Annotated in this window: 56 protein-coding genes, 2 tRNA genes and 1 riboswitch (1 of these 59 only partly in view); of the genes, 32 read left to right on the forward strand and 26 right to left on the reverse strand. The window is 68.7% G+C overall.

Annotated features, from left to right (window positions below):
• Positions 1-44: 44 nt before the first annotated feature.
• From ACXC9Q_RS34440 to ACXC9Q_RS34455, 4 genes are all read right to left on the reverse strand, one after another.
• The gene (locus ACXC9Q_RS34440; RefSeq protein WP_457060831.1) at positions 45-1097 is read right to left on the reverse strand and encodes a ribonucleotide-diphosphate reductase subunit beta; all 1053 of its coding nucleotides are present in this window, start codon (positions 1095-1097) and stop codon (positions 45-47) included.
• Positions 1094-5041 carry a ribonucleoside-diphosphate reductase subunit alpha gene (locus ACXC9Q_RS34445; RefSeq protein WP_457060832.1) on the reverse strand — a complete coding sequence of 1316 codons (3948 nt, stop codon included), beginning with the start codon at positions 5039-5041 and terminating at the stop codon, positions 1094-1096. The genes ACXC9Q_RS34440 and ACXC9Q_RS34445 overlap by 4 nt, the downstream gene beginning before the upstream one ends.
• A 133-nt stretch (positions 5042-5174) precedes the next feature.
• Positions 5175-5330: riboswitch (cobalamin riboswitch) on the reverse strand.
• Positions 5331-5389: 59 nt separating this feature from the next.
• Positions 5390-5971 (reverse strand): DinB family protein, encoded by a 582-nt coding sequence (locus tag ACXC9Q_RS34450; RefSeq protein WP_457060833.1) that lies wholly within the window; start codon positions 5969-5971, stop codon positions 5390-5392.
• 88 nt (positions 5972-6059) lie between these two features.
• Positions 6060-7346: a Fic family protein gene (locus ACXC9Q_RS34455; RefSeq protein WP_457060834.1), complete on the reverse strand. Its 1287-nt coding sequence runs from the start codon at positions 7344-7346 to the stop codon at positions 6060-6062.
• Between the two features lie 169 nt (positions 7347-7515).
• Between ACXC9Q_RS34455 and ACXC9Q_RS34460 the strand changes: the two genes are divergently transcribed.
• A complete protein-coding gene (locus ACXC9Q_RS34460; RefSeq protein ID WP_457060835.1) occupies positions 7516-8310 on the forward strand; it encodes a class I SAM-dependent methyltransferase in 795 nt (264 codons plus the stop codon).
• Between the two features lie 10 nt (positions 8311-8320).
• Here ACXC9Q_RS34460 and ACXC9Q_RS34465 read toward each other — a convergent pair whose 3' ends face one another.
• The 3 genes from ACXC9Q_RS34465 to ACXC9Q_RS34475 are packed head-to-tail and all read right to left on the reverse strand — an operon-like array spanning position 8321 to position 9856.
• Complete coding sequence (locus tag ACXC9Q_RS34465; RefSeq protein ID WP_328519347.1) at positions 8321-8515, reverse strand: hypothetical protein; 195 nt, start codon at positions 8513-8515, stop codon at positions 8321-8323.
• Positions 8516-8525: 10 nt separating this feature from the next.
• Positions 8526-9377, reverse strand: coding sequence for a 3-methyladenine DNA glycosylase (locus ACXC9Q_RS34470; protein ID WP_457060836.1), 852 nt, complete (start codon positions 9375-9377; stop codon positions 8526-8528).
• Positions 9374-9856, reverse strand: coding sequence for a GNAT family N-acetyltransferase (locus ACXC9Q_RS34475; protein ID WP_457060837.1), 483 nt, complete (start codon positions 9854-9856; stop codon positions 9374-9376). Before ACXC9Q_RS34475 ends, ACXC9Q_RS34470 begins: the two co-directional genes overlap by 4 nt.
• A gap of 41 nt (positions 9857-9897) precedes the next feature.
• On the opposite strand from ACXC9Q_RS34475, the gene ACXC9Q_RS34480 reads away from it, so the two are divergent.
• The 5 genes from ACXC9Q_RS34480 to ACXC9Q_RS34500 all read left to right on the forward strand — a co-directional run bounded on the left by ACXC9Q_RS34480 (position 9898) and on the right by ACXC9Q_RS34500 (position 13466).
• Positions 9898-10686, forward strand: coding sequence for a fumarylacetoacetate hydrolase family protein (locus ACXC9Q_RS34480; RefSeq protein ID WP_328519350.1), 789 nt, complete (start codon positions 9898-9900; stop codon positions 10684-10686).
• A complete protein-coding gene (gltX, locus tag ACXC9Q_RS34485) occupies positions 10679-12196 on the forward strand; it encodes a glutamate--tRNA ligase (protein WP_457060838.1) in 1518 nt (505 codons plus the stop codon). Before ACXC9Q_RS34480 ends, gltX begins: the two co-directional genes overlap by 8 nt.
• Positions 12196-13122 carry a CPBP family intramembrane glutamic endopeptidase gene (locus ACXC9Q_RS34490; protein ID WP_457060839.1) on the forward strand — a complete coding sequence of 309 codons (927 nt, stop codon included), beginning with the start codon at positions 12196-12198 and terminating at the stop codon, positions 13120-13122. The genes gltX and ACXC9Q_RS34490 overlap by 1 nt, the downstream gene beginning before the upstream one ends.
• Positions 13123-13240: 118 nt before the next feature.
• Positions 13241-13312, forward strand: a tRNA-Gln gene (locus ACXC9Q_RS34495).
• Between the two features lie 78 nt (positions 13313-13390).
• Positions 13391-13466 (forward strand) — tRNA-Glu (locus ACXC9Q_RS34500).
• Positions 13467-13519: 53 nt separating this feature from the next.
• On the opposite strand, the gene ACXC9Q_RS34505 is transcribed toward ACXC9Q_RS34500, so the two are convergent.
• Both ACXC9Q_RS34505 and ACXC9Q_RS34510 read right to left on the reverse strand, forming a co-directional pair.
• Positions 13520-16063 (reverse strand): ABC transporter permease, encoded by a 2544-nt coding sequence (locus ACXC9Q_RS34505; RefSeq protein WP_457060840.1) that lies wholly within the window; start codon positions 16061-16063, stop codon positions 13520-13522.
• 3 nt (positions 16064-16066) lie between these two features.
• Positions 16067-16822 carry an ABC transporter ATP-binding protein gene (locus tag ACXC9Q_RS34510; protein WP_457060841.1) on the reverse strand — a complete coding sequence of 252 codons (756 nt, stop codon included), beginning with the start codon at positions 16820-16822 and terminating at the stop codon, positions 16067-16069.
• A gap of 219 nt (positions 16823-17041) precedes the next feature.
• On the opposite strand from ACXC9Q_RS34510, the gene ACXC9Q_RS34515 reads away from it, so the two are divergent.
• Positions 17042-18349, forward strand: a complete 1308-nt coding sequence (locus tag ACXC9Q_RS34515) for an ATP-binding protein (RefSeq protein ID WP_457060842.1) — start codon at positions 17042-17044, stop codon at positions 18347-18349.
• A 1-nt stretch (position 18350) separates the two neighbouring features.
• Entirely contained in the window at positions 18351-20369 is a 2019-nt protein-coding gene (locus ACXC9Q_RS34520) for a hypothetical protein (protein WP_457060843.1), read from the forward strand.
• Here the strand turns inward: ACXC9Q_RS34520 and ACXC9Q_RS34525 are convergent.
• The 3 genes from ACXC9Q_RS34525 to ACXC9Q_RS34535 form a co-directional block, all read right to left on the reverse strand.
• Entirely contained in the window at positions 20329-20703 is a 375-nt protein-coding gene (locus ACXC9Q_RS34525) for a response regulator (protein WP_457060844.1), read from the reverse strand. The two genes, ACXC9Q_RS34520 and ACXC9Q_RS34525, sit on opposite strands and share 41 nt — an antisense overlap.
• A gap of 93 nt (positions 20704-20796) precedes the next feature.
• Positions 20797-21477: a response regulator transcription factor gene (locus tag ACXC9Q_RS34530; RefSeq protein ID WP_457060845.1), complete on the reverse strand. Its 681-nt coding sequence runs from the start codon at positions 21475-21477 to the stop codon at positions 20797-20799.
• A gap of 127 nt (positions 21478-21604) precedes the next feature.
• Positions 21605-22324: an IclR family transcriptional regulator gene (locus tag ACXC9Q_RS34535; protein ID WP_012922430.1), complete on the reverse strand. Its 720-nt coding sequence runs from the start codon at positions 22322-22324 to the stop codon at positions 21605-21607.
• Positions 22325-22430: 106 nt separating this feature from the next.
• On the opposite strand from ACXC9Q_RS34535, the gene leuC reads away from it, so the two are divergent.
• From leuC to ACXC9Q_RS34560, 5 genes are all read left to right on the forward strand, one after another.
• Positions 22431-23861 carry a 3-isopropylmalate dehydratase large subunit gene (leuC, locus tag ACXC9Q_RS34540; RefSeq protein ID WP_457060846.1) on the forward strand — a complete coding sequence of 477 codons (1431 nt, stop codon included), beginning with the start codon at positions 22431-22433 and terminating at the stop codon, positions 23859-23861.
• A 14-nt stretch (positions 23862-23875) separates the two neighbouring features.
• Positions 23876-24475, forward strand: coding sequence for a 3-isopropylmalate dehydratase small subunit (gene leuD / locus ACXC9Q_RS34545; RefSeq protein WP_457060847.1), 600 nt, complete (start codon positions 23876-23878; stop codon positions 24473-24475).
• Between the two features lie 296 nt (positions 24476-24771).
• Positions 24772-25923 (forward strand): magnesium/cobalt transporter CorA, encoded by a 1152-nt coding sequence (gene corA / locus ACXC9Q_RS34550; RefSeq protein ID WP_457060848.1) that lies wholly within the window; start codon positions 24772-24774, stop codon positions 25921-25923.
• Between the two features lie 29 nt (positions 25924-25952).
• Positions 25953-26138 (forward strand): hypothetical protein, encoded by a 186-nt coding sequence (locus ACXC9Q_RS34555; RefSeq protein ID WP_457060849.1) that lies wholly within the window; start codon positions 25953-25955, stop codon positions 26136-26138.
• A 200-nt stretch (positions 26139-26338) separates the two neighbouring features.
• A complete protein-coding gene (locus ACXC9Q_RS34560; RefSeq protein ID WP_457060850.1) occupies positions 26339-26941 on the forward strand; it encodes an HU family DNA-binding protein in 603 nt (200 codons plus the stop codon).
• A 116-nt stretch (positions 26942-27057) separates the two neighbouring features.
• On the opposite strand, the gene ACXC9Q_RS34565 is transcribed toward ACXC9Q_RS34560, so the two are convergent.
• Both ACXC9Q_RS34565 and cofC read right to left on the reverse strand, forming a co-directional pair.
• Complete coding sequence (locus ACXC9Q_RS34565) at positions 27058-27264, reverse strand: hypothetical protein (RefSeq protein ID WP_457060851.1); 207 nt, start codon at positions 27262-27264, stop codon at positions 27058-27060.
• 14 nt (positions 27265-27278) lie between these two features.
• Complete coding sequence (gene cofC / locus ACXC9Q_RS34570; RefSeq protein WP_457060852.1) at positions 27279-27950, reverse strand: 2-phospho-L-lactate guanylyltransferase; 672 nt, start codon at positions 27948-27950, stop codon at positions 27279-27281.
• A gap of 16 nt (positions 27951-27966) precedes the next feature.
• Here cofC and ACXC9Q_RS34575 point away from each other — a divergent pair, with 16 nt between their 5' ends.
• The 3 genes from ACXC9Q_RS34575 to ACXC9Q_RS34585 are packed head-to-tail and all read left to right on the forward strand — an operon-like array spanning position 27967 to position 30613.
• The gene (locus ACXC9Q_RS34575) at positions 27967-28761 is read left to right on the forward strand and encodes a lysophospholipid acyltransferase family protein (protein ID WP_457060853.1); all 795 of its coding nucleotides are present in this window, start codon (positions 27967-27969) and stop codon (positions 28759-28761) included.
• Positions 28758-29762, forward strand: a complete 1005-nt coding sequence (locus ACXC9Q_RS34580; protein ID WP_457060854.1) for an NAD(P)H-dependent glycerol-3-phosphate dehydrogenase — start codon at positions 28758-28760, stop codon at positions 29760-29762. Before ACXC9Q_RS34575 ends, ACXC9Q_RS34580 begins: the two co-directional genes overlap by 4 nt.
• Positions 29759-30613: an aminoglycoside phosphotransferase family protein gene (locus tag ACXC9Q_RS34585; protein WP_457060855.1), complete on the forward strand. Its 855-nt coding sequence runs from the start codon at positions 29759-29761 to the stop codon at positions 30611-30613. The genes ACXC9Q_RS34580 and ACXC9Q_RS34585 overlap by 4 nt, the downstream gene beginning before the upstream one ends.
• Here the strand turns inward: ACXC9Q_RS34585 and ACXC9Q_RS34590 are convergent.
• Entirely contained in the window at positions 30534-31676 is a 1143-nt protein-coding gene (locus ACXC9Q_RS34590; RefSeq protein WP_457060856.1) for an ROK family protein, read from the reverse strand. The two genes, ACXC9Q_RS34585 and ACXC9Q_RS34590, sit on opposite strands and share 80 nt — an antisense overlap.
• Positions 31677-31750: 74 nt before the next feature.
• On the opposite strand from ACXC9Q_RS34590, the gene ACXC9Q_RS34595 reads away from it, so the two are divergent.
• Both ACXC9Q_RS34595 and ACXC9Q_RS34600 read left to right on the forward strand, forming a co-directional pair.
• Positions 31751-32845, forward strand: coding sequence for a Gfo/Idh/MocA family protein (locus ACXC9Q_RS34595; protein WP_457060857.1), 1095 nt, complete (start codon positions 31751-31753; stop codon positions 32843-32845).
• A gap of 11 nt (positions 32846-32856) precedes the next feature.
• Positions 32857-33864, forward strand: coding sequence for a sugar phosphate isomerase/epimerase family protein (locus ACXC9Q_RS34600; RefSeq protein WP_328519374.1), 1008 nt, complete (start codon positions 32857-32859; stop codon positions 33862-33864).
• 3 nt (positions 33865-33867) lie between these two features.
• On the opposite strand, the gene ACXC9Q_RS34605 is transcribed toward ACXC9Q_RS34600, so the two are convergent.
• From ACXC9Q_RS34605 to ACXC9Q_RS34615, 3 genes are all read right to left on the reverse strand, one after another.
• Positions 33868-35061 carry an MFS transporter gene (locus tag ACXC9Q_RS34605; protein WP_457060858.1) on the reverse strand — a complete coding sequence of 398 codons (1194 nt, stop codon included), beginning with the start codon at positions 35059-35061 and terminating at the stop codon, positions 33868-33870.
• A complete protein-coding gene (locus ACXC9Q_RS34610) occupies positions 35058-35591 on the reverse strand; it encodes an N-acetyltransferase family protein (protein ID WP_457060859.1) in 534 nt (177 codons plus the stop codon). The genes ACXC9Q_RS34605 and ACXC9Q_RS34610 overlap by 4 nt, the downstream gene beginning before the upstream one ends.
• A gap of 90 nt (positions 35592-35681) precedes the next feature.
• Positions 35682-36428: a MerR family transcriptional regulator gene (locus tag ACXC9Q_RS34615; protein WP_457060860.1), complete on the reverse strand. Its 747-nt coding sequence runs from the start codon at positions 36426-36428 to the stop codon at positions 35682-35684.
• A 48-nt stretch (positions 36429-36476) separates the two neighbouring features.
• On the opposite strand from ACXC9Q_RS34615, the gene ACXC9Q_RS34620 reads away from it, so the two are divergent.
• A complete protein-coding gene (locus ACXC9Q_RS34620; RefSeq protein ID WP_329479698.1) occupies positions 36477-36725 on the forward strand; it encodes a hypothetical protein in 249 nt (82 codons plus the stop codon).
• Here ACXC9Q_RS34620 and ACXC9Q_RS34625 read toward each other — a convergent pair.
• Positions 36722-37882, reverse strand: a complete 1161-nt coding sequence (locus ACXC9Q_RS34625; protein ID WP_457060861.1) for an MFS transporter — start codon at positions 37880-37882, stop codon at positions 36722-36724. The two genes, ACXC9Q_RS34620 and ACXC9Q_RS34625, sit on opposite strands and share 4 nt — an antisense overlap.
• 76 nt (positions 37883-37958) lie before the next feature.
• Between ACXC9Q_RS34625 and ACXC9Q_RS34630 the strand changes: the two genes are divergently transcribed.
• Together ACXC9Q_RS34630 and ACXC9Q_RS34635 are read left to right on the forward strand one after the other, a co-directional pair.
• Positions 37959-38696, forward strand: a complete 738-nt coding sequence (locus tag ACXC9Q_RS34630; protein ID WP_457060862.1) for a DeoR/GlpR family DNA-binding transcription regulator — start codon at positions 37959-37961, stop codon at positions 38694-38696.
• A 115-nt stretch (positions 38697-38811) separates the two neighbouring features.
• A complete protein-coding gene (locus ACXC9Q_RS34635; protein ID WP_457060863.1) occupies positions 38812-39981 on the forward strand; it encodes an MFS transporter in 1170 nt (389 codons plus the stop codon).
• Here ACXC9Q_RS34635 and ACXC9Q_RS34640 read toward each other — a convergent pair.
• Positions 39965-41077: a trans-sulfuration enzyme family protein gene (locus tag ACXC9Q_RS34640; RefSeq protein WP_457060864.1), complete on the reverse strand. Its 1113-nt coding sequence runs from the start codon at positions 41075-41077 to the stop codon at positions 39965-39967. The two genes, ACXC9Q_RS34635 and ACXC9Q_RS34640, sit on opposite strands and share 17 nt — an antisense overlap.
• Positions 41067-41729 carry a TetR/AcrR family transcriptional regulator gene (locus tag ACXC9Q_RS34645; RefSeq protein ID WP_457060865.1) on the reverse strand — a complete coding sequence of 221 codons (663 nt, stop codon included), beginning with the start codon at positions 41727-41729 and terminating at the stop codon, positions 41067-41069. Before ACXC9Q_RS34645 ends, ACXC9Q_RS34640 begins: the two co-directional genes overlap by 11 nt.
• 25 nt (positions 41730-41754) lie before the next feature.
• Here ACXC9Q_RS34645 and ACXC9Q_RS34650 point away from each other — a divergent pair, with 25 nt between their 5' ends.
• The 4 genes from ACXC9Q_RS34650 (at position 41755) to ACXC9Q_RS34665 (ending at position 45519) form a co-directional block, all read left to right on the forward strand.
• Positions 41755-41967: a cytochrome P450 gene (locus ACXC9Q_RS34650; protein ID WP_457060866.1), complete on the forward strand. Its 213-nt coding sequence runs from the start codon at positions 41755-41757 to the stop codon at positions 41965-41967.
• Between the two features lie 79 nt (positions 41968-42046).
• Positions 42047-43180: a D-alanine--D-alanine ligase family protein gene (locus ACXC9Q_RS34655; protein ID WP_457060867.1), complete on the forward strand. Its 1134-nt coding sequence runs from the start codon at positions 42047-42049 to the stop codon at positions 43178-43180.
• A 438-nt stretch (positions 43181-43618) separates the two neighbouring features.
• Positions 43619-44782 carry an ice-binding family protein gene (locus ACXC9Q_RS34660; protein ID WP_457060868.1) on the forward strand — a complete coding sequence of 388 codons (1164 nt, stop codon included), beginning with the start codon at positions 43619-43621 and terminating at the stop codon, positions 44780-44782.
• Positions 44783-44922: 140 nt separating this feature from the next.
• Complete coding sequence (locus tag ACXC9Q_RS34665; RefSeq protein ID WP_457060869.1) at positions 44923-45519, forward strand: class F sortase; 597 nt, start codon at positions 44923-44925, stop codon at positions 45517-45519.
• Positions 45520-45602: 83 nt separating this feature from the next.
• Here the strand turns inward: ACXC9Q_RS34665 and ACXC9Q_RS34670 are convergent, their stop codons facing one another.
• The 4 genes from ACXC9Q_RS34670 to ACXC9Q_RS34685 form a co-directional block, all read right to left on the reverse strand.
• The gene (locus ACXC9Q_RS34670) at positions 45603-46802 is read right to left on the reverse strand and encodes an RNA polymerase sigma factor (RefSeq protein WP_457060870.1); all 1200 of its coding nucleotides are present in this window, start codon (positions 46800-46802) and stop codon (positions 45603-45605) included.
• 124 nt (positions 46803-46926) lie between these two features.
• Positions 46927-47343 (reverse strand): YciI family protein, encoded by a 417-nt coding sequence (locus tag ACXC9Q_RS34675; RefSeq protein WP_457060871.1) that lies wholly within the window; start codon positions 47341-47343, stop codon positions 46927-46929.
• 117 nt (positions 47344-47460) lie between these two features.
• Positions 47461-47916 (reverse strand): DUF3515 domain-containing protein, encoded by a 456-nt coding sequence (locus tag ACXC9Q_RS34680; protein ID WP_457060872.1) that lies wholly within the window; start codon positions 47914-47916, stop codon positions 47461-47463.
• A 31-nt stretch (positions 47917-47947) separates the two neighbouring features.
• Positions 47948-48184, reverse strand: coding sequence for an Lrp/AsnC family transcriptional regulator (locus ACXC9Q_RS34685; RefSeq protein ID WP_184806149.1), 237 nt, complete (start codon positions 48182-48184; stop codon positions 47948-47950).
• 137 nt (positions 48185-48321) lie between these two features.
• Here ACXC9Q_RS34685 and ACXC9Q_RS34690 point away from each other — a divergent pair, with 137 nt between their 5' ends.
• Genes ACXC9Q_RS34690 through ACXC9Q_RS34700 form a run of 3 tightly spaced genes read left to right on the forward strand, consistent with a single transcriptional unit; the run spans position 48322 to position 50733 of the window.
• On the forward strand, positions 48322-49284 hold the full coding sequence (locus tag ACXC9Q_RS34690; protein ID WP_457060873.1) for a thiamine-phosphate kinase: 963 nt from the start codon (positions 48322-48324) through the stop codon (positions 49282-49284).
• Position 49285: 1 nt separating this feature from the next.
• Positions 49286-50089, forward strand: coding sequence for a bifunctional hydroxymethylpyrimidine kinase/phosphomethylpyrimidine kinase (gene thiD / locus ACXC9Q_RS34695; protein ID WP_328519391.1), 804 nt, complete (start codon positions 49286-49288; stop codon positions 50087-50089).
• Complete coding sequence (locus ACXC9Q_RS34700; protein WP_457060874.1) at positions 50086-50733, forward strand: DinB family protein; 648 nt, start codon at positions 50086-50088, stop codon at positions 50731-50733. The genes thiD and ACXC9Q_RS34700 overlap by 4 nt, the downstream gene beginning before the upstream one ends.
• Here ACXC9Q_RS34700 and ACXC9Q_RS34705 read toward each other — a convergent pair.
• A complete protein-coding gene (locus ACXC9Q_RS34705; RefSeq protein ID WP_457060875.1) occupies positions 50730-51887 on the reverse strand; it encodes an ROK family transcriptional regulator in 1158 nt (385 codons plus the stop codon). The genes ACXC9Q_RS34700 and ACXC9Q_RS34705 overlap by 4 nt on opposite strands.
• 48 nt (positions 51888-51935) lie before the next feature.
• Here ACXC9Q_RS34705 and ACXC9Q_RS34710 point away from each other — a divergent pair, with 48 nt between their 5' ends.
• From ACXC9Q_RS34710 to ACXC9Q_RS34725, 4 genes are all read left to right on the forward strand, one after another.
• Entirely contained in the window at positions 51936-52562 is a 627-nt protein-coding gene (locus ACXC9Q_RS34710; RefSeq protein ID WP_457060876.1) for an HAD-IA family hydrolase, read from the forward strand.
• Between the two features lie 8 nt (positions 52563-52570).
• On the forward strand, positions 52571-53809 hold the full coding sequence (locus ACXC9Q_RS34715) for an MFS transporter (RefSeq protein WP_457060877.1): 1239 nt from the start codon (positions 52571-52573) through the stop codon (positions 53807-53809).
• A gap of 135 nt (positions 53810-53944) precedes the next feature.
• Positions 53945-54430 (forward strand): GNAT family N-acetyltransferase, encoded by a 486-nt coding sequence (locus tag ACXC9Q_RS34720; RefSeq protein ID WP_457060878.1) that lies wholly within the window; start codon positions 53945-53947, stop codon positions 54428-54430.
• Positions 54431-54672: 242 nt separating this feature from the next.
• Positions 54673-55608 carry the 5' portion of a hypothetical protein gene (locus tag ACXC9Q_RS34725; RefSeq protein WP_457060879.1) on the forward strand. The gene runs 987 nt beyond the window's last position, so the window shows 936 of its 1923 coding nt (coding positions 1-936); the start codon lies at positions 54673-54675; its stop codon lies off the right edge, out of view.

Raw genomic sequence — 55608 nt, forward strand, 5'->3', positions numbered from 1 at the left:
GCGCCCCGCCAGTGCAAGTCCTGGCGGGGCGCTCGCCGGCTACCTCAATCCCAGCTCAGGCCGCTCGATGACTGGTACTCGATGACGCGGGTCTCGAAGAAGTTCTTCTCCTTCTTCAGGTCCATGACCTCCGACATCCACCCGAACGGGTTGCGGGTCTCGCCGAAGATCGGGGCGAGACCGATCTGCTCGGCGCGGCGGTCGGTGATGAAGTGCATGTACTGCTCGCACAGCTCGGCGGTGAGGCCGAGCATGCCGTTCGGCATCGTGGCCCGCCCGTAGGCGACCTCCAACTCGCACGCCTCGGTCAGCATCTGCCGGACCTCGGCCTGGAACGCCTCGGTCCACAGGTGCGGGTTCTCCTGCTTGATCTGGTTGATGCAGTCGATGCCGAAGTTCAGGTGGATCGACTCGTCCCGCAGGATGTACTGGTACTGCTCGGCGATGCCGACCATCTTGTTCCGCCGGCCCAGCGACAGGATCTGCGCGAACCCGGTGTAGAACCACATCCCCTCGAACACCACGTAGAACGCGATCAGATCGCGCAGGAACGCGGTGTCGGTCGCCGGCGTCCCGGTGCGGAAGTCCGGGTCCTCCAGGTGCTGGGTGTACTTCAGCGCCCAGGCGTCCTTGTCCGAGATCGATGGCACCTCGCGGTACATGTTGAACAACTCGCCCTCGTCCAGGCCGAGCGACGTACAGATGTACTGGAAGGTGTGCGTGTGCACGGCCTCCTCGAACGCCTGGCGGAGCAGGTACTGCCGGCATTCGGGATTGGTCAGCTGCCGGTAGACGGCGAGCACGATGTTGTTCGCGACCAGGGACTCCGCGGTGGCGAAGAAGCCGAGGTTGCGCTTGAGCATCAGCCGCTCGTCGTCGGTCAGCCCGTCCGGTGCCCCTGGTTGACGCCGCCACAGCGAGATGTCGGCCTGCATCGCCACCTCGGTCGGCATCCAGTGGTTGTTGCATGCGGCAAGGTATTTGTCCCAGGCCCACTGGTACTTCAACGGCAGCAACTGGTTGACGTCGGCCCGCGCGTTGATCATCGCCTTGTCGGCGACCTCGACCCGGGCAGCTCCGACCGAAATGGCGCTCACTGGCAGGCCTCGCAGTCCGGGTCGTCGATGGAGCAGACAGCTCCCGTAGGTTCAGGAAGTGCAACCGGTACGGCGTTCAGCCGGCCGTCCGTGCCCTTCAGCGTGGACTTCTCCACATGGGTCGCTGACTGGGAACGTAGGTAATAAGTCGTCTTGAGTCCATATCGCCAGGCCGACCGGTACAGCTCGTCCAGCGCCCGGCCGGACGGCGCGGCCATGTAGAGGTTCAGCGACTGCGCCTGGTCGATCCACTTCTGCCGCCGCGACGCCGACTTCACCAGCCACATCGGGTCGATCTCGAAGGCGGTCGCGTACAGCTCGCGCAGATCGGCCGGCACCCGCTCGATCCCGGCCAGGACGCCGTCGTGGTACTTCAGGTCCGACACCATCACCTGATCCCACAGCCCGCGCGCCTTCAGGTCGGCGACGAGGTACGGGTTCGCGACGGTGAACTCACCGGACATGTTCGACTTCACGAACAGGTTGCTGTACGCCGGCTCGATCGACTGGCTCACGCCGCAGATGTTGGAGATCGTCGCGGTCGGCGCGATCGCCATCACGTTCGAGTTCCGCATGCCGTCGCGCAGCACCTTTTGCCGGAGCGCGTCCCAGTCCAGTTGCTTGCTCTCATCAACGATCACGTCGCCGTCGCGAGCCGTCCGGAGCAACTCCAGCGAGTCGATCGGCAGCACACCCTGGCTCCACAGCGAACCGTCGTACGTCGAGTAGCGGCCACGCTCGGCGGCGAGGTCGCTGGACGCCTCGATCGCGTGGTAGCTGATCTGCTCCATCGCGCTGTCCGCGAACTCGACCGCGGCGTCGGAGGAGTACGGGATCCGCAGCGCGAACAGCGCGTCCGCGAAGCCCATCAGGCCGAGGCCGACCGGGCGGTGGCGCTGGTTCGCACGCTCGGACTCGGGGGTGGTGTAGAAGTTCACGTCGATGACGTTGTCGAGCATCCGGACCGCCGTCTTCACGGTGTCGCGGAGCAGATCGGCGTCGAGACCGTCGGCGGTCAGGTGCGCGACCAGATTGACCGAGCCGAGGTTGCAGACCGCGGTCTCCTCGACCGTCGTGTTGAGGGTGATCTCGGTGCACAGGTTCGACGAGTGGACCACGCCGTCGTGCTGCTGCGGCGAGCGCAGGTTGCAAGCGTCCTTGAAGGTGATCCACGGGTGCCCGGTCTCGAACAGCACGGTCAGCATCCGGCGCCACAGATCGACGGCCTTTACCCGCTTGAACACCCGGATCTCACCACGGTCCGCCGCCGCTTCGTAGCCGGTGTACGCCTCGGCGAACGCTGCGCCGTACAAATCGTGCAGGTCGGGGACCTCGTTCGGCGAGAACAGCGTCCAGTCGCCACCCGCCTCGACGCGCTGGAGGAACAGGTCCGGCACCCAGTTGGCCGTGTTCATGTCATGAGTACGACGCCGCTCGTCGCCGGTGTTCTTGCGGAGGTCGAGGAACTCCTCGACGTCGATGTGCCAGGTCTCCAGGTATGCACAGACCGCGCCCTTGCGCTTGCCACCGTTGTGGGCCAACCCGGCGACAGTCATGTAAGACTCGTCGATCTCGACCTCGAGGTCATGTACGACGGGAACCATCGAGGTTGCGCGGACCTCGCGCACGCGGGAGAACACCATGCCTTGGTGTGCGATCCAGTTGAACTTCCGTATGGGTGTGACGCCCACGAGTTCGGCGATTCCCGGCACGGCGGGAATGCGGAGATCAAACGTGTCCACCGGCTTCGAGAAGGTGATCTCGGATCCGTCAGAGCGACGACCTACGTGATGCCCCTCCCGGACGCGGTGCTGCCCGGCGGCGGGGATTCCGAGCCGGAGCAATTGGTAGCGCAGGCCGGCGGCGAGCTTTCGTGAAGTGGTCGTGAAGTAGATCTCCTTGCCACGAGATACGCTGCCGTCCGTTTCCAGCAGGCCCTGGATCAGCGCATGTGTTTGGGCAGGTGGCAGATGCGACAGCCGACGTGCGATGTGTTTCCGGTGTAGCTGGTCGTACAGGTCCTCGCCATCAAATGGCAGCGTAGGCTCGCCGCTGCCGACGATGCGTCCCGTCAGCCTGTCTCTTCTGGGGCCGCGTCCTGCCGCCCAGTGGATCTGCACGTAGGTATCACCGCGACTGGTCTCCCAGAAATGGATTTCGCGAGCTTTGAGGTACTCGCGCACGAACGACAAGTGTGTGTCGCGCTGCGGATTCCCTGACACACCCCACTGGCTGCCGTTCTTCGACATGTGGCCGTCACCGAGGAGGATGCCATACAGGCGCGCATCGTCCTCTGTCAGACCGTGAACCGGAATGACGTCCGTCGGGATGACCTGCCCGATGTAGTCACCCCTGCTGAGCATGCCGGCCTCGACCCAGGCTGCTGTGACCTTCTCCTTCGCGAGCCACTCGAGCGTGCGCTCATTGCCCTGCTCCATCGGTATGCCTTGAATCGCGTAGAGCGGATGGCCGGTGGTGACAGTGAGTGGCTCGATCGAGTGCTTGACATCGACCTCCACCATCGGGCCGTCCTGGTCGTACGTGAAAGTCTTCGTGACCTCGCGATAGCGACCGCTCGCAGCGAGCACGAGATCGCCCACCTCGATGTCGCGGATCGCGGTTGGGCCGTCTGCAGCGTAAACGAGGGTGTCCGGCGCAAAGCACTGGTTGACCGCGACGGCGGTGTCGTTGGCGATCTTCAGGAACGGTACGACGCCCTGCGACTCACCGTTGGTGCCGCGGATCTTGGCGCCGATCCCGCGGACCGGCGTCCAGTCGTTGCCGAGGCCGCCGGAGTACTTGGCGAGCAGGGCGTTGTTCCGGATGCCGTGGAAGATGCCGGCCAGGTCGTCGTCGACCGTGGTCAGGAAGCACGACGACAGCTGCGGCCGGGTGGTGCCGGAGTTGAACAGCGTCGGCGTGGAGGACATGAACCGGAACGAGCTGAGCAGTTCGTAGAACTGGATCGCGCGCGCCTCCCGGTCGTCCTCGCGCAGCGCCATCCCCATCGCGACCCGGAGGAAGAACGCCTGCGGCAGCTCGAACCGGACCTTGTCGATGTGCAGCAGATACCGGTCGTACAGCGTCTGGAGAGCGAGGAAGGTGAAGTCGAGATCGCGCTCGGGACGGATCGCGGCGGCGAGCCGGTCGAGGTCGAAGGTGGCCAGCTCGGGATCGAGGTGACCGGCGTCGATACCGACCTGGACGTAGCGCGGGAAGTAGTCCGCGTAGGCCGCGGTCATGTCGGCCTGGCTGGCCTGCCGTGGCTCACCGTGCACGCGGCCGAGGGCCTCGCGGCGGATCTGGTCCAGCAGCAGGCGGGACGCGGCGAAGCTGTACTGCGGCTCGGTCTCGACGTAGGACCGGGCGGCCATCACCAGCGCGAGCTCGACCTCGTGCTGAGCGATGCCGTCGTAGCAGGAGCCGAGAGTCTCGTCGAGGATCAGCTCGGGATCGACCGAGTCGAGCCCGTCGGCCGCTTCCGCGACGATCACCCGCAGCCGGTCGATGTCCAATGGCGCGGTGCTGCCGTCGGCGGCGCGCACCGAGAGCGCGGGCCGCTCGGCGATCCCGGCCGGGTCGGATGGTGTCCTGGCCTTGGTCCGCTCTTCGCGGTACAACACATAGGCCCGGGCGACCTGGTGCTCACCGGCGCGCATCAGCGCCAGCTCGACCTGGTCCTGGATGTCTTCGACCTGGACGCTGCGGCGAGTGTCGCCGCGGCTGGTCAAGGCGCCCACGACCCGGCCGGTCAGGTCGGCCACCAGGTCGCGGACCCGGTGGGTCGCGCCGGCGTCGGCGCCCTCGACCGCGAGGAACGCCTTGCTCATGGCAACAGAGATCTTGGTCGGATCGAACGCGGTGCTGCTGCCGTCACGGCGGACGACGGTCAGCTGGATCGGCTGGTCGGTCGTCACCGCGGAGGATGACGAAGCAATAGTCACAGGTGTGCTCTCCACAAGAGTTCGGAGGACCGTTACCGCACGGATGGGCGCATGACGAGACAGGCAGCTCCGGCCGGGAACGCTGCCGCCACGCCCTGCGACCCACCCGCGAGGTCTCGGACCGCACGCACCGGCGGTGCGCGCGCCGGTGGCAGGTATCCGGACTCGCGGACAGTCTCCGCTCACCGTTGCGGGGCAGCTCCGGATTCGCACCGGATTCCCCTGTTGCCTCGGCGTGGCCCACATCTTGTGCTGCCAACCACTCCGAACCACCAGCAGTAGTGATGCTAGGTGGATTGCACTAGATCTTGTGGTAGCGCCACGCCGCGTGTCGCACATGTTGTGGTTTCAGGCTGCGACCGCATAGAGATCCTGGAGCGTCATGATCTCCGAGCCGTGGTGGATGAGCTCGCGGTTGAGCCGGAGCGCGACGTGACCGAACGGCTCACCGGCGTCCAGTTCGGTCGCCTGGCTCAGGCCGACCGTCATCACCTGCTCCTCGTCCAGCGCGGCGATCGAGTCCTGCCAGGCGTCCACCCAGTGCGTCAGCCAGGCGACCGCGTCCCGGGCGTTGCCGTGCAGTGTGATGTCGGCGCGGCCCTGTTGGCTCTCGCCGAAGGTCCACTCCCAGCGCTCGAAGAATGTCTCGGTCAAGTGGGCGATCAGCCAGGCGATCGTCCGTGGCCCGCGATGATCCGGCTCGTCCGGCCACTGCGCCACCCACTCCCCGGATCCGAGGGACCGGAATCCACCGAGGTAGTGCCGTCGTACGACGGTCAGGGCCTCACTGCTCGGACGCCAGAAGTACTGCTCGTCGGTCAGTTGGGCGAGCCGGCCGGACAGCACCATCCAGCTGAAGCCGAGCTGGCCTCGCACCATCGCCATCGCCGATGGTCGGTGCAGGATCTCCCAGTCGAACGGCTCCGGCATCACGATTCATCCCGCTCCCCGTCAGGCGCCTCGATTTGAGACGCGATCGAACATGTGTTCGAATTGTGTCCCGACGGAGAGGAGAAAGTCAATGCGGACGGTGTGTTGGTTCTGGCCTCGACGGCACTGGTCTGCTAGGCGGTTCGATCCGGGTATCGGCCGCCGGGCTGGCGAAGCGCCGCTCGAGCAACGTGAACGCGTCGATCAGTTCGGGCGCCTCGTAGACGCGGTTCCGGCGGCCGTCGGTGAGCTCGCGCAGGACGCGCGTCTCGACCAGGCGCGCGAGTCCTTGGTTGGCGGCCTGTTGAGACCGGTCGATGAGCCGCGCGGCCGCGGCAAGCGTGAGGACCGGGGCCGCGGGCAAGGCGTCGATCAACAGATCGGTCGCGGAGCCTGCGCGGACCGGCGCGGCCCGTTCGCGCCAGGCGGTCTTCAGGTCGGTCGCCGTCTGTTCGAACCGCGCGGCCTCCGCGGTGGCGTGACTGCATGCCATCGCGAACATCTGCAGCCAGGGATTCGCCGCCGACCGAGCCTTGATCGTGGTCGCCCGTCCGACATACCGGAAGGCTGTCAGCGCATCGATGTACTGCGTCGCATGCGTGGCGAGCGACAACGACACCGGCGGCACGGTCCGGGTGATGAGGCCGTCGGCCCGCAGGATCAGGTGGATCAGCGCGCGCCCGGTCCGTCCGTTGCCGTCGGCAAAGGGATGGATCGTCTCGAACTGTGCGTGCGCGATCGCGGTCTTGGCGAGCACCGGCAGCCGGGACTCCCGGACGAAGGCCATCAGATCCGCGAGCAGGTCGGGGAGCAGGTGCGCCGGCGGCGGGACGTAGTACGCCTCGGCGGGGGAGCGGCCGCCGATCCAGTTCTGCAGATAGCGGACCTCCCCGCCGAACTCCGGCGTCGGAGACTGGGCCATCAGTCGACGGTGCGCCTCGAGCAGGTGGTCGACCTCGAGCTTGTCGCCGGCCTGGACGGACTCGGTCACCCAGGTCATCGCGTCGACAGCGCCCAGCACTTCCTCGGCGGTGACGTCGCCGGGTCCACTGGTCGGCCGATCACGGAGTACGTCGGCCTTGAGCAGGCGGCGCGCACCGACAACGAGCCCCTCGATCTGCGACGACCCGACGGCCTCGGCCCGGAGCAGCAGTCGCGCCAGCGCTTCGCTGTTCGTCAGGACGGCGGCGGTCGCGTCCAGCCGGGCGAGATCGCCGGCCGCATCCTCCAGCGCGGCGAGCACGTCGTCGCTCAGGTCGAACTCACGCCCGACCAGCGGATCCGGGAAGTACAACTCGTACGACCCACCCAACCGCTCCGCCCGGGTGAACCCGTCCGGGTGCCCAGGCCACCGATGCAACTCGACCCGTGCCATACCTCTTATTCAACCTTATCCACAAACCTTGAACAAGAGTCCACAGCCTGTGGATGGTGAACAGGTGAGCATGAGTGCCGAGGTGTGGACCCATCTGTGGGCAGACTGGTCCGTGGCCGAACGGAGACGGACGGAGGCGCCGGTGACCTTGGACGCGCAGACTCGGCAGATGGTGGCCGCCAATGAGGCCGACTGGGACGCGCGGGCGACGCTGCACGCGGCGAGCCGGTTCTACAGTCAGCCCGCGGAGTATTGGTTCGCCGACTACGAGTGGGCAGATCTGGGCCCACTGGACGGACGCGATGTCCTCCATCTCCAATGTCACCTCGGCACCGAGACGATCGCGTTCGCGCGGCGTGGCGCGAGGGTCACCGGGCTGGATCTCTCCAGGAAGTCCCTCGAGGAAGCGCGCCAGATCGCGGCCGACGCCGAGCAGGACGTCGAGTATGTGCATGCCAACGTGTACGACGCGGTCGACGCGCTGCGGGGTCGTCAGTTCGATGTCGTCTACACAGGCAAGGGCGCGCTCTGCTATCTCCCGGACCTGCAGCAGTGGGCCGAGGTCGTTCGCGACCTGCTGAAACCTGGCGGCACTCTGTACATCGTCGAGTTCCACCCGCTGCTCAACGCACTTCGCGAGGTCTCCCTGCCCGGCGAGTCCGACGACCTCACCCTCCGCGCCGACTACCTCGAAGGCCGCGGCCCGATCGCCCACAACTCCACCGTCACCTACACCGGCGACGAGGTCCCCGGCCGGCACCGCAGCTACGAATGGCGCCACGGCCTCGGCGAAATCGTCACGACCCTCGCCACCACAGGCTTCCACCTGACCGCCTTGCGCGAGTCCGAAGTCCTTCCCTGGCCGCGCTGGCCGAGCATGCAGCAGACGCCCGAAGGCTGGTGGCGCCTGCCGGACGCGGCTCCCCGGATTCCCTTGCTCTTCGCCCTCAAGGCGACCCGATGACCGCCGACGGTCAGCGTTTCTGTGGGCCTCGGAAGGCGACGTAGATGAGGGAGGCGCCCGCGGCGGCGACGAGAGGGCCGACGATGGCCCAGAAGGAGCTGCCGGTCATCGAGCTGCCTTTGAGATAACCGAGGCCTTGGAGGGTCCAGACGGCGCCGATGGCGAGCAGCAATGCGCCGAGTGCGATGGCGACGATCTTTCCCATGAGGCCGAGGTTAGCCGAGGAGGTTGTCGCAGAGGGCCACGAGTTGCTCGCGCAGCGGGCGGGAGCGTTGCGCGAACGTGCGTTGGGCGGCCGCGTACTCCGCCTTGCCTGCGGGAGTTTCGATCGCAACAGCCGGATAGCCGAGACCCGAGAGGTCGTACGGCGAGGCGCGCATGTCGAGGGTGCGGATGTCGCGGGCCAACTCGAAGCAGTCCAGGACCAGAGCACTGGGAGTAAAGGGCATGAGTTTCGAAGCCCATTTGTAGAGGTCCATGTTGGCGTGCAGGCAGCCGCCTTGTTCCAGCGTGGGCTGGGATTCGCGGGTCGGTTGCAGGACGTTCAGCGGACGGGCGGGCGACGTGAAGAAACGGAACGCGTCGAAGTGCGAGCAGGCGATCTTGTGAGACTCGACGACCTGATCGGTGCCGGCCGTGCCCAGTCGCAGCGGCCACTTCTCATGGCGCACGGCGGAAGTCCGATAGACCATCGCCCATTCGTGCAGCCCGAAGCACCCGAACTGTGGCTGGCGATCCAGCGTCGCGGCGAGCAACCGGCGGATCCAACGGATGCTGTCCGCGCGACGCGAGACCTCCGCCGGATCCAGGGTCGCGGCACCGTCGTCGTACGTGTAGCCGCGGCGTCCGTCGTACTCAGAGGCCTCGAGCAGACGGATGCCTGGCCCGGGGTGCCAGATGCGTAGCTGGTTCGGGCGGGTGGGGTAGTAGGTGAAGAGGAAGTCCTCGACCGGGTGCGGTTCGCGGCGACTCCGGCGCTCGAGGTGATCGGCCAGCAACGCGTCGACGCGTTGCTTGTGGCCCGTCGCGTACGACGTCCACTCGCCCGGAGTCAGCGTGACAGTCACAGGTCCAGGGCGAACGCGTACAGGTCGACACCCGCGATCGGGGACCAGTCGCGCGACCGGAGCCGAACGAAGCCGAGACGTTCGTAGATGCGGTGAGCGGTGGTCATGTAGTCCGCACTGCTCATGACCAGGCGGGCCAGGCCCAGCTCCCGGGTGCGCTCGATGCAGCGCTGGGTCAGAGCGGTCCCGATGCCGAGCCCGCGGGCCCGGCCCGCGACGCCGAGCATCCGGAACTCGCCCTCGTCGTCCAGCCCGATCTCCCGGTAGACAGAGCCACGCGGACAGTAGGTCACAGTGCCGAGCAGACCGGTGGCGTCCGCCGCGACCCACAGCTCCGCCTTGGCGGCCCGGTCAGCGGCCGCACGCAGCGTCCTCGCGTAGTCGCCCCGGACGAAACCGTCGTGTGTGTACGCCTCCACGGTCAGTTCTCCGGCCGCGTCGTACTCGGCCGGAAGGGCCAGGCGGATATCAACAGTCACCGGATAACTGTCTCATTCCACTGCGACGGTAGGCTCGGGCCGTGCGTATCGCCAGATTCTCCGTCGACGACGAACCGAAGTACGGCGTCGTCGAGACCGACGACCCCGAAGGCCTCGTCGGCACCGTCGCCGTGCTCGACTCGGACCCGCTCTACCGGCCGGTCCAGTTCACCGGGGAGAAGCTGCAACTGGCCGACGTCCGGCTGCTCGCCCCGGTGATCCCGCGCAGCAAGGTGGTCTGCGTCGGCCGCAACTACGCCGCGCACGCGGAGGAGCTCGGCAACGAGGTCCCCAAGGAGCCGATGATCTTCCTCAAGCCGAACACGAGTGTGATCGGCCCCCGGGACGGCATCGTCTATCCGGAGCAGACCAACAACCTGCACTTCGAGGGCGAGCTGGCGATCGTGATCGGCCGGATCTGCCGCGACCTGCCCAAGGAGCGGGTCAACGAGGTGATCTTCGGCTACACGGTGGCCAACGACGTCACCGCGCGGGATCTGCAGAAGACCGACGGGCAGTGGGCCCGGGCCAAGGGGTTCGACACGTTCTGCCCGCTCGGCCCGTGGATCACCACCGAGCTCGACGTGTCCGACGTACGCGTCACGACGGAGCTGAACGGCGAGCCGAAGCAGGACGGGCGGACCTCGCAGTTCATCTTCGACATCCCGGAGGTGCTGGCCTACATCACCTCCTTCACCACGCTGCTGCCCGGCGACGTGGTCCTCACCGGCACCCCGGCGGGAGTCGGCCCGATGCTGCCCGGCGACGAGGTCGCGGTCAGCATCGAAGGAATCGGAACTCTGACGAACAAGGTGATCGTGCGTGACTGAGCGGCCAGACGACGACGTCCTCGGCGGCCTCGAACCCAACCAGGTCCGGGTGCGGTTCCCACCGTCCCCGACCGGCCTGCTGACGGTCGGCAACATCCGCAGCGCGCTGTTCAACTGGGCCTTCGCCCGGCACTACGGCGGCAAGCTGGTGCTCCGGATCGAGGACACCGACACCGCGCGCAACACCGAAGAGGGCTACCAGTACACCTACGACTCGCTGCGCTGGCTCGGCCTGACCTGGGACGAGGGCCCCGAGGTCGGCGGCGACTTCGGCCCGTACCTGCAGTCCGAGCGGATGGACGTATACGCCGATGTCGTCGCGAAACTCCTCGCGGCCGGCAAGGCGTACCACTGCTACTGCTCGCAGGAGGAGCTCGACCAGCGCCGCGAGGCCGCCCGCACCGCCGGCCAGCACAGCGGGTACGACGGCCACTGCCGCACGCTGACCGAGGAACAGGTCAAGGCGTACGTCGACGAGGGCCGCCGGCCCGTGGTCCGGCTGCGGATGCCCGACCGGCCGATCGTGTTCGACGACCTGGTCCGCGGCGAGATCACCTTCCTGCCGGAGAACCTGGGCGACTACGTCCTGGTCCGGGCGAACGGTTACCCGCTCTACCCGCTGGTGAACCCGGTCGACGACGCGCTGATGGGGATCACCCACGTGCTCCGTGGCGAGGACCTGCTGCCGTCGACGCCCCGGCAGATCGCGCTGTACGAGGCGCTTGCCGACATCGGCATCGGCAGCGGCCGGACCCCCCGGTTCGGGCACCTGCCGTTCGTGATGGGCGAAGGCAACAAGCGGCTGTCGAAGCGCGACAAGGGCTCCGGCCTCGGTGAGTACATGGAGCGCGGCTTCCTGCCAGAGGGCCTGCTCAACTACCTGGCCCTGCTCGGCTGGTCGATCGCCGACGACCGTGACGTCTTCACCATGGACGAGATGATCAAGGCGTTCGACATCCGCAAGGTGAACTCGAACGCGGCCCGGTTCGATCCGAAGAAGTGCGAGGCGATCAACGCCGCGCACATGCGGATGCTGCCGGCGGACGAGTTCGGGTCCCGGATGATCCCGTTCCTGGCCGCGGACGGCCTGCTCCCGGCCGAGCCGTCGGACGAGCAGCTCGCCGTCCTGCGGGCCGCCGTACCGCTGGTGCAGGAGCGGATGAACACGCTGTCCGAGTCGGTCGACATGCTCGGGTTCCTGTTCGTCGACGAGGACGCGTTCACGGTCGACCCCGACGCCGCGGCCAAGGTACTGACCGGCGACGCGGGCACCGTACTGGAGGCGTCGGCGAAGGCGCTGGCCGATGTCGAGTGGACGACCGAGGCGATCGAGGCGGCCCTGCGGGCATCGCTCATCGACGGGCTCGGGCTGAAGCCGAAGAACGCGTTCGGCCCGGTCCGGGTGGCGATCTCCGGGCGCCGGATCTCGCCGCCGTTGTTCGAGTCGCTGGAACTGCTGGGCCGGGAGAAGTCACTGCACCGGCTCGAGCGGGCCCGCCGTACGGCGTGATGACGGCCATGGAGCGGGCCGACGCAGGGACGCCGTACCAGCGCCTGCTGCGGAACCCGGACGCCCCGCGCGGATTCGTCGTGATCGGGGCCTTCACGATCCTGGTCGCCTGGATGATCGTCAGCCTGATCATCCTGGGCGTCCAACAGAGCATCCGGAAGGATCCCGACGGCACGGTCTCGTGGTTCGGGCTGCTGGCGACGAACCTGTCGCTGATCGTCCTGATTCCGCTGAGCATGCTGGTCGCGCGGAAGTTGAACCGGCAGACCCCGGGGCTGTTGTCCTCGGTGGTCGGCCGGCTGCGCTGGCGGGCGCTGGCGTGGTTCGCGGTGATCGCCGTGGCGCTCGAGCTGGTGATGCTCGCGGTCATCCAGATCGGTGGCATCGAGCTCGCCGGTGGTGAACGCCATGGCGGTGGCGCGGCGCCGGATGCGGTCGCGGTGATCGCGGTCACACTGCTGTCCTCGACGTTCCAGGCGGCGGGGGAGGAGTACTTCTTCCGCGGCTACCTGCTGCAGGCGGTCGGGGCGCTGGTGCGGAGTTCGCTGGTGGCGATCCTCGTCACGACCCTGGTGTTCACGATGGCGCACGGGGTCTGGCCGTGGCAGAGTCCGGCGCTGTTCCTGGACCGGTTCGCGTTCGGGCTGGTCGCGGCGCTGCTCGTCGTACGCACGGGTGGACTCGAGGCATCGATCGCGGCACACGCGGCGAACAACGTGGTGACGTTCGTGTTCGCGGCGCTGACGAACAGCGTGGGTGCGAGCCTGGGCGTGCAGGACGCGCCATGGGGGCTGGTGACGCTTGATGTGGTGAAGTTCGTGGCGTTCGGCGCGGTCGCGTTGTGGGTGGCCCGGCGGATGGAGCTGGCGACTCTGTGCGAGCTGCCGCTGACCGTGGCGCCGACCGACCGCACGAGGCTGGTGTGACGGGAGTGACAACCTGCCGGAGGGGGGCTCGTTTTGGTGTCCGGGCTCTTGCTCGGGTACTCTCTTCGAGCCAGGTTGTGAGGGCGGAGACGGTCTCACAACGGCAGTGAAATGCCTTTGGGGTATGGGGTAATTGGCAGCCCGTCTGATTCTGGTTCAGTTAGTCTAGGTTCGAGTCCTAGTACCCCAGCGGATTGGACCGCACCGATGGAAATCGGTAGAGTTCAACCTCGTTGCCCGGCCCGGAAGGGCCGGACGACAACCCTCTGGCCCCGTTGTGTAGCGGCCTAGCACGCCGCCCTCTCAAGGCGGTAGCGCGGGTTCGAATCCCGTCGGGGCTACCAGAGAAAACGCAAGGCCCCGGACCTCATGGTCCGGGGCCTTCGTCTGTGTGCGCTCAGTCCGCCACCACCGCCTTCAGGACATCGACCTTGGCGGCCGACCTGGCCGGTCCGACGGCCGCCAGGACCCCGGCGACCGCGGCCAGCACCACATACAGCGCTACCTGCAGGCCGGGGATCGAGATGGCCTTGATGCCCTCGTCCGCGAGTGCCTGCGACAGTGCGAGCCCCAAGCCGATGCCGAGGGCGGCTCCGGCCAGCGCACCGATCAGGGAGATCACCACGGACTCCCAGCGCACCATCGCCCGGACCTGGGCCCGCGTCATGCCGACCGCCCGGAGCAGGCCCAGCTCACGGGTCCGCTCGAAGACCGACAACACCAGGGTGTTGACGATGCCCAGCAGGGCGATCAGGACCGCCAGCATCAACATCACGGTGACGAACGAGAGCAGCTGGTCGATGAAACCGCTGGCCTCCTTCTCGAATCCCTTGCGATCGAGAACCTTCGCGTCGGGGTGGGCGGCCAGCGCCGCGGTGATGGCCTGCTGGACCGTCGACCGGTCGGCGCCGGGTGCGAGCGTGACCAAGCCGGACGTGATCAGCTGCGGACCGGCAGCGGCGGTCTGAGCAGCGATGCTGATGACGAAGTCGTCGCTGATCCAGCCCTTGCTGTCGTAGATACCGACGACCTTCATCGTGTGCTTGCCGGTCGCGGCGAACTCGGTCCCGATAGTGTCGCCGACCTTCCACCCGTGGGTGGTCGCGGCGGACTGCGCCACGACGATCCCGCTGGTGCCGAGGTTCGACACCGAGCCGGCCGACAACCGCAGGTTCAGCCCGGCGGTCGCGGTCGCGGGGTCGACCGAGGAGTAGCTCGAATCCACGCCGTCGAACCGGGCTTGCCCCCAGCCGCTGGCGGAGACCTTGTCGACCCCGGACACGCCCTGGACCACCTTGATCGCCTCGGGGCTGTAGCCCGGACCCTGTTTGCTCGACGGAGTGATGAACAGGGCGGCGTTGGTCGAGTCCCCGATGATGTCGGTGAACGACGCCTTCAGCGACGAGGCGAACACACCCATGCTGACGACCAGGGTCAGGCCGACCATCAGGGCGGCGGCCGTGGACGACGTACGGCGTGGGTTGCGCATCGCGTTCTGCCGGGCCAGCTCGCCGGGCATGCCACGCAGCCGCAGCGGGACGCCGATCAGCGCCGCGAGCGGACGGGTGGCAGCCGGCAGCAGCATGAGGACGCCGACGATGATCGCCAGCAGGCTGGGGCCGAACAGCTTCATGCTCAGGTCGGTGTACAAGGTCAGGAACAGTCCGGTCAGGCCGACCGCAGTCACGACGGCGCCGCTGATGATGCGCTTCTTCGTCGGGTTGCCGGAGCCTGGTACCGCTTCACGCAGCGCCTCGACCGGCAGCACCTTCGTCGCCCGGTAGGCCGGGACGAGGGCCGCCACGACCGTGACCACGGTGCCGACCAGCAGAGACACCACGATGGTGCGCGGTTCCACCTGCATCGACGTACTGGGCAGGCTGAAGCCGACCAGGTCCATCAGCAGGTTGAGGCCCTTGGCGACGAGCAGGCCGAGACCGATACCGACGGCCGACGCGAGGATGCCGAGCAGCAGCGCCTCGAGCACCAGGCTCCGGTTCACCTGGCGCCGGGTGGCGCCGATGGCCCGCAGCAGGGCGATCTCGCGGGATCGCTGGGTGATCGTCATGGTGAACGTGTTCCAGATGATGAACGAGCCCACGAACAAGGCGATCCCGGCGAAGATCATGAACAGCACGGTGACGAACTTCAGGTCCTTGTTCACCGCGTCCGTGGATTCCTTCACCACGGTCGCACCGGTCACTGCCTCGGCGCCGTCGGGCAGCACCTTGGTGATCCGTTGCACCAGGTCGGCGGGTGCCACTCCGGGGTCGGCGCTGACGTTGATCGAGTCGAAGAGACCGGGCGCTCCCAGCACCCTCTGCGCGGTGGCGGAGTCGAAGTAGGCCCCCGTCGTACCGCCGAGGTTCTTCTCGCCGCCGAACCCGACGGTGCCGACGACGGTGAACTTCTCGGCCGGACCGTTGAACAGCACCTTGATCGTGGAGCCGAGCGCGATGTGGTGCTCCTCGGCGCTGGTGGCGTCGATCGCCACCTGATGCGCACCCGAAGGTGCGGTGCCGGTGAGGATCTTGACGTCACCGCGCAGCGCGGGATCGGCCGGCAGGCTGTAGCCCATGGTGGGAGCTCCACCGCTGGTCAGCACGGCCCGGCCACCGTTGTCGGTCAGCAGCGCGTAGCCGGTGACCGAGCCCTCGGCGGTACGGACCCCGTCGGCCTTGCTGACCTGGGCGAGGACAGCGGCGGGGATGGGACCCCGGCTGGTGCTGATGCCTTCGGACTGGCTGTAGGCGGCCTCGGCGCGAACGACCGCGTCGGTGCCGCCGGAGACCTTGCCGAACAGCTGGTTGAACGCCAGGTGCATGGTGTCGGTCAGGACGAGGGTGCCGGCCAGGAAGGCGACCCCGAGCGCGATCGAGGCCACGGTCAGGACGAGGCGCACCTTGTGCGCGAGCATGCCGCGCAGCGTTGCGGTGAACATGGTTCAGGCTCCTAGGTGCTTCATGAAGTCGAGGACGGCGTCGGCCGTCGGCTCGAACATCTCGTCGACGACGTGACCGTCGGCCAGGAACAGGACCCGGTCGGCATAGCTGGCGGCGGTCGGGTCGTGGGTGACCATGACGACGGTCTGGCCGAGTTCCTTGACGGCCTTGCGCAGGAAGCCGAGCAGCTCGGTTCCAGCCGCGGAGTCGAGTGCACCGGTGGGCTCGTCCGCGAAGACGATCTGCGGACGCGAGGCGAGCGCGCGGGCCGCTGCCACCCGTTGCTGCTGCCCACCGGACAGCTCGGTCGGGCGATGGGTCAACCGGTTCTTGAGGCCCAGCTTGTCGACGATCGACGCGACCCAGATCTCGTCCGGCTTGCGGCCGGCGATGCGGATCGGAAGAACGATGTTCTCCGCCGCGGTCATCGTCGGCAGCAGGTTGAACGACTGGAAGATGAAGCCGATCTGGTCCCGGCGCAGCAGCGTGAGCGCCTTGTCGTTGAGCGAGGTGATCCGGGTGTCGCCGAGGAACACCTCGCCCGACGAGGGCCGGTCGAGGCCGGCGAGCATGTGCAGCAAGGTCGACTTGCCCGAGCCCGACGGTCCCATGATCGCGGTGAAATGGCCGGCCTCGAGGCTGACGTTGACGTCTTTCAGCGCGGCGATGGTCGCGTCGCCGGTGCCGTAGAACTTGCTGACGCCCTCGGCCCGGGCTGCGGCCGTTGCGACAGTGGTGGTGCTGATGGTGGCAGACATGTGTGTTTCTCCCCTGTGCCTGGATTCGTGGTGCCTGGTTCGACCCCCCGGTCGAGCGGCGTGCTTCAAGCAAAGGCGTTTCGGCCTTCCGATCCCATCGGGCTGGGCGCACGGCACACGGGCGCTGCCCGCGGGCAATCGGCGGACGATCGTGCGGCTGACCCCACCCCTGGGGTTCGGGCACTCCCATCCCGGCGACCGTGGGCGCAGACTGCAGAGGTGAGGTTGTGGGGGCGACGGCGTACTGGCCGTGAACAACTCGCTGGTCTGCTGGTGCTGGGTGGGCTCGTGGTGTTCGTGGTGCTGGTGTACGTCCTCATCGTTCTGGGCGGCGGAGCGCTCATCGGCCACACCTCGTCGCCGCATGGAGGACTGTCGGTGTTGGCGACCGCGGTGGTGGCACTGTCCTTCGGCTGGGTGCAGTCACGGCTCGAGGTCGTCATGTCGCGGTTGGTGCACGGTGGGTCGCAGTCGCCGTACGAGGTGTTGAGCAAGTTCTCGCCGGCACTGATCGGCGGCCCGGCCGAGGAAGACTTGCCGGCCAGGATGGCCGAAGTGCTGGCCGCCGGCACGGGGGCGAAGGCAACGCAGGTCTGGCTGATGGTGGACGGCCGGTTGAGGCTCGCCGCAACCTGGCCACCCGCAGACGGATCGCCGGTGGTCGAAGCGGTGGCACGCGAACTGCCCGGCCGACGGGAGTTGCCAGTGCGCCAGGCCGGCGAACTGCTGGGCGTTCTGGTGGTGCAAGAACATGAGAACGTACCGCTCACTCCGGTCGAGGAACGGCTCTTCGCCGGGCTCGCCGACCAGGCCGGCCTGGTACTGCGCGGCGCACGATTGCGGGCAGAGCTCATGCATCGGCTCGCGGAGTTGTCCACGCTCGCGGAGGAACTGCGAAGGTCGAGGCAACGTCTCGTCGACGCTCAGGACGCCGAGCGGAAGCGGCTCGAGCGCGATATCCACGACGGCGCTCAACAGCATCTGGTCGCGCTCGCGGTGAACCTGAGACTTGCCCACACCTTGGCCGGACGGTCGCCGCAGCGGGCCGATCGACTGCTCGCGGAGCAGTGCAAGGCGGCCACCGTGACGATCGAGACGATCACCAGCCTCTCGCGCGGCATCTACCCGAGCCTGCTCGTCGACGAAGGGCTCGCGGCCGCGCTCCGGACGGCGATCTCCCGCAGCCCGCTGCCGGCCGAACTGGTTGCCGGTGACCTCGGCCGGTACCCGGCCGGCGTCGAGGCCGCGGCATACTTCTGCGCGCTGGAAGCGCTCCAGAACTCGGCCAAACACTCGTCGGCCAAGGCGATCCGCGTGGATCTGCGCGGCGGTCCCGCGGTCCTGGAGGTGACGGTCCACGACGATGGTGCCGGGTTCGATCTCGCGGCGGCGCGAGCCGGTGCGGGGCTGGCCAACATGCGTGACCGGGTCGAGTCGGCCGGTGGAACGTTGACCATCGAAACCACACCTTCGCGCGGCACGCTGGTCGCCGCTAGGCTGCCGGGCGCGCGCCGGCCGGGGGACTGAGATGTACGCGCGGGTGGCCTGGGTGCTGACGGGGTTGACCGTACTCATCGCCGGCGCGGACGTCTGGGTCACCTCGGCGTACCGGCCGTTGCTGTCCGAGGAAGCGGTCGCCGTGCACGGGTTCCCGTTCGTCACCGGCGCGGTCGTGGGATGCGCCGCGATGGGCGCGCTGATCGTGGCCCGGTGGGCGCGGCACCCGATCGGCTGGCTGCTCTGCCTGATCGGTTTCCTCTCGGCGATCTCGTTGCTGACCGAGGCGTACGGCGTGTGGGTGGTCAGGGCCGACGGGCCGGGGCCGCGGAGCCTCGGCGGAATCTCCGGCTGGATCTCCGCCCTGTTGGGTGGACAGCTTTCACTGGCCGCGCTGGCCATCCTGTTCCTGGTCGCGCCGGACGGCCGGCTCCTGTCCCGCCGCTGGCGCGCGGCGGTCGTCGTGACGTTGGTGGGATACGCCGGTTACGCCGGAAGCCTGCTCACCCTGTCGCCGGCCGGGTTCGACATCGACCACCAGGACGTCGTCGGGCCGCTCGGCAGCCTGCTGTCCCTGGTCGGATTTCCTTTCATCGCCATCGGCTTGGTCGCCGCGATGGTCTCCATGGTCCTCCGGATGCATCGCAGCCAGGGAGTGCAGCGGCAGCAGGTGCGGTTGATGGCGCTGTCGGTGGCGTTCGTTGCCCTGAGCTTCGTCTTCTTGATCGTCGTCCAGCTGTTCAACGGCGGTCAGCAGACCTGGGTCTCGAGCCTCCCACTGTTCTTCTCCTACTTCTGCCTCCCATTGCTGTTCGCCGTCGCCGTCCTGCGCTACCGGCTGTTCGACCTGGACCTGATCATCAACCGGGCCGTCGTCCTCGCCTTGGGCACCATCTTCGCCGGGATCGGCTACACCGGCCTGGTCCTTGCGGTCGCGGCCCTGCTCCACACCCAGACCAGTGGATTCTGGCTTTCGCTGCTCGCCACGGCGTTGGTCGCGCTCGCCTTCCAGCCACTCCGCCAACGGGTCGTCCGGCTGGCGAACCGGCTCGCGTACGGAGCCAGGGCGCAGCCTTACGAGGCGCTCTCCGAGTTCAGCCGCCGGCTCGCGGAGCCACCGTCACCGAGTGCGCTGCTGCCCGCTGTCGCGGAAGCGGCCGGGCGCGCGGTCTCCGCGCAGTCCTCCACCGCAGACCTCAGAGTTCCCGGCCTGGTGGGGCTTTCCGTCGCTTGGCCGGTCCCGTCCGACGGATCGCCGGAGTACCAGGTGCCTGTCCGGCAGGGTGGCGACACCCTCGGCAGTATCGGCGTCACGATGCCGAAGGGGCGCGGGCTCCGGGCCGCGGACGAGCAACTGCTGCAGGATCTGGCCGACCAGACCGCGCTCGCCTTCCGCAACGCCGCGATGGAGTCCGAGCTGGCGGGGCACGTGACTGCCCTCGATCGCACCACCGCTGCCCTGGCGGAGTCGCGGCGAAGGATCATCGCGGCCGATGACGCCGCTCGCTGCCGGCTGGAATCCGCGATCTCCCGGGAGGTGCTGTCCCATCTCCAGCCGATGCCCGAGCGGTTGAGCGGCCTCAGCGTCGCCACGTCGGGGAGCGCGGCGACGGACGAGCTCGAGCACCTTGTGGACGAGACGAACGCCGCACTCGAGTCGTTGCGGGCATTGACCCGAGGGCTGTTCCCCACCCAGTTGGCTCGCGCAGGCCTGGCCCACGCCCTCAGCTCGCACCTGGCGCGGAACGGTTCGGCGGTAACTCTGCACGTCGAGCCGGCGGCTGATCGACGGTTCGCGGCCAGGGTTGAGGCGGCGGTCTACTTCTGCTGTGTCGAGGCGGTGCGCGCCGGGTCCGTCGCCGCCCGGATCGACCTCCGGATCGTGGCGTCGGAGCTGGTCGTGCAGATCGATGGCCTCGCCCGCGGCCAGATCGATGTACAGGCGATCGTCGACCGGGTCGAGGCGGCGGGCGGACGGCTGTCGCTCGATCGGGAGGATCAGCTGTCGGTCAGCATTCCGGTTGATCCCGACGAGCCCACGCGGCCGTGAGCAGGTCCGGACCGAACGCGGCCTTGGCCAGGTACGACGTAGCTCCACAGCCGGAGATGTCGAACTCCTCCCGGTCATAGGTCGAGAGCAGTACGACGACCGGCGCATCGGCGTCCTTGGTGATCTGCCGGGTGGCCTCGATCCCGTCGATGCCGGGCAGATTGACGTCCATCAGGACGAGGCCCGGGCGCAGCCTCGTGACGACGAGCAGCGCCTCCTCGCCGGACGACGTGGACGCGACGACGACGAAGCCGTCGGTCTCCGCCACGACGGCAGCGATCGCCCGGCGAAACGGCTCCTGGTCGTCCACGATCAGGACGCGTACGTCGGCCACTGGCTCACCTCCTGTCCGCCATCGTGGGTGACAAGGCCGTGGCGGCAACATGGTGCTGTCCGCCTGGACTGGTTCGGCTGACCCCCGCGGACGTCAGCGGCCGGACTGTCCACCGGTCGCCTCGAGGTAGGCGAGGACGGCCATCACGCGCCGGTTGACGTCGGACTCGTCGGCCAGGCCCAGTTTCTGGAACAGCGAGCTGATGTGTTTCTCGACGGCCCGGGTGCTCATGAAGAGGGCCTTGGCCGTCGCCTCGTTGCTGCGGCCGGCGGCGAGTTCCTGGAGCACCTCGCGCTCCCGCTCGGTCAGGCCGGGCAACGGTGACCGCGCATCCCGCGCCTTGCGCGCAAGCAGACCCTCGACCACCCGGGCATCGAGGACGGAGCCGCCGCGCGCAACGTCGTACAGGGCTCGCAGCAGCTCGTCGCGCTGCGACACCCGTTCCTTCAGCAGGTACCCCAGGCCGGCGACGCCGTCGGACAGCAGGTCGAACGCGTAGTCCTCCTCGACGTACTGCGACAGCACGACGACCCCGATCGACGGGTGGTCGGCGCGGATCCGCTTGGCCGCGTCGATGCCCTCGGTCGTGAAGGTCGGAGGCATCCGGATGTCGGTCAGGACGGCGTCCGGCCGGTGCCGGGCCACGGACTCCAGCAGTGCGGCCGGATCGGTGACCACGTCGACGAGCTCGACGTCCTCGGTCTCGGCGAGCAGCGCGGAGATGCCTTCGCGCACGAGGAAGTTGTCATCCGCAAAGACAACTCGCAACGCCACAGCACTCACTGTAGGCCCGCCGTCCAGGCCGGACCCCGGACTGGTTTTCTAGGCCGGTGATGGACTCGTGTGGGCCGGGCTGGAGATCTCGCGGCGGACCGAGAGGCCGACGGCGATCAGGGTGCAACTACTCAGAGGCGCGGCGCAGTGCCTCCGAGAGACGCTCGGCGGCGGCCATCACGGCAGGAGCGTGCATGCGGCCGGGCTGGCGGGAGAGGCGTTCGATCGGGCCCGACACGGACACCGCGGCGATGACCTTGCCCGAAGGCGAGCGGACCGGGGCCGAGACGGACGCGACGCCCTGCTCCCGTTCGCCGACCGAGTGGGCCCAGCCGCGACGCCGTACGCCGGCCAATGCGGCGGCGTTGAAGGTCGCGTTGTGAAGGCCGCGGTGCATCCGCTCCGGGTCCTCCCAGGCGAGCAGTATTTGCGCCGCCGAACCGGCGGCCATGGTCAGCTGGCTGCCGACCGGGACGGTGTCGCGCAGGCCGGACGGACGCTCGGCGGCGGCGACGCACACCCGGTACTCACCCTGGCGGCGGAACAGCTGTGCCGACTCACCGGTGATGTCGCGCAGCCGGGCCAGCACCGGGCCGGCCGTCGCGAGCAGCCGGTCCTCACCGGCGGCCGAGGCCAACTCGCTGAGTCGCGGGCCGAGCACGAACCGTCCCTGCATGTCGCGGCCGACCAGACGGTGGTGCTCCAGTGCCACCGCCAGCCGGTGCGCGGTCGGCCGAGCCAGACCCGTGGCCGCCACCAGACCGGCCAGGGTCGCCGGCCCGGACTCGAGCGCGGACAGAACGAGGGCTGCTTTGTCGAGAACGCCGACTCCGCTAGAGTTGTCCATGGGACGATATTGCCGTCTCGAATCGTGGAACGCAAGTCGCTAATCCGCCCTCGTGCAGAGCACTGTGAGCGATAGCACCCCACACATACCTCAAAGGAGAAGTCTGATGGGTAGGACGTTGTCGGAAAAGGTCTGGGATGCGCACGTCGTGCGCCATGCCGACGGAGAACCCGACCTCCTCTACATCGACCTCCACCTGGTCCACGAGGTGACCAGCCCGCAGGCGTTCGACGGCCTCCGGCTGGCCGGCCGCCCGGTCCGCCGGCCCGACCTGACCATCGCCACCGAGGACCACAACGTCCCGACGTACGACGTGGACAAGCCGATCGCGGACCCGGTCTCGCGCACGCAGGTCGACACCCTGCGGAAGAACGCCGAGGAGTTCGGCATCCGGATCCACACCCTCGGCGACCCGGACCAGGGCGTCGTGCACGTGATCGGCCCGCAGCTCGGCCTGACCCAGCCCGGCATGACCGTGGTCTGCGGTGACAGCCACACCTCCACCCACGGCGCGTTCGGAGCGATTGCCTTCGGCATCGGCACCAGCGAGGTCGAGCACGTGCTGGCCACCCAGACGCTGATGCAGGCCCGGCCGAAGACGATGGCCGTGACCGTCGACGGCGTACTGCCGGACGGCGTGTCCGCGAAGGACCTGGTGCTGGCGTTGATCGCGCAGGTCGGCACCGGCGGCGGCCAGGGCTACATCGTCGAGTACCGCGGCGAGGCGATCCGCGCGTTGAGCATGGAAGCCCGGATGACGATCTGCAACATGTCGATCGAGTGGGGCGCCAAGGCCGGCATGATCGCGCCGGACGAGACGACGTTCGACTACCTGCAGGACAAGCCGCACGCGCCGCAGGGCGTCGACTGGGAGGCGGCCGTCGAGTACTGGAAGAGCCTGGCCACCGACGCGGACGCGACCTTCGATCGCGAGGTCGTCCTGCGCGCCGAGGACATCGCGCCGTTCGTCACCTGGGGCACCAACCCCGGCCAGGGCATCCCGCTGTCGGAGAGCGTCCCGTCGCCGGACGACTTCGACAACGAGAACGACAAGGTCGCCGCCGAGCGGGCGCTGGAGTACATGGGCCTCACCGCCGGTACGCCGATGCGCGAGATCCACGTGGACACAGTGTTCCTGGGCTCCTGCACCAACGGCCGGATCGAGGACCTGCGCGCCGCCGCGGGAGTGCTGGCCGGCCGGAAGGTTGCCGAGGGCACCCGGATGCTCGTGGTCCCGGGTTCGGGCCGGGTCCGGTTGCAGGCCGAGGCCGAGGGCCTGGACACGATCTTCAAGGACGCCGGCGCCGAATGGCGCGGCGCCGGGTGCTCGATGTGCCTGGGCATGAACCCGGACCAGTTGGCCCCGGGTGAGCGCAGCGCGTCCACCTCGAACCGGAACTTCGAAGGCCGTCAGGGCAAGGGCGGCCGGACGCATCTGGTCTCGCCGCTGGTCGCCGCCGCGACCGCGGTCACCGGGACCCTCGCCGCCCCGGCGGACCTTCCGCCGGTCGACGTCGCCGTACCCGAGAACGTCTGAGGAGCAGCAGAATCATGGAAGCCTTCACCCAGCACATCGGTACGGCGGCCCCGCTGCGCCGGAGCAACGTCGACACCGACCAGATCATCCCGGCCGTGTATCTGAAGCGGGTCACCCGGACCGGCTTCGAGGACGGACTGTTCGCGGCCTGGCGCAACGATCCTTCCTTCGTCCTCAACCAGCCTGAGTACGACGGCGTCTCGGTGCTCGTGGCCGGACCGGACTTCGGCACCGGATCGTCCCGGGAGCACGCGGTCTGGGCCTTGCTCGACTACGGGTTCCGCGTGGTCGTGTCGTCGCGGTTCGGCGACATCTTCCGCGGCAACTCGGGCAAGGCCGGGCTGCTCGCGGCTCTGGTGGAGCAGGACGTAGTCGAGAAGTTGTGGGCCACGATCGAGGCCGACCCGGGCACCAAGGTGACGGTCGACCTGGAGAACAAGACGATCTCGGCCGGTGACGTCTCGGCGCCGTTCGACATCGACGACTACACCCGCTACCGGCTGCTGAACGGTCTCGACGACGTCGGCATCACCCTGTCGCACGAGGCCGATATCGCCGCCTACGAAGCGACCCGGCCCGCGTTCAAACCCGCGACCCTGCCCGCCAGGGCCTAGCGCCCACCTAGGGTCACCGCGCGGCTTTCGCCCATCCCCGCCTCGGGGGTGGGCGAAACCCTTGTGTAACGGAAAGAACATCGGAGGCGATAACTCTGGTGTTACCCTTGCGTGGTTGTCAGAACAAGGTTTGCGAGATCAAGGAGGTGAGGCGCTGGTGACCAGCGAGCCCTCCAGACATACCGATCTCGCTCGACCTTGAGAGGCAGAATCCTCTGGTAGTTGCGGCTTGAGTGCCGTGGGGGTCGGGCAGATGCGTGCCCTCACTCACTCGCTTCACCGCACTTGGAGGACTTATGTCCGACCTGCGCCTGCGCACTCTGCGCGCCTTCGGCCGCACCCCGTCGCTCCGTACTGCCGCCCGCAAGCATGCTGTTCCCGCTGTCGAGCCGGTCGAGAAGCCACGCGAGGCCCCGAAGCCCAAGGGGCACAGCGTCGTCGACAGTGCGATCTACTGCGGCGGCCGGCGGGTCGCGTCCCCGGGATCGCTGGCCGAGACCTATCGCGTCCTGCACAAGGCTCCGCAGAGCCTGGCCTGGATCGGCCTGTACCGGCCGGACAGCCGTGAGCTCGCGTCGCTGGCAATGGAGTTCGACCTGCACGAGCTGGCCATCGAGGACGCCATCCAGGCCCACCAGCGGCCCAAACTGGAGCGGTACGGCGACACGTTGTTCGTCGTCCTGAAGGCCGCTCGCTACCGGGACGCGACCGAGGAGGTCGAGTTCGGCGAGGTGCACGTGTTCGTCGGCCCGGACTTCGTGGTGACTGTCCGGCATGCCGAAGCGCCGAACCTGGCCGCCGTACGGCGCCGGGTCGAACGCGATCCCGAACTGCTCGGCCGGGGCACCGAGGCCGTGCTCTACGCGATCATGGACAAGGTGGTCGACGGTTACGCACCGGTGGTCGCCGGTCTCGAGAACGACATCGACGAGATCGAGACCGAGGTGTTCCGCGGTGACCCCAAGGTGTCGCGGCGCATCTACGAACTGTCCCGCGAGGTGATCGAGTTCCAGCGCGCGACCCGGCCGCTGGTCGGCATGCTCGAGTCGCTGCGCGGCGGTTTCGAGAAGTACGGCGTCGACGAGGAACTGCAACGTTCACTGCGCGATGTGGCCGACCACGTGACCGAGGTGGTGGAGAAGGTCGACGGTTTCCGCGAACTGCTCCGCGACATCCTGACCGTGAACTCGACCCTGGTGGCGCAGCAGCAGAACGAGGAGATGAAGAGCCTCGCGATCGCCAGCAGCGCGCAGAACGAAGAGGTCAAGAAGATCTCCGCCTGGGCGGCCATCCTGTTCGCGCCGACGTTGATCGGCACCGTCTACGGGATGAACTTCGACAACATGCCCGAACTGCACTGGCAGTACGGCTACCCGTTCGCGATCGGCCTGATGGGCATGGTCTGCGGTGGCCTGTACCTCATCTTCAAACGACTCAGCTGGCTCTGACATGCTGTCTGCCAAGGAGGTGGACAGCTATGTGGTTGTTCCTGCGCCGGCGCCTGATCCTGTGGGCAGTGCTGGTGATCGCCGTACCGTTGCTGGACTGGCTGCTGGGCAAAGCGGCTGCGGAGTTGCGGGCCCGGAAGGGTGACACGGCCGTGGCCCGCGGCCTCGACACGGCCCAGTCAGGGCTGCGAATGCTGCGCGGTAAGGGTCGCTGAGGCGGTGACAGCTGGGGACCGGATCGTTGCTCTGAAGGGATTCGGGGACTCAGGAGGGGCGGATCGGGCCAAATTGTGGTACGAATCGCCTAAAACAAGGCCGAATTGCCGCGTTGGTGTTTGTGCGCGGCGTGTTGAGTCCATAACGTTCACGTGAGATCGAGCGCTGTGCTCGACGCCTACGTTCACGGAGGGAAGCAGTGAACAAGAGCCAGTTGGTCGAAGCGCTCGCAGTGCACTTCGACGGAAACCGCCGCCAGGCCCAGCACGCTTTGGAATCGGTGATCGACACCGTGGAGCGCGAGCTGACCAAGAAGGGCGGCAAGGTCGCCATCACCGGTTTCGGTGCCTTCGAGGCCATCGAGCGTGGCGCGCGCATCGTGCGCAACCCGCGGACCGGTGAGACCAAGCGTGCCAAGAAGACCGTGGTTCCGAAGTTCCGCGCGGGTGCGGAGCTGAAGGCCGTTGTCTCCGGCGCGAAGAAGCTGCCGAAGCTGGTCGTGCCGAAGCCGGCCGCGACCGCGACCAAGGCGGCCGCCCCGGCGAAGAAGGCCGCTCCGGCCAAGGCCGCTCCGGCCAAGGCCGCGGCGACCAGGACCACGGCGACCAAGACCGCCGCCGCCAAGAAGGCGACGGCGACCAAGACGGTTGCGAAGAAGGCCCCGGCCAAGACCGTTGCCAAGAAGGCCCCGGCCAAGAAGGCGCCGGCGAAGAAGGCCCCGGCCAAGACCGTTGCCAAGAAGGCGCCGGCCAAGAAGGCCCCCGCCAAGAAGGCACCGGCGAAGCGCGCAGCTACTCGCTGACCTTCAAGCACTGCAGCACCGCAGTAACCGCACTACAGCGAAGGCCGGTCTCCCCATTCCAGGGGCGACCGGCCTTCGCCGTGTGGGCAAACCCTCAGGATGCCTGCGGCAACGGTCTAGAGTTCGGTGGCGAACTCGACCTTGCTGACGGCCAGACTGGCGCCGGATCCCGTGGTTTCCAGCCGGACCCGCTGGCCGACGCGCAGATGCCGGACCGGGGTGTGGGCGACGGCATGCACGGTGAAGGGGAGCTCGATCCCGGTGTCGGTCAGCACGGATCCGGAGAAGGTTTCGCCGTCGTACCGGCTCACGGTCGCTTGCATGTCCCAACCGTACTTCAGCAGGCGATGCCCTCGGTGCCCGTCGCCGCGCCCAGCACCAGCGACATCACGTCCGCGGTGGCCGGACCGACACCGAGTTGTACGGCGTGCGCCAGATCGGCCGCCGTGTCGACATCTCGCCGTACCGACTCGATCCCGGCCAGCTGGATGGAGACCGCGCCGGAGGCCTGGTGGGCTAGTGCGGAACCGACACCGAAGCGCGGATCCAGCGCGACCCCGGGAGCTGCGGCGAGCAACGTCGTACCGGTGCCGGGCTGGTCGATCACGAACGACCGCGGCGCCACGCAGGCGGCCAGTACGGCGGTCAGCTCGGCGGGCCGCAACGCGGGCAGATCCGCCGAGAGGGCGGCGACTCCGTTGCCCGGGAACTCCGCAGCCGCGACAGTGGCACCATGCAGCAAGGCTTCGTTCAGGCCCGCGGCCGGGAGGTCGGGCACCACCCGAGCACCCACCGCGGTGACGTCCGCGGCCACCACGGGATCGTCGGTGACGACCAGGACCGCGCGCACCAGGGGAGAGGCGAGGGCGGCCGCAGTAGTGTCGACAGCGAAGGCGCGGGCGAGCTCCGGCCGGTGCTGAGGGTAGGCGGACGCGAGCCGGCTCTTCGCGATCGCCGTACGCTTCACCGGGATCGCCAGGATCCAGGGAGCGACCTGTAGGTCTGCCATCAGGCAGGATTCTCCCATGACGGATGGCAGTGACGAGGACCAGGAGGCAACAGTGGACGGCCAAGGCAGCGATCCCCGGCCACGCCGGGGCTTCTGGTTCGGCCTGGTGGTGGCGATCGTCAAGCCGTTCATGCTGGTGTTCACCAAGCATCAGTTCACCGGCCGGGAGAACATGCCGCGGTCGGGTGGCGTGGTGTTCGCGGCCAACCACATCTCGCACTTCGATCCGTTCGTGCTCGGGTTCTACATCTGGGAGTGCCGCCGGATCCCGCGGTTCCTCGGCAAGGCGTCGGTTTTCAGGTTGCCGGTCCTCGGCCGGATCATCACCAGTGCCGGGCAGATCCCGGTGCACCGGGACTCGGCACAGGCGGCCGACGCGTACCGGGATGCCGTCGCCGCGGTCGAGCGGGGCGAATGCGTCGGCATGTATCCGGAGGGCACGATCACCCGCGACCCGGACATGTGGCCGATGACGGGCAAGACCGGGGCGGCCCGGATCGCGCTGCAGACCGGGTGCCCGGTGATCCCGATCGCCAACTGGGGTGCGCAGGACGTCCTGAAGTCCTACACCGGCAAGATCAGGGTCCGGTTGCTGCCGCGCAAGACCATCCAGGTGCGGGCCGGGAAGCCGGTCGACCTGAGTGCGTTCGAGAGCAGGCCGCTGACCAACGAGCTGTTGCACGAGGCAACCGAGGTGATCATGACCGCGGTCGCCGAGACGCTCGGCGAACTGCGCGGCGAGACCCCGCCCAAGCAGCTCTACGACCTGCGCAAAACCCGCAAGCCAGTTGATGGTGAGGAGACGGCATGACGAAGGTGGCGGTGTTCGGGGCGGGATCCTGGGGTACGGCGTTCGCCGTCGTGCTGGCGAACGCGGGGAACCAGGTGTCCGTCTGGGGCCGGCGTGAGTCGCTCTGCGAGGCGATCAACACCCAGCACGAGAACGCCGATTACCTGCCCGGCCTTCGCCTTCCGGACGCGATCACAGCGACCCACGACCCGGCCGCGGCGGCCGATGGCGCGGAGGCCGTCGTACTCGCGGTCCCGAGCCAGTCGTTGCGGGAGAACCTGACGGACTGGGCCGGCGTCCTGCCGAACGCCGTACCCCTGGTCAGCCTGATGAAGGGCGTCGAGGTCGGTACGACGAAGCGGATGAGCGAGGTGATCGCCGAGCTGACCGGCGCCGGGCCGGAGCGGATCGCGGTGGTGTCGGGTCCCAACCTGGCGCGCGAGATCGCCGAGGGACAGCCGGCCGCGGCGGTGGTCGCGTGTGCCGACGAGGGGACCGCGACCCGGATGCAGAAGCTGTGCCACTCACCGACGTTCCGCCCGTACACGAATGTCGACGTGATCGGCTGCGAGCTCGGCGGCGCGTGCAAGAACGTGATCGCCTTGGCAGTCGGGATGGCGGTCGGGCTCGGGTTCGGCGACAACGCGCGGGCGTCGGTGATCACCCGCGGGCTGGCGGAGATCGCACGCCTCGGTACGGCGCTGGGTGCGGACGAGCACACGTTCTCGGGGCTGGCCGGCTTGGGTGATCTGGTCGCGACGTGTTCGTCGCCGCTGTCGCGGAACCGGACATTCGGCGAGAAGCTCGGGCAGGGCATGACGGTGGCCGACATCGCCGGTGCGACCCGTCAAGTCGCCGAAGGCGTGAAGTCCTGCGCGTCCATCTCCGAGCTGGCGCATCACCACGACGTCGAGATGCCGATCGCCGAACACGTCACCAAGGTCGTCGCCGGTGAGATGACCCCGAAGGACATGCTCTTCAGCCTGGTCTCCCGCTCCGCCAAGTCGGAGCGCTGGGGATGATCCCGGCCGCCTTCGCACAATCCACCATCGATCGCGAAGGAGAGGCAGGCGCGGCCTGGCTGGCCGAGCTGCCCGGAATCATCGAAGACCTGCTTTCGCAGTGGGGCTGCGTAGCCGACGGTCCGGTCATGCACGGCCAGGTCGGTGTGATCGTGCCGGTCCGATCGGCTGCAGGGCCCGCGGTGCTCAAGGTGTCCTTTCCGCATCCCGGCAATGTGCATGAGCCGGACGCCTTCACCGCTTGGGAAGGCCGCGGCGCCGTTCTGCTGTACGAGCGCGACGACCAGCGCTTCGCGATGCTGCTCGAGCGTGCGCAGCCGTCAACGCTGTGGGAGGTCGGCGACGGCGACCAGATCGTCGCGATGGCTGGACGGCTCAGTAGCCGGTTGTCGGTTGCGGCGCCGGCCGAGCTGCCACGGTTGGCGGACCAGGCCGACAGCTGGGAAGAGGAACTGCGTCAGGGCGCGGCCGACTTCCCCGGCGTCTTGCCGGACGCGGTGCTGGACGCCGCGCTCGCCGTCGTCGACGAGCTGGGCCGGGATCAGCCGGATCTCCTCGTGCACGGCGACTTCCATCCCCGCAACATCCTCCGGGGTGAACGCGAACCGTGGCTGGCCGTCGATCCCAAGGGATACGTGGGAGATCCGGCGTACGACGGAGGCACGTTGCTCAAGCCCCGTGCGCTGGCGCTGATCGAGGCCGAGGACCTCATGAAGGCGCTGTGGCACGAGTTGGACGTGCGTACCTGGACCGGATCCTTGGCCTGGTGGATCAGCTCGCTGTCAGTTGGTGCTGAAGCACCAGGGTCGCCGCGCCGCGGAGGGCGGCGTCCTGGCCGGAGCGTGCGGTGACCACGCGTAGGTCGGTCGTGGCCAGAGGCAACGATCTGGCATAGATCGCTTCGCGGATGCCGGCCAGCAGGCTGTCGCCGGCCTGGGAGAGTGAGCCGCCGATCACGATGACGGACGGGTTCAGCAGGCTGACGGCCGCGGCGAGCACGGTGCCGATCTCACGGCCTGCCTGGCGGATCGTACGGGTCGCGATCGTGTTGCCGGCCCGGACCAGGTCGACCACGTCCTGACTCGACGACGGTTCCAGCCCGGCGGCGCGCAGTTGCCCGGCGACGGCCGTGGCCGACGCGACCGCCTCGAGACAGCCCGTGTTCCCGCAGCGGCAGACCTCGCGGTGTCCCGGCGCCTGGATGTGCCCGATGTCCCCGGCCGCGCCCTGGGCTCCGCGATGAAGCCGGCCGCCGCTGATCACGCCGGCGCCGATGCCGGTGGCGACCTTCACGAACAGCAGGTGCTCGACATCGGCGTACTCCGTCGCGTGCTCGCCGAGCGCCATGATGTTCACGTCGTTGTCGACCAGGACCGGTCCGAGGTGTTCCCGGCTCAGCCGGCCGACGACGTCGTACGAGTCCCAGCCAGGCATGATCGGCGGATGGTTCGGGCGGCCGGTGCTGTGCTCGACTGGTCCCGGCAGTCCGACGCCAGTACCGGCAAGGTCCGTGACGGATCGCCGTGCTGCTCGTAACAGGACACGTCCCATCCGCGCGACCTCGCTCAGGACCACCTCGGGTCCTTCGGCGATGTTCAGCCGGGTTGTCGCGCGGTCCAGGATCTCTCCGGTCAGATCGGTGAGCGCGACGGACACGTGCGTCGCTCCGACGTCCGCGGCCAGGATCAGCCGCGCGGTGGGATTGAACCGGAATCGCGCCGGCGGTCGCCCGCCGGTCGACGCCGCTTCGCCGGACGGTACGACGAAACCCGACGCGACCAATGCCTCGATCCGGCCAGTCACTGTGGACCGGGCCAGGCCGCTGAGGTCGATGAGTTCGGCGCGGGTCCGCGGTTGTCCGTCCAGGAGCAAGCGCAGTACGGCATCGGTCTCCGCTGTACCGAGATCGCTCATGGCCGCACTTCCGTCCCTGGGCCGGTGGACTTTTGCTTGACAGGGTTCAAAAGTGTCACATAGCGTCCTTCGACGTGTCCACCAGTGCGCGCAAGCTCCGGGTCGGGATCGTCGGTGGCGGCTTCATGGGCCGCGTTCACGGCAGATCCGCGTTGGTGTCAGGCGCCTCGGTGGTCGGTGCCGTTGGATCATCACCTTCGAGGGCTGAGGCAGCAGCGGAAGCCACCGGCGCCGAGCGCGGTTTCGCGACCCTCGACGAACTGCTTGCCGCCGACATCGACGTGGTCCACGTCTGTACGCCGAACAACACCCACCTCGAGGTGACGCTGAAGGCCCTCGAGGCCGGCAAGCACGTGATCTGCGAGAAGCCGCTGGCGACCTCGGTCCACGACGCGACCGGACTGCAGATCGCTGCATTCGAGGCCGAGCTGGTCGGCGCCGTGCCGTTCGTCTACCGCTACCACCCGATGGTCCGCGAGCTGCGCACCCGGATCGCCGCCGGTGACGCCGGTGTGATCACCAGCCTGCACGGGTCGTACCTGCAGGACTGGCTGGCCGGCGCGGACGACCAGAACTGGCGGGTCGACGACTCGACCGGCGGACCGTCGCGGACGTTCGCGGACATCGGGTCCCATTGGTGCGACCTGACCGAGTTCGTCACCGGCGACCGGATCGCCGCGATCAGTGCGCAACTGCGGACCGTCCGGGGTCAGCGCGGTGGTGTCGAGGTCCGCTCCGAGGATCTGGCCACCGCACAGTTCCGCACCGAGGCCGGTGTGGTCGGCACGATCGTGGTCAGCCAGGTCGCGGCCGGCCGGAAGAACCGGCTGTATCTGGAGGTCTCCGGCACCGAGTCGAGCTTCGGCTTCGACCAGGAGGACGCGGATCGCCTGTGGGTCGGCCGTCGTACCGCATCGCAGCTGCTGACGCGCGACCCCGAGACGCTGAGCCCGCCCGCGGCGCGGGTGAACCGGCTGCCGGCCGGGCACGCGCAGGGGTACCAGGACGCGTTCGACTCGTTCGTCGCCGACAGCTATGCCGCCGTCCTGGGCGACCACCCGGACGGCCTGCCCGATTTCGCCGCCGGTGCGCGGTCCGCCCGCGTGGTCGACGCCGTACTGCGTTCGGCTGCGGACGACAGCGCCTGGATCACCGTCGACAACTCTTAGGAGCCAGTGAGATGCCTCGTCCGATCACTCTGTTCACCGGTCAGTGGGCCGACCTGCCGTTCGAGGAGGTCTGCGAGTTCGCCTCCTCGGCCGGGTACGACGGGGTCGAGATCGCCTGCTCGGGTGACCACTTCGACGTCCAGCAGGCGGTCGACGACGACTCGTACGTCCAGGGGCGCAAGGACATCCTGGAGAAGTACAACCTGCAGGTGTTCGCGATCTCCAACCACCTGGTCGGCCAGGCGGTCTGCGACAACCCGATCGACTTCCGGCACCAGGCGATCGTGCCGTCCCGGATCTGGGGCGACGGCGATGCCGAAGGCGTTCGGCAGCGGGCCGCCGAGGACCTGAAGAACACCGCGCGGGCGGCGGCGAAGCTGGGCGTGAACACGGTGATCGGCTTCACCGGCTCGTCGATCTGGCAGTACGTCGCGATGTTCCCGCCGGTGCCGGCGGAGCGGATCGAGGCCGGCTACCAGGACTTCGCCGACCGGTGGAACCCGATCCTCGATGTGTTCGACGCGGAGGGCGTGCGGTTCGCGCACGAGGTGCACCCGTCGGAGATCGCCTATGACTACTGGACCACCACACTGACGCTGGAGGCGATCGGTCACCGTGAGGCGTTCGGGCTGAACTGGGACCCGAGCCACATGGTCTGGCAGGACATCGACCCGGTCGCGTTCCTGTGGGACTTCAAGGACCGGATCTACCACGTCGACTGCAAGGACACCCGGATGCGGGTCGGCGGCGGCCGCAACGGCCGGCTGGGCTCGCACCTGCCGTGGGGCGACCCGCGGCGCGGCTGGGACTTCTACTCCACCGGCCACGGCGACGTGCAGTGGGAGGACTGCTTCCGCGTGCTGAACTCGATCGGCTACGACGGCCCGATCTCGGTCGAGTGGGAGGACGCCGGCATGGAGCGCAAGGTCGGCGCCGCCGAGGCCGTCAACGTCATCCGAGCCCTCGCCTTCGACAAGCCCGCGGCCGCCTTCGACGCCGCCTTCGCCACCGACAAGTGAGTCCTACGGTCGTGGCACCCGCGCCGCACGGGTGTCACGACCGGCGGCGACGCCGATGACGAGTTGTACGACGGACAGCCCGGCGAACACGATCAGAGTGGAGTCCCAGCCGCCGGTCTGCTCGGCCAGATAGCCGGCGAGCACCGGCCCGGTGGCGGCGAGCAGATAACCGACGGACTGCGCCATCCCCGACAACTGCGTGGTCTCGTGATGACTGCGGCCGCGGATGCTGATCAGCGTGAGTGCGGCGACCAGGGCCGCACCCTGGCCCAGGCCGGCGACGATCGCCCAGACCACAGACAGGCCCGGCGCCAGCAGCAGGCCGAGCAGCGCGATCAGAATGGGAAGGCTGGCGGTGATCGTGCCGGCCCGCTGATTGTCCGGATGCCTCATCAGCCGGGGAATGGACAGGCCGCCGATGAGGCCGAAGCCCTGGAAGAGGAAAAGGTGCACGCCGGTGGCTCGCTCCGAGACACCGGTCGAGATCTCGATGCTGGGCAGCCAGGTGACGAGCAGATAGAAGCTTGTCGACTGCAGACCCATGAATCCGGTGACAAGCCAGGCCATCGGCTGCCGCCAGACGCTCACCAGTGGCGCGTCGTCGTCCGCGACCGGCGGCGGGAGCGGCTCCGGCGACAGTGTTCGCGGCAGCCACACCAAGGCGCTCAGTACGGCGAGTCCACCCCAGACCGCGAGAGCGAGCCGCCAGTCGACCGCGTCGGCGATCGGCACCGCGGTGATCGACGCCAGCGCGGCACCGCCGGTGATGAACGCCGTATAGACCCCCGTCGCCCGGGACACATGTCCGGCGTAGTCGCGTTTGAGGACGACCGGAACCAGGACGTTTCCGACCGCGATCGAGGCGCCGATCAAGACCGTGCCGATCCACAGGCCGGCCGGACCGGTGTACGACCGTACGACGCAGCTCACGGCGAGAATCAGGAGCGAGGTGAAGATCGCTCGCTCCATGCCATGGCGCCGGGAGACCCGGTGAACGATGGGTGAGGCAGCGGCGAACGCCAGCAGCGGCAGCGTGCCGAGCAGACCGAGCACTCCTTCGCCGAGTTGCTCGTCGACGCCGATCCGCGGCAGCACCGGACCCACGGCGGTGAGCGCCGGGCGCAGCGACAAAGCGACGAGGAACACGGTCGCGGTGATGACCGGCGACCGCGCTCGAGCCGCGGCCGATGCTGTCACGCACGCTCCGCGAGAACGGACAGGTCGGGCCAGCTGTACCGGAAGCACGACGGCGTCCCGTTGAGGTTGGCCGGATCGCCTCCCGGCGGCGGCACGTGGCTACTGTCGCCGCGGGACCCACCGCAGGCTTCGTAGAACTGCTGGGCGGCCGTGTTCTGCTCCAGGACCCACAGGTAGAGACCTGACGACGGAGCCGCCTCCAGGACGGCCTGCGCGGTCAGGGCGAGCAGACGGCTCCCGATGCCTTGTCGCTTGAGTGGGGACCGCACGTGGAGGTTGTCGACCAGCGCACCCCAGGTCGGGTCCGAGTCGAGGACTGTGTGAGCGAGCCCGACGAGTTCCCCGTCGTACTCCGCGACGATGGTGCGCGCCTGCGGCGAGGCTGTCGCCAGTCGCTCGGTCCACCTCCCGGCCAGGAATCCGGCGGGTTCCCCGTCGAGGAAGGCGTCCGCGTAGGCACCGCGGTAGTGCCGTTGCCAACTGTCGGCGTGCAGCCCGGCCACGGCGAGTGCATCCTCCGGCCCGGCCATCCGAAACCGCAGACCTGATTCCGTCCCTATCGAATTGAGCACCTTGAATTCGTATCACTGGTGAGGCGTCCGTGCCGGGGCTGTCCACTTTCAGTCCAAGCCGGCCACTCCCAGCTCGCCCAGCCGGTGGCGGATCAGGGAGTCCAGTTGCTCCCAGGCCGGCGAGGACGCGTTGACCGTGGTCTGGAGGAGTTGGGGGATGGCCGAGTCGGTGGACAGGCCCGGGAGGTCGGTGCCGTAGCGGTCGATGCTCGCGGCAACGATACGGTCGGCCAAGTCGGTCAGGAACAGATCGGCCGGATCCAGATCGTGCGCCTGGTCGTAGGCGAGGTAGAGATCCAGGAGATCGGCGTCGGTGAGGGCCTGTGCCTGGTCGTGGAAGAGGGCGTCGGCGACCTCCGGGTGGGTGGCGTAGACCACGATCCAGAGGTCGCGTTCCATCGCGATCCAGCGGTCGGTGAAGCCCAGGTCGGTCAGCCCGGCGAGGTGGTGATCGATCTCGGCCGGCAGCAGGCGGACCTCGCCGGCGGCGAGCTTCCGGAGCCGGCGCTGGGTGTCGCGGAGCCCGCGGATGCGATCGGTGAGCTCGGCATCGATCTGCTGCAGCGCGGCTCCGAAGTCGTCCGGCGCCGACCCGAGCTCGCGGATCCGCGCCAGTGGAACACCCGCCTCGGCCAGCGTCCGGATCCGCACCAGGTCGACCACGGCTTGTGCGGGGTAGCGGCGATACCCGGACGAGTCCCGTTCCGGCTCGGCCAGCAGCCCCTTCGCGTGGTAGACGCGGACGGTCTTCGTCGACACCCCGACGTACCGGGCCAGCTGTCCGATGGTGAGCACGCATCCATTCTTGACCTTGTCCTAAGGGCAATGTCGCATGATCGACTCATGACTGACTGGGACACCCTGCGCGCGCTCGCCGACGAGGGCAACGAGAAGGCGATGGACCGCCTCGCCGACCTGGCCGACGAGCGCGGCGACGTGGACGCTCTGAACGAACTGCTCGACGAAGGCAACGAGCGGGCCGGCGAACACCTCACGCGCCGCGCGGCCGCGGCCAAGGACCTGCTCGAGCTCCAGCGGATCAGCGACGCCGGTTACGACGAGGCGGGGGAGGTCCTCGATCGATTGCTCTAGGTGCGCACGCGCGGCCTGGTGCGCAGTACTGGGGCGAACACGGCCAGCGCGGAGGCGAGGACGGTGACGACCATGAACGAGACGGTCAGGTTGCTGGCCTGGGCGATGCCGCCGATGATCGACGGCGCGACCAGCCCGGACGCGTAGGTGATGGTCGCGACACCCGCGATCGCCTGGCTGGCGTTCGTACCGGTCCGGGCGGCGGCCGCGAAGGCGAGTGGTACGACGACCGCGATCCCGATCCCGATCAGCCCGAACCCGGCCATCGCCACGATCGCGCTCGGAGCGACGACGACCAGTACGCCGCCGGCCGTGGCGATCACGCCACTCCACCGAACCGTCCGTACGGCGCCGAAGCGGTCGACCACCGCGTCACCGGTGAGCCGCGCGATCGTCATCGTCAGCGCGAACCCGGTCGTCGCACCGGCCGCGACCCCGGCAGAGCTGTCCAGGATGTCGCGCAGGTAGACCGCCGACCAGTCCAGACTCGCCCCCTCGGCGAACACCGCACAGAATCCGACCGCCCCGATCAGCAGCGCGGACTTCGGCGGCAACGTGAACCGCGCCGGCGGCTCCTCGTCCGCGTCGGGATGCACGTCCAGCACGAACTGACACACCACGGTCCCGACCAGCGTGAGTACGACGGCCATCACCGCATGGTGGACCTGGGCACTCAGCCCGGCATGCGCCGCCACTGTCCCGATCGCAGCACCGAGCAACGCTCCCGCACTCCACATGCCGTGCAGCCCGGACATGATCGACTTGTTCAGCCGGTGCTCGACCTCGACCCCGAGCGCGTTCATCGCGACATCGGCCATCCCGGAGGTACCGCCGTAGACGAAGAGTGCGGCGCACAGCGTCGGCAGGTTCGGGGCGAGCGAGGGGAGGAACAGCGCGAGTGTCCACAGGGCGAGCAGGCCGCGGAGGGCGGTCCTGGTGCCGAAGCGGTGGGTCACCCGGGCGGCGAGCGGCATCATCAGCGCCGCGCCGAGAGCCGGGAAGGCGAGCGCCAGCCCGAGCTGGCCCGGGGATGCGCCCGAATGCTCCTGGATCCATGGCACCCGGGTCGCGAACGAACCGGTCACCGCGCCGTGCACGCAGAACACCGCCGCCACGGCGTAGCGCGACCGCCGGACCAGTGTGGTGTCATCAGTCACAAGCAAACACGCAATCTGTTTGAACGATCAGGCGGATGGTAGGTTTCTGCGCGTGAGAAGCGCGGAACGGCATCAAGTGATCGTAGAACGACTACGGGCTGTTGACCGAGTTTCGGTCCAGGAACTGGTCGAGGCCACCGAAGCGTCGGACATGACGGTCCGCCGCGACCTCGACTTCCTCGCCGTGCAGGGCGTGCTCAAGCGCGTCCACGGGGGAGCCGTGTCCGCGATGCCCTCCGGTGTCGAACCGCCGTACTCGCTCCGGGCCCAGGCGGCCGTGGCGGCGAAGCAGGCGATCGCGAAGGCCGCTGTCGCGCACATCCACGACGGCGAGACGATCGTCCTGGACAGCGGTACGACGGCGCTCGAAGTCGCCCGCCTGCTCCACGATCGCGCGCTGACGGTCATGCCGCTCTCGTTGCATGTCGCCCACGAGTTGGCCGACGCGCCGAGGATCCGGTTACTGATGCCAGGCGGCGAGGCGCGCAAGGGAGAGTTGGCCCTGGTCGGCCCGCTGACGGTCGCGTCCCTGCGGGCGCTGCGCTTCGACCTGGCTGTGCTCAGCCCGTGCGCGTTCAGCCTGGACGCCGGTCTCACCGCGTTCGACCTCGGCGACGCGGAGGTCAAGCAGGAGGCGCTCAAGGTCGCCACTCGCTCGATCGTGCTCGCGGACGCCGCCAAGTGGGATCGCGCCGCCCTCGCCTACGTGTGCCCCGCTCACCGCCCCGACGTGATCATCACCGACCCCGAAGCCCCGGAGGACCAGCGAACCATGCTCGCCCAGCGCGGAGTCCTCGTAGAGGTGGCCTCTTGACTGTATTGATGCCACGCCTCCGGCGCGGCGGGTCACGGGGCTTTGACTCCCGGCCTTCCCTCGTCACTCCGGTCGCTGCGCTCCCTGCGCTCCTCAGTCCAGGCCGGGAGGCCCCGTGACCAGCACCGAGCTGCGTTCGCAGACCGCTCCGCCGCGAGCCGCCCGCGTCGCCACCTGGCTGTACTTCGGCCTGAACGGCTTCGCGGTCGGCATGTGGGTCGTCCACATCCCCGACATCGAGCACGCGACCGGCATCTCGCACAGCACGCTCGGACTCTTGCTGCTGGTGCTCGGCGGCGCCGCCTTCACCGGCATGCAGGTCGCCGGTCCGCTCGTCGATCGCCTCGGTCAACGCCGTCTCGTTCCGGCCGCCGGCGTACTGCTCGGCATCGCCCTCGCCGGTCCCGGCCTGGCGCACAACTGGTGGACGCTCGGCCTCGCCCTCATCCTGATCGGCTTCGGCAACGGCTCGATCGATGTCGGCATGAACGCTCAGGCCGTCGTAGTCGAGCGTGGTTACCCGCGTCCGATCATGGCTGCGTTCCATGCGATGTGGTCGATCGGTGGCGCCATCGCCGCGCTGATCGGAGCCGCCACGCTGCGGGCCGGCGTACCGACCGAGATCACGCTCGGCCTGTCCGGCGTGGTGTGCATCGTCGTCGCCCTGGCTGCCCGGCCCTTCTTGCTTGAGGCAACTATCGGGGAAGAGCACGAGCCAGAGCAGGAGCGGGCCAAGCCACCCGCCAAGCTGGTCTGGGCGCTCGGCGGACTCGCGTTCGGCCTGATGCTGTCCGAGGGCGTCGCCAACGACTGGGCCGCGCTGCACTTCCGCGACATCCTCGGTACGTCGGTCAGCACGGCCGCCTACGCGTACGGCGCTTTCGCGGTAGCGATGACCGTGGGCCGGTTCCTCACCGACCGGGTCGCCGCGGTCGTCGGACCGGCCGCGATCGTCCGGTGGGGCGCCGCGATGGCCGCCGTCGGCCTCACCATCGTGATCGTGGTCCCGTGGGTCCCGGTCGCGCTGTTCGGATGGGCGCTCTTCGGTCTCGGCCTGGCCGGCGGCGTACCGCAACTCTTCACCGCCGCCGGCAACCTCGACCCGCGCGCGGCCGGCGCGCTGATGGCACGCGTCGTCGGACTCGGGTACGTCGGTCTGCTCGCCGGGCCGGCGTTGATCGGCGGACTCGCGCACTGGATGCCGCTGAACATCGCGTTCATCCTGCCGGTCGTGCTGTGTGTCCTGACGTTCCTCGGCGGGCCGGTGCTCAAGTCCCGTTCCTGAGGGCCTGCTCGAGATCGGCCCACAGGTCGGCAGGGTGCTCGATCCCGACGGCCAGGCGGATCAGATCCTCGGGGATTGTCGGGACCTCGATCGGCCAGCGGCGCCGGCGTTCCAGCATCGACTCGACGCCGCCGAGGCTGGTCGCGTGCACCCAAAGCCGCGTGCTCTCGCAGACCCGCTGCGCGGCTTCGGCGTCACCACCGAGCTCGATCGACAGGATCGCGCCGAAGCCCGACATCTGCGCCTCGGCGCGCTTGCGGCCTGGATCTCCGGGCAGACCCGGGTAGCGCACCCGGCTGACCAGCGGGTGTTCGAGCAAACGCTGGGCCAGGAATGCCGCGTTCGACTGCGCCCGCTCCAGTCGTAGCGCGAGCGTCCGCAGACCACGCAGGGCGAGCCAGGCTTCCATCGGACCGGGGATCGCCCCGAGGCTGCGGCGGCGGAGTTCGATCGCGGTCCACAGGTCGTCGTCGGCCGTGATGACCGCGCCGAGGATGACGTCGGAATGACCGGCGATGAACTTGGTGGCCGAGTGCATCACGATGTCCGCGCCCAGTTGGAGCGGCTGCTGCAGCAACGGGGTCGCGAAGGTGTTGTCGACGACAACGATTGCCCCGGCCGCGTGACCGGCGGCGGCGGTCACTGGGATGTCCGCGACCTCCATCGCTGGGTTCGTGGGTGACTCGATCCACAGCATGAAGGCGCCGTCGACCGCCCGGACAACCGCCTCTGTGTCCGCGACGTTCACCCGCTCCACCTGCAGGCGGCCCGCTGCGGCTTGCTGGTCGAGCAGTGCGAGTACACCGGAGTACGCGTGCTGCGGCGCGACCACCCGGCCGCCGACCGGGACGAGATCGATGATCGCCGCGACGGCCGCCATGCCGGATGCGAACGTCAGCCCACGGCCGCCTTCGAGCTCCCCGAGCGTCTCCTCCAGCGCGGACCACGAGTCGTTGCCGAACCGGCCGTACCCGCGGTCCCCGCCCGCGACGTACGTCGAGCTGAACACGGGCGACTCACCGACCGGCGCGTTCGGCACCCGCTCGGGCCGGCCGGCATGGACGACAACGGTGGACGGGTCGAGATCAGAAGCCATACGAAGGATTCTCCCGGGCCCCGATGACGCGCCGCCGAGAGGGGCCGGACGTTGGGGCTGCCGGGAGCGGGATGCCGCCTCCGCGCAGGAGGGTCATCGCGCGCCCAGCCAGCTCGTTCACCTTGGTACCGCCGGGGTTCTCGACCCAAGTCCGGACGACTGTCTCGATGATGTTCATCGCGATCCCGGCAGCCAGGGTGGCAGTGAACTCGGCGTCCCGCGGGTCGCTCGCGGGCAGTCGGCGTACGAGCTCAACCGCGAGATCGTTGCGGAAGCGCCAGATCAGCTCGTTCAGATGCGCGCTCACCGAGGCCGTCTGCGCGGCCAGGTCGAACACGGCGCGAACCCGATCCGGGTTCCGCTCCAGCTGCGCGAGTACCCGCTCGATCACCGCCTGCAGGCCGTCCGGCAGATCCAGCCCGGGCTGCTCGCGGAACCACGTCACCGCGTCGACCAGGCAGTCCTCGACGAACTCCAGGACGAGGGTCTCCTTGGTCGGGAAGTACCGGTACAGCGTGCTCGGACCGACCTCAGCGGCCGCGGCGATCTGCTCCACCGTGGTCCGGCCGAAGCCGTGGTCGGTGAACAGCTCGAACGCCTTGTCCGCGATCAGCCGGCGGGTCCGTTCCCGCTTCACCTCGCGCAGTCCCATCTCCACCTCCGCGGGCAGGGTACCGGTGACCCGGGACGCCGCTGGACATCTCGCCTTCGGATTCGGCCCACATCAGTGCCTCGGTCAGCAACTCGCCCGGATCGAGCTCCAGGAGGTCTTCGCCCGCCTCTACATCCGCATCCCGACCCTCCGTCTCGCCGTACCCTTCGACGAGATCCAGTACAAGAACAACACCCTCGTGTACGGCGCCACGTCACTCCCAGTCACCTGGACGTGACCGCTACGGACCGCGATCTGAACAGCTCTTAACCGAACCCCGATCGGTTCCTGATCTCTGGGCCGCTACAGTCGAGCCGGTGAGTGAGTACTCGAGGGAAGAACAACGCAAGCCCCGTGTCGCCGTCGTCTTCGGTGGCCGGTCGAGCGAACACGCCATCTCCTGCGTGACCGCGGCCAACGTGCTGCAGGCGATCGACCGGGACAAGTACGACGTGGTCCCGGTCGGCATCAGCACGAGCGGCCACTGGGTCCTGGAAAGCGGCGACCCGGAGCGGCTGTCGATCACCGACGGCAAGCTCCCCGAGGTCGACGTGGCCGCGCTGCCGGTGCTCTTCGGCGCGAACCGCGAGCTCGTCGTGAGCGAAGCCGGCCAGGTCCCGAGCACGCTCGGTGAGGTCGACGTGGTCTTCCCGCTGCTGCACGGCCCCTGGGGCGAGGACGGCACCATCCAGGGCCTGCTCGAGATGTCCGACATCCGGTACGTCGGCTCCGGCGTACTGGCCAGCGCGGTCGGCATGGACAAGCACTACATGAAGGTCGTCTTCCAGGCCGCCGGCCTCGAGGTGACGCCGTACGTCGTCATCCGGGACCGCGACTGGACCCAGGACCCGGCCGCGTGCCGGGCAGCCGTCGATGCGCTCGGCTACCCGGTCTTCGTGAAGCCGGCCCGGGGCGGCTCGAGCCTGGGCATCAGCAAGGTGAACAGCCTGGCCGAGCTCGACGCCGCGGTCGCCGAGGCGCGCTCGCACGACCCGAAGGTGCTCGTCGAGGCGTCCGCCAAGGACCCGCGTGAGATCGAGGTCGGCGTACTCGGCGGGCTGAACGGCGGCAAGCCGGAGGTCAGCGTCTGCGGCGAGGCCGCGGTCTCGGGCGGCGGGCACGACTTCTACGACTTCGAGACCAAGTACCTCCCCGAGGGCGAGGAGTTCCTCGCGCTCTCGGTCCCGGCCGACCTCCCCGAGGAGATCGCCGCCGACATCCGCGCGAAGGCGCTCACCGCCTTCGACGCCATCGAGGCCGAGGGGCTGGCTCGCGTCGACTTCTTCCTGGATGCCGACGGCCGCGTCATCATCAACGAGATCAACACCATGCCCGGCTTCACGCCCACCAGCATGTTCCCCCGCCTCTGGGCAGCCTCCGGCGTCGACTACGCAGCCCTCGTCGAACGCCTCCTGACCCTGGCCACAACCCGCCCCACCGGCCTCCGCTGAACCCGCCCGCCCGCCTGAGTGCAGAGCGGCGACCTGCCGGCGAACCGGCACGCCGGCTGGGATCGGTCAGTGCACTAGTTGAATGAGGCAACCACTTCAACTAGTTGCCGAATGCATCCATGGGGCCGTTGACAGCGCGTCGGCATTGACCTAACGTGAGCTATCTGTAACGAACTGTGATCGGTGCGAGACGATCTTGCAACGTCGCCGCCGATCGAACGGGGTGCGAACACGCCATCAGAGTGGCAGGCCCAGGAAAGTCCTGTCGCTCGTGGCGGTATCCGATGTCCTGTTACCGGGCCTGGACCCGTCCCGGATCGCTCGATGTCGTTCTTGCGACCGCGGATCCTCCTTCACCACGAATTGCTCGCGTAACGAGCCGCGCCGATCACCGGTTCAGGCCGCGGTTCATCAACGGACTGAGGGTGAAAACCGATCATGAACTTGTCCACACACGCGCCACCTGGCGGCCGCTTGCGACTGAGCGCGCTGGCGGTCGCGGCGGCGCTTGCCGTGTCAGCGGGCGGTCTGCTCGCCACCGGAGGCAGTGCTCAGGCGGCCGCCGTGGCTGTGCCGCTCGGCACCGCCGAGAGTTTCGTCGTCCTGGCCGGGGCGGGAATCACCAATACCGGACCGACCGTGCTGACCGGGGACATCGGCAGCTTCCCGAACCCGGCGATCACCGGCACCGGAACGATGACGATCACCGGAACCAACCATGCCGGGGACAAAGTGACCCAGGGGGCGAAGGACGATCTCGTCACGGCCTACAACGTCGCCGCCGGGGAGTCTCCGCCGAGCCCGATCACCGACGACCTGGGCGGGAAGACGCTGACCCAGGGCGTCTACAACTCGGCCTCGTCGATCGGGTTGACCGGCGCACTGACGCTGGACGCCGAGGGCGACGCGGGCGCGGTCTTCGTGTTCCAGGCGGGCTCGACCCTCACCACCGCGACCAGCAGCAGCGTGGTGCTGACCAACGGCGCCCAGGCTTGCAACGTGTTCTGGCAGGTGGGCAGTTCGGCGACCATCGGTACCGCCACCCAGTTCCGCGGAACGATCCTAGCGTTGACGTCCATCACCATGGACACCGGCGCCACGGCGGTCGGCCGGATGCTGGCCCGCAACGGGTCCGTGACCCTGGACACCAACACCCTGACCAAACCGTCCTGCACGCCCACCCCGCCAACCACGCCGCCGACCACACCCCCAACTACGCCGCCGACGACACCGCCTACGACGCCGCCGACGACACCACCGACCACTCCGCCTACGACGCCGCCGACGACACCACCGACCACTCCGCCTACGACGCCGCCGACGACACCACCGACGACGCCGCCAACCACCCCGCCTACGACGCCGCCGACCACCCCGCCTACGACACCACCCACCACCCCGCCAACGACGCCGCCGACCACGCCACCCACCACCACGCCGCCGACCTCTCCGCCGGTGCCGACGGTTTCGCCTAGGCCGCCGCAGGTCACGAAGACCCCGGAGGGTCCCGTCGGAACAGGCGATGCGTCCGGCCTGTCGATCTTCCTCGTCGAGCCGCCGACCATCCCATGGTTCGGTTGGATCGGGGCCGGCACCCCATGAGGACCGGCGCGGCGGTTCTGCTCCTCGCGACTGCCTTGACGGTGGCCGGGTGTACCACTGAGTCGGGCACGGGGCGGACTCAGCAAGGTGCGGCGTCGGCCGATGGCGCGCCGAGCGAACCCGCCGCGCCAACCACCACCGTGATCACCCCCACACCGAACACGCCGGCCGTCGGCACCCCAAGCCGCACCACTGCGCTGGGCAAGCACAGCCCAGCACTCCGCTCGGAGCCGTCCGCCGAACCGTCCCGGTCATCACCCCCCGGCCAGGGCCGCGGGCGGCCGGCCACACTGCGGAAGTCCTCCCCGATCCGGGTGACGATCCCAGCGATCGGCGTGGATTCAGGCCTGATGCGCCTAGGCCTCAAACGCAACGGCACTCTGCAGGTGCCGCCGAACGGATTCCCGGCCGGCTGGTTCACCGGCGCCCCCACACCCGGCGAGCGAGGCCCAGCCGTTATCGCCGGGCACGTCCGCTGGTCCGGCCGGGCCGGCGTCTTCGCCCGGCTGGCGTGGCTGAAGCCCGGCGACACGATCGTGGTGACCCGGCAGGATCGCTCGACCGCGATCTTCCGGGTCAGCCGGGTCCAGCAGTACCCCAAGGCCCGCTTCCCCAGCGCCGCGGTGTACGGCGACATCGATCACGCCGGGTTGCGACTGATCACGTGCGGTGGGCTCGACTACGTGTCGGAAAAGTACGAGGCCAATCTGGTGGTCTTCGCCGACCTGATCGCGTAGCCGACAGCGCGCACCTCTCGACCAATTGGCCGCACGCTGACGCGAGATCAGCGCCCGACGACGAACCGCTCTCTCGCCGCGGGTCATAGGCGGCTCGCTCGAGCACGGAGGTAGCGCTGCTGGGGAAGGCTGGTTGTCCTGGTGGCCGCTTCCTCGTAGGCCGCCCGGGCACCCGTCGCATCACCGGACATCTCGAGCAGATGGGCCCGGACGGCCGACAACCGGTGATCCTTGGCGATCCGGTCGTCGTCCTCGATCGAGGCGAGGAGCTCGAGCCCTTCGCCCGGTCCACGTGCCATCGCGACCGCCACGACGTGATTGAGCGCGACCATCGGGTTGTCGGTCACCTGGAGCAACACCTCATACAGCGCAACGATCTGCGCCCAGTCCGTCTCCTCGGCCGACGGCGACTCGTCGTGCACCGCCGCGATCGCTGCCTGCAACTGATAAGGCCCGACCGGCCCCCGGGGAAGTGCCGCGGTGATCAACTCGACGCCCTCCTGGATGAGCTCCGGGATCCAGAGCGACCGGTCCTGCTCGGCCATCGGAACCAGCTCGCCGAGCGGCCCCGTCCGCGCCGGACGGCGCGCATCGGTCAGCAACATCAGCGCGAGCAATCCCGTCACCTCGCTGTCGTCGGGCAGCAGCCGATGCAGCATCCGCGCCAACCGGATGCCCTCGGCCGACAACTCGACCCGTTGCAGGCTCGGCCCCGTCGTACTCGCGTAGCCCTCGTTGAAGATCAGGTAGACGACCTTCAAGACCGCACCGAGCCGCTCGTCCCGGTCAGCCGGCAGCGTGAACCGCGCCCCGCTCTCCTTCACGCTGACCTTCGCCCGGGTGATCCGCCGCGTCATCGTTGCCTCCGGCACCAGGAAGGCCCGGGCGATCTCGGTGGTGGTCAGACCCCCGACCGCCCGCAACGTCAACGCGATCTGCGACGCGGGGGACAGGGACGGATGGCAGCACATGAACAGCAGAACCAGCGTGTCGTCCGTGTCCGCGACCGGCTCGCCCGGCAGGGTCCACTGAGCCACCCGGTCCTCACGCCGCTGACGGGCCTGCTCCCGGCGGAGCAGATCCGTCAGCCGACGCGAAGCCACCGTGATCAGCCACCCACGTGGACTGTCCGGCACGCCTTCGTCCGGCCACTGCTGCGCCGCCGCGAGCAACGCCTCCTGCACCGCGTCCTCAGCGATGTCGAAATGCCCGTACCGCCGGACCAGCGCCCCGAGCACCTGCGGCGCCAGCTCCCGCAGCAGATCCTCGAGAGCGCCGGTCATGGGGCCTCCCGGCCTGGACTGAGGAGCGGAGGGAGCGCAGCGACTGGAGCGACGAGGGAGGGCCGGCAGCCAAAGCCCCATGACCCGCCGCGCCGGAGGCGTGGCATCAACATGGTCATGTCGATCACTCCAACAGGTCGTCCTGGCCGTCGACCAAAGGCCGGACGTCGGCGTAGGCAGTCGCGCGGACGAAGTCCGGCGCCGGTGTGTCACCGAGTCTGGCGGCGATCTCGGTCGCGCGGTCGAACGACTCGCACTCGACGATCCAGTATCCGGCCAGCACCTCTTGGGTCTCGGCGTACGGCCCGTCGGTCACCACCGACACGCCATCCTTCGAGCCGAGCCGTCTGGTCATCACCGGCGCCGCGAGCGCTCGGGTCTCGACCAGTTCACCGGACTCGGCCAGGTCGGCGTTGAACTTCGTCATGAACGCGCCCATCGCCGCGAAGTCCGCACCCGTCCAGGCCGGCTTCCCGGTGTCCTTCCCCGCCATCCCGTCGTAGTCCTGCTGCGACGCGTACGTCAGGATCATGTACTTCATCGGATTCTCCCGTCGTCCGGGCGCCCACCGCGGGCGCCTCTCAGCCGAGACGTCGCCCCCGCCGGCCCGAACCGGACATCGCCGCAGAGGAACTTCTCGACAGGGAGTATGCCGTCGTCAGATACAGGGCGTGACGAGTTTGTTGTACCTGTGGACAACGTCGGAGACGTCGGTCAGGGCGTTCGCCTCGGGCTTGTACTTCGACGGGACGGCGACCTCGAAGTAGAGGGCGCGCCCGATCGTGGTGAAGACGACGCCGTTCGTGACTTCTTTGGCGAACCAGCCGACGCCGTTCACCTCGAAGCACTGCGACTGTGCATCGGCCATCCCGGCCGGTGGACTGACGCCACAGGCGACCTCGATCGGCGGATCGCCGTACGCGGTGGTGAGCGGGCTGGCCGGTTCGGTCTTGCGCCGTTTGGCGTCCAGGACCTTCTCGGGCAACGCTTTCACGAGCTGCGTGCAGGCGGCGGCGACATCGGGCGCGGGGGATGGGACGGCGACGGGCGTTGGACCAGGGCTGCACCCGGCCAGGACGATCAGGCCGAGTGCGGCGAGGAGGAGTTTGGGCATGCGAAAGACGGGCGAGACCCCGTGAGTGCGCTCAGATGTGGACGACGGGGCAGGTCAGGGTCCGCGTGATGCCGGGCACGTTCTGGACCCGGGCAACCACCAGTTTGCCCAGTTCGTCGACGTTGCGGGCTTCCGCGCGGACGATCACGTCGTACGGACCGGTGACGTCCTCGGCCAGGGTGACGCCCTGGACCTCGGCGATCTGTGCAGCGACGTCGGCCGCCTTGCCGACCTCGGTCTGGATCAGGATGTAGGCCTGGACCACCACGTCGTTCTCCACTCAGTCGTCCTCAGCTGGCTCCGGCTGTGCTAATGCGGGGTACTGCGCGACCGCCGGGCGTACTCTTCGTTGCCCGGTCACGGTACCGCCTAGACTCCGGTTGGCGATATGGGAGGTCTGTTGACGTGACAGAGACGTTGGGGAGCACAGGTGAGTTCGGTCTGATCGAGGCCGTCACCAAGGGGCTGTCCACAGGTGAGGACGTCCTGGTCGGACCCGGTGACGACGCTGCCGTGATGGCGGTGCCCGACGGGCGGATGGTGATCACGACCGATCTGCTGGTGGAAGGGCGCCATTTCCGCCAGGACTGGTCATCGGCGTACGACGTGGGCCGCAAGGCCGCCGCGCAGAACCTGGCCGACATCATGGCGATGGGAGCCAGACCCACCGCACTCGTGGTCGGCTTCGGTGCGCCCGCCGACCTGCCGACGGCCTGGGCGCTGGAGCTCAACCAGGGCCTGGTCGACGAGTGTGAACTGGTCGAGGTGAGCATCATCGGTGGCGACACGGTCCAGTCGGACAAGATCGTCGTCTCGGTGACGGCGTTCGGTTCGCTCGACGGACGGCCGCCGGTGCTGCGTTCGGGTGCGCGGCCGGGCGATGAGGTCGCCTATGTCGGCCGGCTGGGCTGGGCCGAGGCCGGCTGGGCGGTGCTGGCGCGTGGGTTCCGCTCGCCGCGGGCTGTGGTCGAAGCGCATCGCCGCCCACAACCGCCGTACGCCGAAGGTCCGCGGGCCGCGCTGGCCGGAGCGTCCTCGCTGTGCGACGTCAGCGACGGACTGCTAGCTGACCTTGGGCACATCGCGGTCGCCAGTGACGTTGTCATCGATGTGCACACGCATGCGCTGACCGTGCCCGAGCCTCTCCAGGCCGTGGCTGCCGCGACCGGTGTGGACGCGCTGAAGTTCGTGCTGACCGGTGGCGAGGACCATGCGCTGGTCGGCACCTTCGAACCGGCCGACGTGCCCGAGGGCTGGACCGTCATCGGCTCGGTTGCTGAAGGCAACGAGGAGCGCCCGGGCGGGAACGTCACGGTGGACGGCGCGCCGTATGCTGCCGAGTCCGGCCACGCACACTTCAGGAGTTGAGATGCTGCCCAGAGTGCTGACCATCGCCGGCTCGGACTCCGGTGGCGGAGCCGGGATCCAGGCAGACCTCAAGGCGATGTTGGCCAACGGTGTGCACGGCATGAGCGTGCTGACCGCGATCACCGCGCAGAACAGCCTCGGCGTCCAGGGCGCGTGGGAGCTGCCGGAGGAACAGGTCCGGGCCCAGTTCCACAGTGTGGTGGACGACATCGGTGTCGACGCGGTGAAGACCGGCATGCTGGCGTCGGCGTCTATGGTCAGCGTGGTCGCGTCACTGCTGCGGACGCTGCCGCCGTCGGTGCCAGTGGTGGTCGACCCGGTGTCGGTATCGAAGCACGGCGACGCATTACTCGCCGCCGATGCGATGGACGCCGTACGCACCGAGATCGTCCCCATGGCTACCGTCCTCACACCGAACCTCACTGAGCTCGGACCGCTCGCCGGAGTCGACCTGGAGACAGTGGAGGACCGGGAGCTCGCGGCCAAGCTGCTATTGGACGCTGGTGCGTCGTGGGTGCTGGTGAAGGGCGGTCATGACGTCGGCACGGCGTCGGTGGACGTGCTGCACGGTCCAGGGGTACGACGGTCTTACAGTGCAGTGCGGCTGGACAACAGACACACGCACGGCACCGGATGCACGCTGGCAAGTGCGATCGCGTCGTACCTGGCCCGTGGGTACGACGTGCCGAGTGCAGTGGGTGCTGCGAAGGAGTATGTGACTGGGGCGATCGCGGCCGGGTTCGCACTCGGTGGTGGAATCGGTCCGGTCGATCACGCGTGGAGATTTCGAGGGAGTGGCAGTTGACGATCCAGCAGCCCCCGGTTGACGGGTACTGCGAGCAGTGCGGCTTCAACTACGACACGGGTGACCTGCAGGGCACGGTGACGCTGCTCATCCGGCAGGCGGCGGACTGCAGCATGGCGCTCACCAAGGCCGCGGCCGGTCCGGACCCGGACGTCGTTCGGCTGCGGCCGGCGCCGGACGTGTGGTCCGCGATCGAGTACGCCTGCCACGTGCGCGACGTACTGGAGATCCAGCGGCAGCGGATCGCGCAGTGCCTGGCGGAGGACCGGCCGGTGTACGCGCCGATGGACCGGACTCGTCGGGTGAAGCAGTTCAAGTACGAGGAGCAGGACCCGATGGAGGTGGCGGCCGCGCTGATGCGGTTCGCGCGGGAGTTCGGGGCCGCCGCGCGGGTGCTGACGCCGCCGCAGCTCGGGAGGCTGGGGCTCTACAACTACCCGGTACGCGCGCCGCGCACGTTGGGCTGGATCATCCGGCACACCGCGCACGAGATCCAGCACCACCGGCTAGACCTCACCGCGATCCTGGCGAAGGTCGAACCGCCGATCGTGCCGAAGCCCAAGCCAGAGCCCTCGTCGGAGGCCGAGTTGTCGTCGGAGGCCGAGCCGTCGTTCGAGGCCGAATCGGAGAAGGCGGCCGACTAGTGCTGCGCGACCCAGGCGGCGATGGCGGGCTGGCTGGTGAGGTGATCGAGGGCCAGTGCCGCGGCACCGCGGAGTGGGCCGTCGGGCTGATACGTGGCGGCAAGAACCGGTGGGGGCGAGCCGCGATGGAACGTCATGAGTCCGTCTAGGTAGGCCTGCTCGAAGGTGGGCGCCGCAGCGGCCCGGAGTGGGATCGCCAAGCCGCCGATCGTGACCACATCAGGGTCGTGGGCGTTGACAAGCCCAGCGATGCCGGTGGCGAGAGCGGCGACCACCTTGGCTACCGCACGGGTCGCAGCACGGTCGGTACGTCGCAGTACGGCCTCGGTGTAGTCGTACGGATCGTCCGGAGTCGGCTCCTTGAGGTGCCTGGCCAGCGCGCGACCGTCGATGTCCAGATCCCAGCAGCCGCGGGCGCCGCAGGCACACAACCGGCTGCGGTCTCCGAAGGGCATGTGGCCGTACTCGCCGCCGGCCCCGGACGCGCCCTGTACCGCTACGCCGTCGATCAGCAGCGTCCCGCCGAGACCTACCTCGACGATGAGGTGCAGCGCCGTACCGGCCCCGGCAGCAGCGCCAGTGCGGGCCTCAGCCACACCACTGAGGGTTGCGTCGTTGCCGGCGAGCAGTGGGAGCCCAGCACCCGCGGTGACGGTCTCCAGGTCCAGCTCGGCCCAGTTCAGCGTCGGCGCCTGCATCAAGTGGTTGTCACGGATAGTGCCCGGTGCAGCCAGGCTCACTAGGCGCAGACGAGCGCCGTACCGCTGCTGTGTCCGCTCCACCTCGCGCTGCAGGTTGCCGAGCACCACCTGCGCCCGTCTGCTGCGGTGGCGCTTGTTTTGCTGGTCTAGAAGTGTCCCGTCGAGCGTGACGACCGCACTCCGCCAGCTGCTCTGCCTCAGGTCGAGCGCGAGCACTACCGGCCCTTGCGGATGTGCTCGCAGCAGTGTCGTCGGCCGCCCCCGACCCTGACTGGGTGCAGGGACTTCGGTCAGCAGGTGTACGTCGCGTAGCCGGGCGGTGACCTCCGTCGCCGAGCCGGTGCTCAGCCGCAGCTCCCGCGCCACCGCGGCCCGGGTGATACCGGGCCGGCGGCTGAGCTGCGCCAGTACGTCCGAAGCCGTCTGCCACTGTCCCCGACGCACTGGAGTCATAGCATCGTTTTACCTTATGCTCGTAGGACGAGTTTAATTGGAGGGGTCATGAACGTCCGGGACATCCGCGCCGTGCTGTTCGACATGGACGGCACACTGGTCGACTCCGACCACGCCGTCGACCGGGCGTGGACACGGTGGGCGGTGGAGTACGGCGTACCCCCTGCCGACGCGCTCGCCATCGCCTATGGCAGCCCGTCCGAGACGACGATCGCGCGCCTCCGGCCTGATCTCTCCGCCGAGGAGCGGTCCGCGGCCGCGGCGCGCTTGCTGGATCTCGAGTGCGATGACCTGACGGACGTCGTACCCGCACCCGGTGCGATCGAGCTGATCGGCACACTGGAGCGGCTTGGTCTGCCGTGGGCTGTCTTCACGAGCGCGTCCAACCGACTGGCGAAGGTCCGCCTGGGCGCCGCCGGCATCTCCCCGTCGATCCTGGTCACCGTCGACGACGTCACCCACGGCAAGCCCGATCCCGAAGGCTACCTGCGCGCCGCCGAGCTCCTCGACGTGCCGCCTCGGCATTGCCTGGTGGTCGAGGACACCGAGGTCGGTCTGTCAGCCGGCCGCGCGGCCGGTGCGGTCACCGCCGGCCTGAAGGGCACCCGCGCCGACATCGAGCTGCCCGACCTGCACCGCCTGGTGACACTGTTCACCGACCTGAGTGCCGGATGAGCTCCCGGATGGATTCCGCGGCGCGCGGAGACGAGATCCGGATCGGTCTCGGGCTGTCGTCGATGGGATTCGTGCTCGCCGGGCTCGGTGGTTGCGTTGCGATCCTGGCGCGAGATCTGGACGAGCCCACAAGTCGGCTGGCCCTGCTGTCATCGGGATTCGCGGCCGGGCTGCTGTTCGTCGCGCTGGTCGGCCCACGACTGCTCCGGTCCTGGCCGATGACGACTGTCCTCTCACTCGGCGCAGTCATCTGCGCGGTGGGCACGGTGCTGCTCGCGATCGCTCCGGTGTACACCGTCGCGATCGCCGGCGGACTGTGCATCGGGCTGGGTGGCGCACTGCTGGTCCTCGTCACCCCACTGATGCTGGACGGCCCCACAGCCGCCGCACGACTCAGCCGGGTCAATGCGGTCGCCAGTGCGACCGGCATCCTCGCACCTCTCGCCATCGGCGCCCTTGACTCGCTCGGCCCCACCGGTCGTCTGGCCATGCTGGCCGCCGCTCCGCCTCTTCTGGTGCTCGCTGTCATGACGAGACGAGCGAAGCCGGTCGCCCGTGCCCCTGTCCGGATCGACTCCGCGCCCGCAGCGGTTGCTAGCCGGTCCGGTACTCGTCGCAGGGTGGGGCGGCAGGTCGCGACGGCGGTGGGCCTCGGGTGGTTGCGCATCGTACTGTCCGTGGCAGTCGAGTTCTGCTTCGTGGTGTGGGCAGTGGCCCGGCTGGTCGCCGCCGGGTTGCCGACGGCAACAGCCGCGTTGCTCGGCAGCGCGTTCCCCATCGGCATGGCGGTCGGCCGGGTGATCGGCCCGATCCACTGGCGCGGCTGGTCCCCCGTCATACCGTCCGGAGCCTTCGCGGTCGTCGGCACGCTGCTCGTCAGCCTGTTCGACGTGCCTGCTGTCGTAGCGATCGGACTGGTTGTCGCGGGGATCGGCGTCGCTCCGCTCTACCCCGTCACGCTCGCCGCCCTGGTCGCGACCCCCGGCCTCAGCCCTGCCCGGCTGGCAGCGATCGGTGCGATGGCGTCCGGTGTGGCGATCCTGGTCGCGCCGGCGGCTCTCGCCTTACTCGCTCGTGCCGTCGACCTGCGTACGGCGTACCTCATCACCCTCCCTCTCCTCGCAGCCCTCTTCGCGTTGAGCCGCCGTCCGAGAACCTCTCCGGTCGAGAGCCTCGGTCGGGACGACGTCCACGTCCGGCGCGACAGCCCTTGCGCTGTCGACGGACTCGCTCCGCACGTCGATTGAGGGTCACGTAGCATCAGTCGGCATGGAGTGCTTTGCCGCCTGGCGTACCCGCCGCTGAAGGTCGACCCGCCGCATCGCGAACTGCGAGCGGGTCCCGTCATGTCCTGACCCCCTTCAGTGCGAGAGGCACACTTCATGCTCATTCGTTCGTACGTTCACTCTGACCTGTCCCGGCTCATCGAGCTGACCATCGAGACGTTCGGGCCCTTCTACGAGGAGTCGTTCCGCCCGCTGGTCGGCGAGCGCATCTTCTCCATCCAGCACGGCAATTGGCGCGACGACTACCGCAAGCAGGTCGCCGGACTCCACGACCCCGACTCTGACAAGTACGTCGCGGTCGCCGAGGAGGACGACGTACTCGCGGGCTACGTCGCCTGGGCCGTGGACCCCGCGCGCCGGGTCCACGGCACGATCACGATCCTCGCCGTCGCGGCCGAACACCGCCGAGAGGCCCTCGGTACCGCCCTGTGTGAGCACGCCTTCGATGCGATGCGGGCGCAGGGTGCGGAAATGGTCGAGATCGGCACCGGTGGCGATGACTTCCACGCGCCCGCCCGCGCCTTCTACGAGAGCCTCGGCTGCATCAAGCTCCCGGTCGCGGTCTACTTCCGCACGCTCTGATCCGGGCCGGGGCGTACTGGCTTCACGTACGGCGCGAGTCCGTCGACAACAGCTCCCACGTTGTGGACGGACTCGCGCCCACGTCGACGAACAACCGGGCGAGGAGAAGTGACCCTGACGCGGATGTCTGGGCATACCATCGATCGCGTCACCGCGTGGTGTGAAGTTTCCCCTTGTGGATAAGGGGTTTGCGGTCCCTTGTGGATTTGCCGAGCCGCAGGTTGATGCATAGAATCGAACGCATGTTCGAAGGAGATCTGGCGACGCTGTCGACGGCCGACCTGCTGGAGTCGGCCGCCGAACACGACGCCGAGGCCCGACGGGTCGACGCGCGGCGCCTCGAGCACGCCCAGATCTACGCCGACCGCTACCACCCCTCCGCCCACCCCGGCCGGCCCGGCCGCCGTGCCTGCGACGGCCGGGAACGCACGGTCGTGCTCGGCGGCGACGGCTGCCCGGAGATCCTGGAGTTCGCGATCGCCGAATTCGCGGTGATGCTGGGGATCTCACCCCGTGTCGCCGCGAACTACCTCGGCCGAGCCTTGGCGTTGCGGCACCGGTTCCCCTTCACCTGGGCCAGAGTCCAGGCCGGCGAGGCGACCGCGTGGAAGGCCTGCCGGATCGTCGCCGACTGCGCGAAACTGACCCAGGACGCCGCCGCCTACGTCGACCAGCGGATCGCACCCCTGATCGACTCGATCACCCCGTACCGGTTGAACAAGATCGTCACCGCCGCCAAACTCCACGCCGACCCCGCCCTGGCGCGGGCCGAGGCCGCCGAGCAGGCCCGCGAACGCGGCGTGTTCGTCGGCCGCTCGGACCCACACGGCACCAAAACCATGTACATCAAGGCCGCCGCCGGCGCAGTCATCCGCAACAAGGCCACCCTCGACGCGATCGCCGACGCCCTCAAAACCTTCGGCGACACCCGCCCCGTCCAGCACCGCCGCGCCGACGCGGTCGGCATCATCGCCGACCCCCGCTACACCCAAGAACTCCTCACCCAAGCCCGCCACCACCACCTCCACACCACCACCGACGCCGCGCCGGACGCCACCGCACACGACAACACCACTCCAGCCACGACCGACGCCGCGGACACGACCGGCGCCGCGGACACGACCGGCGCCGCGGAGACCACCGCGGGCACCACCGAGCCGGGCACCACCGAGCCGGGC

The organism is Kribbella sp. CWNU-51, from assembly GCF_054073265.1.

Bases quoted from the DNA above. Each gene is read 5' to 3' on its own strand.
- ACXC9Q_RS34450 (WP_457060833.1), bottom strand. From the start codon at position 5,971: ATGCCGGAGCCGTTCGACTGGGAGATCCTGCACCGACCATCGGCGATG.
- ACXC9Q_RS34455 (WP_457060834.1), bottom strand. From the start codon at position 7,346: ATGGCACGGGTCGAGTTGCATCGGTGGCCTGGGCACCCGGACGGGTTC.
- ACXC9Q_RS34460 (WP_457060835.1), top strand. From the start codon at position 7,516: ATGGTGGCCGCCAATGAGGCCGACTGGGACGCGCGGGCGACGCTGCAC.
- ACXC9Q_RS34465 (WP_328519347.1), bottom strand. From the start codon at position 8,515: ATGGGAAAGATCGTCGCCATCGCACTCGGCGCATTGCTGCTCGCCATC.
- ACXC9Q_RS34490 (WP_457060839.1), top strand. From the start codon at position 12,196: ATGACGGCCATGGAGCGGGCCGACGCAGGGACGCCGTACCAGCGCCTG.
- ACXC9Q_RS34505 (WP_457060840.1), bottom strand. From the start codon at position 16,063: ATGTTCACCGCAACGCTGCGCGGCATGCTCGCGCACAAGGTGCGCCTC.
- ACXC9Q_RS34510 (WP_457060841.1), bottom strand. From the start codon at position 16,822: ATGTCTGCCACCATCAGCACCACCACTGTCGCAACGGCCGCAGCCCGG.
- ACXC9Q_RS34520 (WP_457060843.1), top strand. From the start codon at position 18,351: ATGTACGCGCGGGTGGCCTGGGTGCTGACGGGGTTGACCGTACTCATC.
- ACXC9Q_RS34535 (WP_012922430.1), bottom strand. From the start codon at position 22,324: ATGGACAACTCTAGCGGAGTCGGCGTTCTCGACAAAGCAGCCCTCGTT.
- leuC (WP_457060846.1), top strand. From the start codon at position 22,431: ATGGGTAGGACGTTGTCGGAAAAGGTCTGGGATGCGCACGTCGTGCGC.
- leuD (WP_457060847.1), top strand. From the start codon at position 23,876: ATGGAAGCCTTCACCCAGCACATCGGTACGGCGGCCCCGCTGCGCCGG.
- corA (WP_457060848.1), top strand. From the start codon at position 24,772: ATGTCCGACCTGCGCCTGCGCACTCTGCGCGCCTTCGGCCGCACCCCG.
- ACXC9Q_RS34555 (WP_457060849.1), top strand. From the start codon at position 25,953: ATGTGGTTGTTCCTGCGCCGGCGCCTGATCCTGTGGGCAGTGCTGGTG.
- ACXC9Q_RS34565 (WP_457060851.1), bottom strand. From the start codon at position 27,264: ATGCAAGCGACCGTGAGCCGGTACGACGGCGAAACCTTCTCCGGATCC.
- cofC (WP_457060852.1), bottom strand. From the start codon at position 27,950: ATGGCAGACCTACAGGTCGCTCCCTGGATCCTGGCGATCCCGGTGAAG.
- ACXC9Q_RS34575 (WP_457060853.1), top strand. From the start codon at position 27,967: ATGACGGATGGCAGTGACGAGGACCAGGAGGCAACAGTGGACGGCCAA.
- ACXC9Q_RS34580 (WP_457060854.1), top strand. From the start codon at position 28,758: ATGACGAAGGTGGCGGTGTTCGGGGCGGGATCCTGGGGTACGGCGTTC.
- ACXC9Q_RS34585 (WP_457060855.1), top strand. From the start codon at position 29,759: ATGATCCCGGCCGCCTTCGCACAATCCACCATCGATCGCGAAGGAGAG.
- ACXC9Q_RS34590 (WP_457060856.1), bottom strand. From the start codon at position 31,676: ATGAGCGATCTCGGTACAGCGGAGACCGATGCCGTACTGCGCTTGCTC.
- ACXC9Q_RS34600 (WP_328519374.1), top strand. From the start codon at position 32,857: ATGCCTCGTCCGATCACTCTGTTCACCGGTCAGTGGGCCGACCTGCCG.
- ACXC9Q_RS34610 (WP_457060859.1), bottom strand. From the start codon at position 35,591: ATGGCCGGGCCGGAGGATGCACTCGCCGTGGCCGGGCTGCACGCCGAC.
- ACXC9Q_RS34620 (WP_329479698.1), top strand. From the start codon at position 36,477: ATGACTGACTGGGACACCCTGCGCGCGCTCGCCGACGAGGGCAACGAG.
- ACXC9Q_RS34640 (WP_457060864.1), bottom strand. From the start codon at position 41,077: ATGGCTTCTGATCTCGACCCGTCCACCGTTGTCGTCCATGCCGGCCGG.
- ACXC9Q_RS34645 (WP_457060865.1), bottom strand. From the start codon at position 41,729: ATGGGACTGCGCGAGGTGAAGCGGGAACGGACCCGCCGGCTGATCGCG.
- ACXC9Q_RS34660 (WP_457060868.1), top strand. From the start codon at position 43,619: ATGAACTTGTCCACACACGCGCCACCTGGCGGCCGCTTGCGACTGAGC.
- ACXC9Q_RS34670 (WP_457060870.1), bottom strand. From the start codon at position 46,802: ATGACCGGCGCTCTCGAGGATCTGCTGCGGGAGCTGGCGCCGCAGGTG.
- ACXC9Q_RS34675 (WP_457060871.1), bottom strand. From the start codon at position 47,343: ATGAAGTACATGATCCTGACGTACGCGTCGCAGCAGGACTACGACGGG.
- ACXC9Q_RS34680 (WP_457060872.1), bottom strand. From the start codon at position 47,916: ATGCCCAAACTCCTCCTCGCCGCACTCGGCCTGATCGTCCTGGCCGGG.
- thiD (WP_328519391.1), top strand. From the start codon at position 49,286: ATGCTGCCCAGAGTGCTGACCATCGCCGGCTCGGACTCCGGTGGCGGA.
- ACXC9Q_RS34705 (WP_457060875.1), bottom strand. From the start codon at position 51,887: ATGACTCCAGTGCGTCGGGGACAGTGGCAGACGGCTTCGGACGTACTG.
- ACXC9Q_RS34710 (WP_457060876.1), top strand. From the start codon at position 51,936: ATGAACGTCCGGGACATCCGCGCCGTGCTGTTCGACATGGACGGCACA.
- ACXC9Q_RS34715 (WP_457060877.1), top strand. From the start codon at position 52,571: ATGGATTCCGCGGCGCGCGGAGACGAGATCCGGATCGGTCTCGGGCTG.
- ACXC9Q_RS34720 (WP_457060878.1), top strand. From the start codon at position 53,945: ATGCTCATTCGTTCGTACGTTCACTCTGACCTGTCCCGGCTCATCGAG.